Source organism: Streptomyces sp. NPDC028711 (assembly GCF_055565415.1).
In genome coordinates this window covers 396905-454575 of the sequence record NZ_JBVHUJ010000001.1, presented here as the reverse complement: position 1 = coordinate 454575, position 57671 = coordinate 396905, and the positions used below count along the sequence as shown (strand labels likewise).

General features: G+C 71.6%; 48 protein-coding genes (1 of these 48 cut by a window edge). 21 read left to right on the top strand and 27 right to left on the bottom strand.

All coding sequences use genetic code 11. From position 1 onward, the window contains the following. Positions 1-399: 399 nt before the first annotated feature. Positions 400-2322, top strand: coding sequence for a DEAD/DEAH box helicase family protein (locus ACZ4VK_RS02030; protein WP_468347473.1), 1923 nt, complete (start codon positions 400-402; stop codon positions 2320-2322). Next, complete coding sequence (locus tag ACZ4VK_RS02025) at positions 2319-3803, top strand: hypothetical protein (RefSeq protein WP_468347471.1); 1485 nt, start codon at positions 2319-2321, stop codon at positions 3801-3803. The genes ACZ4VK_RS02030 and ACZ4VK_RS02025 overlap by 4 nt, the downstream gene beginning before the upstream one ends. A 43-nt stretch (positions 3804-3846) precedes the next feature. On the opposite strand, the gene ACZ4VK_RS02020 is transcribed toward ACZ4VK_RS02025, so the two are convergent. Next, a complete protein-coding gene (locus ACZ4VK_RS02020; RefSeq protein WP_468347469.1) occupies positions 3847-4161 on the bottom strand; it encodes a tyrosine-type recombinase/integrase in 315 nt (104 codons plus the stop codon). Between the two features lie 1285 nt (positions 4162-5446). Next, a complete protein-coding gene (gene glnA, locus ACZ4VK_RS02015; RefSeq protein WP_389683724.1) occupies positions 5447-6871 on the bottom strand; it encodes a type I glutamate--ammonia ligase in 1425 nt (474 codons plus the stop codon). Positions 6872-7114: 243 nt separating this feature from the next. On the opposite strand from glnA, the gene ACZ4VK_RS02010 reads away from it, so the two are divergent. Then, positions 7115-7582, top strand: a complete 468-nt coding sequence (locus tag ACZ4VK_RS02010) for an RDD family protein (protein ID WP_468347467.1) — start codon at positions 7115-7117, stop codon at positions 7580-7582. A 90-nt stretch (positions 7583-7672) separates the two neighbouring features. On the opposite strand, the gene ACZ4VK_RS02005 is transcribed toward ACZ4VK_RS02010, so the two are convergent. From ACZ4VK_RS02005 to lipB, 4 genes are all read right to left on the bottom strand, one after another. Then, positions 7673-8377, bottom strand: a complete 705-nt coding sequence (locus ACZ4VK_RS02005) for a DUF4191 domain-containing protein (protein WP_389683722.1) — start codon at positions 8375-8377, stop codon at positions 7673-7675. A 10-nt stretch (positions 8378-8387) separates the two neighbouring features. Beyond that, complete coding sequence (locus tag ACZ4VK_RS02000; protein WP_148004411.1) at positions 8388-8603, bottom strand: SCO2195 family GlnR-regulated protein; 216 nt, start codon at positions 8601-8603, stop codon at positions 8388-8390. A gap of 254 nt (positions 8604-8857) precedes the next feature. Next, positions 8858-9814 carry a lipoyl synthase gene (gene lipA, locus ACZ4VK_RS01995; RefSeq protein WP_468347464.1) on the bottom strand — a complete coding sequence of 319 codons (957 nt, stop codon included), beginning with the start codon at positions 9812-9814 and terminating at the stop codon, positions 8858-8860. A 102-nt stretch (positions 9815-9916) separates the two neighbouring features. Then, the gene (lipB, locus tag ACZ4VK_RS01990; RefSeq protein ID WP_468347462.1) at positions 9917-10726 is read right to left on the bottom strand and encodes a lipoyl(octanoyl) transferase LipB; all 810 of its coding nucleotides are present in this window, start codon (positions 10724-10726) and stop codon (positions 9917-9919) included. A gap of 287 nt (positions 10727-11013) precedes the next feature. Here lipB and ACZ4VK_RS01985 point away from each other — a divergent pair, with 287 nt between their 5' ends. Beyond that, entirely contained in the window at positions 11014-12549 is a 1536-nt protein-coding gene (locus ACZ4VK_RS01985; RefSeq protein WP_468347460.1) for a regulator, read from the top strand. Between the two features lie 295 nt (positions 12550-12844). On the opposite strand, the gene ACZ4VK_RS01980 is transcribed toward ACZ4VK_RS01985, so the two are convergent. Both ACZ4VK_RS01980 and ACZ4VK_RS01975 read right to left on the bottom strand, forming a co-directional pair. Further along, positions 12845-14221 carry an NAD(P)/FAD-dependent oxidoreductase gene (locus tag ACZ4VK_RS01980; RefSeq protein ID WP_468347458.1) on the bottom strand — a complete coding sequence of 459 codons (1377 nt, stop codon included), beginning with the start codon at positions 14219-14221 and terminating at the stop codon, positions 12845-12847. Between the two features lie 186 nt (positions 14222-14407). Further along, the gene (locus tag ACZ4VK_RS01975; protein WP_468347456.1) at positions 14408-15319 is read right to left on the bottom strand and encodes a TIGR01777 family oxidoreductase; all 912 of its coding nucleotides are present in this window, start codon (positions 15317-15319) and stop codon (positions 14408-14410) included. A gap of 47 nt (positions 15320-15366) precedes the next feature. Here ACZ4VK_RS01975 and ACZ4VK_RS01970 point away from each other — a divergent pair, with 47 nt between their 5' ends. Next, positions 15367-15975, top strand: coding sequence for a GNAT family N-acetyltransferase (locus tag ACZ4VK_RS01970; protein ID WP_468347455.1), 609 nt, complete (start codon positions 15367-15369; stop codon positions 15973-15975). Here ACZ4VK_RS01970 and ACZ4VK_RS01965 read toward each other — a convergent pair. Next, positions 15965-16648, bottom strand: coding sequence for a TetR/AcrR family transcriptional regulator (locus ACZ4VK_RS01965; RefSeq protein WP_468347453.1), 684 nt, complete (start codon positions 16646-16648; stop codon positions 15965-15967). The two genes, ACZ4VK_RS01970 and ACZ4VK_RS01965, sit on opposite strands and share 11 nt — an antisense overlap. A gap of 148 nt (positions 16649-16796) precedes the next feature. Here ACZ4VK_RS01965 and ACZ4VK_RS01960 point away from each other — a divergent pair, with 148 nt between their 5' ends. Then, a complete protein-coding gene (locus tag ACZ4VK_RS01960; protein ID WP_468347451.1) occupies positions 16797-17591 on the top strand; it encodes an SDR family NAD(P)-dependent oxidoreductase in 795 nt (264 codons plus the stop codon). Positions 17592-17642: 51 nt separating this feature from the next. Here ACZ4VK_RS01960 and ACZ4VK_RS01955 read toward each other — a convergent pair whose 3' ends face one another. Then, entirely contained in the window at positions 17643-18164 is a 522-nt protein-coding gene (locus ACZ4VK_RS01955; protein ID WP_468348793.1) for a DUF4240 domain-containing protein, read from the bottom strand. Positions 18165-18262: 98 nt separating this feature from the next. Here ACZ4VK_RS01955 and ACZ4VK_RS01950 point away from each other — a divergent pair, with 98 nt between their 5' ends. Further along, entirely contained in the window at positions 18263-19183 is a 921-nt protein-coding gene (locus tag ACZ4VK_RS01950; protein ID WP_468347449.1) for an SDR family oxidoreductase, read from the top strand. Positions 19184-19211: 28 nt separating this feature from the next. Here the strand turns inward: ACZ4VK_RS01950 and ACZ4VK_RS01945 are convergent, their stop codons facing one another. Then, entirely contained in the window at positions 19212-20174 is a 963-nt protein-coding gene (locus tag ACZ4VK_RS01945) for a helix-turn-helix transcriptional regulator (protein ID WP_468347447.1), read from the bottom strand. Positions 20175-20242: 68 nt separating this feature from the next. Here ACZ4VK_RS01945 and ACZ4VK_RS01940 point away from each other — a divergent pair, with 68 nt between their 5' ends. Beyond that, complete coding sequence (locus ACZ4VK_RS01940; RefSeq protein ID WP_468347445.1) at positions 20243-21670, top strand: serine/threonine-protein kinase; 1428 nt, start codon at positions 20243-20245, stop codon at positions 21668-21670. 84 nt (positions 21671-21754) lie between these two features. Here the strand turns inward: ACZ4VK_RS01940 and aceE are convergent, their stop codons facing one another. From aceE to ACZ4VK_RS01915, 5 genes are all read right to left on the bottom strand, one after another. Further along, on the bottom strand, positions 21755-24460 hold the full coding sequence (gene aceE / locus ACZ4VK_RS01935; protein ID WP_468347443.1) for a pyruvate dehydrogenase (acetyl-transferring), homodimeric type: 2706 nt from the start codon (positions 24458-24460) through the stop codon (positions 21755-21757). 301 nt (positions 24461-24761) lie between these two features. Beyond that, the gene (locus ACZ4VK_RS01930; RefSeq protein ID WP_468347440.1) at positions 24762-25385 is read right to left on the bottom strand and encodes a GntR family transcriptional regulator; all 624 of its coding nucleotides are present in this window, start codon (positions 25383-25385) and stop codon (positions 24762-24764) included. Between the two features lie 120 nt (positions 25386-25505). Beyond that, positions 25506-27296 carry a 2-oxoglutarate dehydrogenase, E2 component, dihydrolipoamide succinyltransferase gene (gene sucB / locus ACZ4VK_RS01925; RefSeq protein WP_468347438.1) on the bottom strand — a complete coding sequence of 597 codons (1791 nt, stop codon included), beginning with the start codon at positions 27294-27296 and terminating at the stop codon, positions 25506-25508. A 62-nt stretch (positions 27297-27358) separates the two neighbouring features. After that, the gene (gene lpdA, locus ACZ4VK_RS01920) at positions 27359-28747 is read right to left on the bottom strand and encodes a dihydrolipoyl dehydrogenase (RefSeq protein WP_468347436.1); all 1389 of its coding nucleotides are present in this window, start codon (positions 28745-28747) and stop codon (positions 27359-27361) included. Between the two features lie 288 nt (positions 28748-29035). Then, positions 29036-30544, bottom strand: a complete 1509-nt coding sequence (locus ACZ4VK_RS01915; RefSeq protein WP_468347434.1) for a leucyl aminopeptidase — start codon at positions 30542-30544, stop codon at positions 29036-29038. A gap of 315 nt (positions 30545-30859) precedes the next feature. On the opposite strand from ACZ4VK_RS01915, the gene ACZ4VK_RS01910 reads away from it, so the two are divergent. The 5 genes from ACZ4VK_RS01910 to ACZ4VK_RS01890 are packed head-to-tail and all read left to right on the top strand — an operon-like array spanning position 30860 to position 37459. Further along, entirely contained in the window at positions 30860-32995 is a 2136-nt protein-coding gene (locus ACZ4VK_RS01910; RefSeq protein WP_468347432.1) for a hypothetical protein, read from the top strand. A 26-nt stretch (positions 32996-33021) separates the two neighbouring features. Beyond that, a complete protein-coding gene (gene pelF, locus ACZ4VK_RS01905; RefSeq protein ID WP_468347430.1) occupies positions 33022-34578 on the top strand; it encodes a GT4 family glycosyltransferase PelF in 1557 nt (518 codons plus the stop codon). Further along, positions 34575-36044: a hypothetical protein gene (locus tag ACZ4VK_RS01900; RefSeq protein WP_468347428.1), complete on the top strand. Its 1470-nt coding sequence runs from the start codon at positions 34575-34577 to the stop codon at positions 36042-36044. The genes pelF and ACZ4VK_RS01900 overlap by 4 nt, the downstream gene beginning before the upstream one ends. Positions 36045-36056: 12 nt before the next feature. Continuing rightward, complete coding sequence (locus ACZ4VK_RS01895) at positions 36057-36674, top strand: spherulation-specific family 4 protein (protein WP_468347427.1); 618 nt, start codon at positions 36057-36059, stop codon at positions 36672-36674. Continuing rightward, on the top strand, positions 36671-37459 hold the full coding sequence (locus tag ACZ4VK_RS01890; protein WP_468347425.1) for an endo alpha-1,4 polygalactosaminidase: 789 nt from the start codon (positions 36671-36673) through the stop codon (positions 37457-37459). The genes ACZ4VK_RS01895 and ACZ4VK_RS01890 overlap by 4 nt, the downstream gene beginning before the upstream one ends. 20 nt (positions 37460-37479) lie before the next feature. Here ACZ4VK_RS01890 and ACZ4VK_RS01885 read toward each other — a convergent pair whose 3' ends face one another. Further along, the gene (locus tag ACZ4VK_RS01885) at positions 37480-38244 is read right to left on the bottom strand and encodes an adenosylcobinamide-GDP ribazoletransferase (RefSeq protein WP_468347423.1); all 765 of its coding nucleotides are present in this window, start codon (positions 38242-38244) and stop codon (positions 37480-37482) included. 76 nt (positions 38245-38320) lie between these two features. On the opposite strand from ACZ4VK_RS01885, the gene ACZ4VK_RS01880 reads away from it, so the two are divergent. Next, positions 38321-39085 (top strand): hypothetical protein, encoded by a 765-nt coding sequence (locus ACZ4VK_RS01880; RefSeq protein ID WP_468347421.1) that lies wholly within the window; start codon positions 38321-38323, stop codon positions 39083-39085. Here the strand turns inward: ACZ4VK_RS01880 and ACZ4VK_RS01875 are convergent. From ACZ4VK_RS01875 to ACZ4VK_RS01860, 4 genes are all read right to left on the bottom strand, one after another. Continuing rightward, positions 39025-39735: a hypothetical protein gene (locus ACZ4VK_RS01875; protein ID WP_468347419.1), complete on the bottom strand. Its 711-nt coding sequence runs from the start codon at positions 39733-39735 to the stop codon at positions 39025-39027. The genes ACZ4VK_RS01880 and ACZ4VK_RS01875 overlap by 61 nt on opposite strands. Further along, a complete protein-coding gene (locus ACZ4VK_RS01870) occupies positions 39732-41495 on the bottom strand; it encodes a phosphatidylglycerol lysyltransferase domain-containing protein (protein ID WP_468347417.1) in 1764 nt (587 codons plus the stop codon). The genes ACZ4VK_RS01875 and ACZ4VK_RS01870 overlap by 4 nt, the downstream gene beginning before the upstream one ends. A gap of 102 nt (positions 41496-41597) precedes the next feature. After that, the gene (gene cobT / locus ACZ4VK_RS01865; protein ID WP_468347415.1) at positions 41598-42716 is read right to left on the bottom strand and encodes a nicotinate-nucleotide--dimethylbenzimidazole phosphoribosyltransferase; all 1119 of its coding nucleotides are present in this window, start codon (positions 42714-42716) and stop codon (positions 41598-41600) included. 45 nt (positions 42717-42761) lie between these two features. Further along, a complete protein-coding gene (locus ACZ4VK_RS01860; protein WP_468347413.1) occupies positions 42762-43964 on the bottom strand; it encodes a bifunctional adenosylcobinamide kinase/adenosylcobinamide-phosphate guanylyltransferase in 1203 nt (400 codons plus the stop codon). Between the two features lie 91 nt (positions 43965-44055). On the opposite strand from ACZ4VK_RS01860, the gene ACZ4VK_RS01855 reads away from it, so the two are divergent. Next, positions 44056-44262: a hypothetical protein gene (locus ACZ4VK_RS01855; RefSeq protein WP_030205728.1), complete on the top strand. Its 207-nt coding sequence runs from the start codon at positions 44056-44058 to the stop codon at positions 44260-44262. A 354-nt stretch (positions 44263-44616) separates the two neighbouring features. Here ACZ4VK_RS01855 and ACZ4VK_RS01850 read toward each other — a convergent pair whose 3' ends face one another. From ACZ4VK_RS01850 to ACZ4VK_RS01840, 3 genes are all read right to left on the bottom strand, one after another. Next, entirely contained in the window at positions 44617-45687 is a 1071-nt protein-coding gene (locus ACZ4VK_RS01850; RefSeq protein WP_468347411.1) for a S1C family serine protease, read from the bottom strand. Positions 45688-45771: 84 nt separating this feature from the next. Beyond that, positions 45772-46548, bottom strand: coding sequence for a class I SAM-dependent methyltransferase (locus ACZ4VK_RS01845; protein ID WP_468347409.1), 777 nt, complete (start codon positions 46546-46548; stop codon positions 45772-45774). 65 nt (positions 46549-46613) lie between these two features. Then, positions 46614-47219 carry a DUF3043 domain-containing protein gene (locus tag ACZ4VK_RS01840; RefSeq protein ID WP_468347407.1) on the bottom strand — a complete coding sequence of 202 codons (606 nt, stop codon included), beginning with the start codon at positions 47217-47219 and terminating at the stop codon, positions 46614-46616. Positions 47220-47492: 273 nt separating this feature from the next. On the opposite strand from ACZ4VK_RS01840, the gene ACZ4VK_RS01835 reads away from it, so the two are divergent. The 5 genes from ACZ4VK_RS01835 (at position 47493) to ACZ4VK_RS01815 (ending at position 54013) form a co-directional block, all read left to right on the top strand. After that, positions 47493-48293 carry a PspA/IM30 family protein gene (locus ACZ4VK_RS01835; protein WP_468347405.1) on the top strand — a complete coding sequence of 267 codons (801 nt, stop codon included), beginning with the start codon at positions 47493-47495 and terminating at the stop codon, positions 48291-48293. A 19-nt stretch (positions 48294-48312) separates the two neighbouring features. Then, positions 48313-48591, top strand: a complete 279-nt coding sequence (pspAA, locus tag ACZ4VK_RS01830) for a PspA-associated protein PspAA (RefSeq protein ID WP_468347403.1) — start codon at positions 48313-48315, stop codon at positions 48589-48591. Between the two features lie 139 nt (positions 48592-48730). Further along, positions 48731-49975, top strand: a complete 1245-nt coding sequence (locus ACZ4VK_RS01825; RefSeq protein WP_468347401.1) for a sensor histidine kinase — start codon at positions 48731-48733, stop codon at positions 49973-49975. After that, positions 49972-50661: a response regulator gene (locus ACZ4VK_RS01820; protein WP_468347399.1), complete on the top strand. Its 690-nt coding sequence runs from the start codon at positions 49972-49974 to the stop codon at positions 50659-50661. Before ACZ4VK_RS01825 ends, ACZ4VK_RS01820 begins: the two co-directional genes overlap by 4 nt. Before the next feature lie 187 nt (positions 50662-50848). After that, complete coding sequence (locus tag ACZ4VK_RS01815) at positions 50849-54013, top strand: efflux RND transporter permease subunit (RefSeq protein ID WP_468347397.1); 3165 nt, start codon at positions 50849-50851, stop codon at positions 54011-54013. A gap of 120 nt (positions 54014-54133) precedes the next feature. On the opposite strand, the gene nadA is transcribed toward ACZ4VK_RS01815, so the two are convergent. Further along, entirely contained in the window at positions 54134-55330 is a 1197-nt protein-coding gene (gene nadA, locus ACZ4VK_RS01810) for a quinolinate synthase NadA (protein ID WP_389683056.1), read from the bottom strand. A gap of 261 nt (positions 55331-55591) precedes the next feature. Here nadA and ACZ4VK_RS01805 point away from each other — a divergent pair, with 261 nt between their 5' ends. Further along, positions 55592-55948 (top strand): HesB/IscA family protein, encoded by a 357-nt coding sequence (locus ACZ4VK_RS01805; protein WP_015033024.1) that lies wholly within the window; start codon positions 55592-55594, stop codon positions 55946-55948. Positions 55949-56067: 119 nt separating this feature from the next. On the opposite strand, the gene ACZ4VK_RS01800 is transcribed toward ACZ4VK_RS01805, so the two are convergent. Continuing rightward, on the bottom strand, positions 56068-57579 hold the full coding sequence (locus ACZ4VK_RS01800; protein ID WP_468347395.1) for a hypothetical protein: 1512 nt from the start codon (positions 57577-57579) through the stop codon (positions 56068-56070). 66 nt (positions 57580-57645) lie between these two features. Beyond that, positions 57646-57671, bottom strand: the 3' portion of a protein-coding gene (locus tag ACZ4VK_RS01795; protein ID WP_468347393.1) for a hypothetical protein. The gene runs 181 nt beyond the window's last position; the window shows 26 of its 207 coding nt (coding positions 182-207); its start codon lies off the right edge, out of view; it ends in the stop codon at positions 57646-57648.

Sequence of the window (57671 nt, the reverse complement as noted above, 5' to 3'; positions counted from 1 at the left end):
GCGGAAAACGGCGAGGGCCGCCGCTCCCGGAGATCCGGGGGCGGCGGCCCTCACTCGTGAGGCTCCGGCCTAGAGGTCGAAGATTTACTAGATGTAGTCCCTGACCTGCATCGATGCCCTTGCTTCAAGATCACCTTGCACATTCATTACACATCGAAGTTCTCGCAGCGCTGAGTGCGCGATCGTTCGACCTTCCGGCGGACTTTGTCGACTGCGTACCCGACACCTCCAGGGGCAACACGGAGCGTAGTGGCCGGATGCGGTGCCGACGGCCGTGATTCGGTGGAGCCCTGTGGGGCGGTCCGGCCGCCGCGGTGGGCAGGTCCCAGCCCCCTCGTCGGTGACCTCCAGTCAGGAAACCCCCTCTCGTTGTCAGTGCCCACCTATACGCTGCGGCACATGGGAGGAGTGTCCAAACAACCCCGTGACCGCCGCCGCTCGTTCAACAGCGAAGAGCGCGTGGCGATGTTTCTTGCGGCTGGCGGACAGTGCGTCAACTGCGCGGCCGAGCTGGAGCCCGGGTGGCACGGTGATCACATGACGCCGTGGTCCGAGGGCGGCCCGACCGATGTGTTGAACGGGCAGGCACTCTGCCCTCCGTGCAACTTGCAGAAGGGACCGAACTTCATGGCGAACACCGCCGGCCTCCGTGACTGGCAGCGAGACGCACAGGAGCGCTACCACTCCCGAAACGGTGGTGACAACAACAACTTCCTAGTCGTTGCCACGCCCGGAGCCGGAAAGACCACCCTCGCACTTACCCTCGCCCAAGACCTGATCGACCGCAGCGTCATCACAAAGGTCGTGGTTATCGTCCCGACCAAGCACCTGCGTCGCCAGTGGGCTGAGGCCGGTGCCCGTAGGGGCATCAAGCTCGACCACGTCTTCGAGAACAAGAACGGTGCAGTCGGCTCCGACTTCGACGGCGTCGTGGCGACCTACCAGGCCGTAGCGTCCGCGCCGCTCCTGTGGCGCAGGCTTGCGTCCAACAAGCGCACTCTCGTCATTTTCGATGAGATCCACCATGCAGGCGACGGCGATGATCTGGTGTGGGGCGAGGCACTCAAGGAGTCCTTCGAACTGGCCGCGAGACGTCTGCTGCTGTCGGGCACGCCCTTCCGGACCGACGGCAAGCCGATTCCCTTCGTCACCTACGACGAAGAGCGTCGTGCCGTACCCAGCTTCAACTACGACTACGGCACAGCTCTTGCCGACGGTGGAGTTGTCCGCCCGGCCGTCTTCCCGGCCTGGGACGGGAAGTCGCAGTGGCGTCGCTCGGGGCAGATGGCTGTTACGTCCGTCGACCTCAGCGAGGCCGACAAGGACGAAGTGCCTCAGGCGTTGAAGGCCGCACTAGACCCGGACGGCGAGTGGATTCCCTCCGTGCTCAAGGAGGCTCACGACGCCCTCCTGCGCATGCGCATCGACACCCCGGACGCTGGCGGCCTGGTGGTGGCCAGTGACCAGTTCGCCGCGAATGCTTACGCCAAGATCCTCGAACGGATCGCGGGGACGCCGATTCCGGTCGCCATCTCCGACGAACCGAACGCCTCGGACATCATCAAGAGGTTCGCTAAGGGCGACGCCCCTTGGATCGTCGCGGTGCAGATGATCGCCGAGGGGGTCGACATCCCGCGCCTGGGGGTCGGAGTCTATGCCTCCCGTGTGAGGACCCAGATGTTCTTCACCCAAGTCGTAGGTCGATTCGTGCGAATGCGCGGCGAGGAAGACCCGACGACGGCGCGTCTGTTCATCCCTTCCATCTCGATCCTCCTCACGTACGCACAGGAGATCGAGAAGACGGTCGATGCAGTGCTCGCCGAGGAAGAGAAGAAGATCCGCGAGGGACAGATCGGCGATGGTGAAGGCGGAGGCGACACGCTGTTTCCTGCCTACGAGACGATTGGTTCCTCCGTGGCGACGCACCACGCGACCATTGCCAGCGGGGCGAAGTTCACTCCCGAGCAGTTGGCATTCGCCAAGCGCACGATGGAGCTGACCGGCCCTGTGCCGCCCTCGGTTACTGATGAGTGGGTGGCGACTCTTCTCAGCTCCGCCGGGATGCTCAACGTCAATGCGGTGCCCAGCCAGCGCCCTGCGGACCAGGATGACGAGCCGCTCGGAGACCAGAAGAAGAAGCTCCGCCAGCTGATTCACAAAAAGGTTGCTCGGCTGTCTGCCCTCGCCAACCGTCCCTTCGAGCACATCAACGGGGAGCTCAACAAGAATCTCGGGAACAACGTCAAGACCGCGACACTCGAACAACTCCAGAAGCGCTTGGCGATGCTCGACGCTGCGATCAAGGAGGAACAGAAGAAATGAACGACACACACAGTGCCAGCGGGAACGCGGTGCTGGTCAATGCGCTGAGTTCGTCGATGCGGTCCACCATGAACGGCATGGGGTCCGTCCCCGGACTGGTCCGTCAGGTGATCGAAGAGGGATCTTGGCGCAACTTCACCACCCCTCGTGGCGAGCAGGTGACGCACGACTCATTCGAGTCGTTCGTCACTGCGAAGCCGACCAGGGGATTGGGCTACAGCATCGACGAACTGATGCATCTGGTCGGCGACGAGCCGGAGACTGCGCGCCTCGTTGCTGACCTGATCGGACGCCCCGTATCCGACTTTCAGACGCAACCGATCGAGAACGTCTGGGTTGAGCCGGCGGCTGAACTGTCCGACGGGGAAGCCCGACAAGAAGTCCTTTGGCGAGACCCTTCGGACGACCCCGAGGCGGCGCCAGCGACCGACGCGGTTCAAGAAGCTGACCTTGACCTCAACGACCCCATCGACCGTGACGTCTATGAGCTACGGTCGGTCGGCAAGTCAGGCGGCTGGGTCTGGGCGTTGAAGGTCGCTCGCAACGTGTACGTCGGGAAGCCGGGTGGCCCAGCGCAAGATGAAGAAGCGGGGCACCTGACCCATTCGCAGAAGGTGACCGTGCGGGAGTTCGCCCGGCTCATCGGCTGGGATCATAAGAGGGTGATGCGGTACTACAGGGCGTGGGAGCAGGGTGTCGAGAAGTGCGACCTCCCCGACTTCGACCAGCTCAAGCCCGGCATGGATGTACCGCTGCCCCCTGCTAGCACGTGGACGGAGTGCTTCACTCCGGGTCGCGTCAGCCCGGACCGCGCGGACGCCCTGATGGCCGGGGCGCGGGAAGCAGGTCTCAGCGTGCGGGAGGTGGTCTACGCGGCGAAGAGCCCTGGGGCGATGAAGGCCGCCATTCTCGCAGACGAGAGCACTGCTGAAGCGGCCCGCACGGCACTTCTGGAGCGTGCACGAGACGACGGCGACCTGCGCACCGCTCTCGCCCGCACCATCGCCGACGACCCGGTGTTCCGTAAGGAAACGGCGGTTGAGTCACGGAAGGCCGAACGCGCCGAGTATGTGCGCCACGTCGCCGGGCAAGGGAAGGTGCGCACGCCGGCCGGTCACACCCTTGAACTTCCTGAAGAGGCCAGGGAAGGAGTCGTCAAGCTCCTGGAAGTGGTCGACGCGCCCTCGGCGACGCCTGAAGCCGTTGCCGAGGCATACGAGACCGTCCAGGCGCTCACCGCCGAGGCCATCGAAAAGAACCCCGAGCTCCGTGCAGCAGAGCAACGTACCCGGATTCACAAAGTCCTTGCGAGCACGGCCAAGAGCATCGCGTCGGTAAGCAGTGCCCCACTCGCGGAGATCGCTGACGATGATCTGGTCCGCGAAGTGACTGAACTCAAGGCGTCGGTGGAAGCACTCGTCGCTCTGATCGTGCCGCAGAGGGGAAGCCACCTGAGGGCCGTCGACACCGAGGCAGTTTGACGCTGGCGGCGGAGCCCTCGACGTGTACGGCGGGGGCTCCGCGTCAAGCAGCCTTTCGGTACATGCTCTGGAGCGCCCCGCGGACTTTCTCCCCGGCGCCCGCAACCCGGTGCACGTACTTCCTGAGCGTGAAGGCGGGATCGGAGTGCCCGAGCCGGTCGGCGAGAGTGTAGATGTCCACCCCGGCCTCGATCATCATTGATGCGTACAGATGCCGCAAAGCATGCATCATTTTGTCTCGACTCTTGGGCCAGCGCCTCGTCCCCTTCTTCTTCTGTTCGGGGTCTAGGTCCGCGATGATGCCGACGGCCGCGAGCGCCGGCTTGAAGATGTACGAGTTGAAGTAGTACTTGTTCACCGGCTTCTTCTCCCGGCCTGTAGAAGATGAGCTGGACTGTCATGGGCTCCCCGTCCCGGGTGCCGTGCGGCAGAGTCACCTCGATCGGCGGGTACTTCTCCATGTGCTCCAGGAGTGCATCCCCGACCTCCTCGCCAAGCCCGACCCACCGGTCCTTGGGGTTGAGGTCATCCTCGCCCTTGGCCCCGTCGAAGACCATCACCGAGCCGTCCCAGGCGATCTGTCGTTGGATGTGCACCATGGGGCCGTCGGGATGGTCCCACACGATGTCGTCCGGGCTGAACCCGAAGACCTCGCCCTGGCGCATCCCGAGCCCTCGGCCACAGTCGACCGTAGCCTTGTACCGGTTCGGCAACTCGATGCGGATCTTGTCAGTCTGCTCCCACGTCAGCGGCAGTTCCTTCGCCGTCGGCTTCGACCGCCGCGGCTTCTGCTGCCTTACGGTGAACGAGCGGCACGGGTTCTTGCGGATCAGGTCGTCGTCCACGGCCAGGTCGAACATAGACTGCATCTCGCCGAGGATGAGGCCCACGTACGTCTCGTCCAAGACCCTCTTCCGGTCCTTGGTCCACGCGAGAATCTTCGACGGCGTGATGTCCTTGAGCTTCATGCCGCCTATGGCGTGGTCCTTGATGTGGACCCGGGTGCGCGACTCGACCTGGTAGACCGACCGTGGGTTCGGGTAGTCCTTCGCCGCCAGCCACATATCCACGAGCGTGCCCATGAGCGTCTCGCTGCCCTTGGGATCGATGTACGAACCGTCATCGACCTCGCCGCGCATCTTGGTCTCGTACTTTTTCGCCTCGGTTTCGGTCCGGCAGAGCTCGGTCTGCTGCACACCATCGGGATCGCGCCAGCGGGAGCGACCCTGGGCGTCGTTCTCCGACGCCGGGCCGGCCGGGGCAGGCGAAGGCGTCGCGGAGCCGCCAGATCGCCCCCTGCAAGGGGCGCCCGCGAGGCTACGGACGGGACCGTATGCCTCCACTCAGAGCTACGTCAAACAGTTGGTCAGGTCTCATATGGTAGCCCTGGCCTGCGCTTTTGTAGACATAGCGGGAGGAAAAGCAAAGAGCCCCGCCACTCTCCGTAGGGAGTGGCAGGGCTCTTGCTCTGGCGAAGCCATGTCTGGCGCACCGTCAGGTTCCGGTCGTCCGATTGCACAGACCTTGCACGAGACGACCGGAACCAACCGGAAACGACCGGAGCTATCCGGGGGTGTTTCCGCAAGTCAGGAGGGCGAGATGCGTCGCCGCAGGTGCGGGTATGTCCCGGTTCCTCCCGTTTCTTAGAGGTCGAAGTACAGCTCGAACTCGTGCGGGTGCGGGCGCAGCTGGATCGGGGCGATCTCGTGGGTGCGCTTGTAGTCGATCCACGTCTCGATCAGGTCGGAGGTGAAGACACCGCCGGCCTGGAGGTACTCGTTGTCGTTCTCCAGGGCGGAGAGGACGGCCTCGAGGTTGGTCGGGACCTGCGGGACGTTGGCGTGCTCCTCGGGAGCCAGCTCGTACAGGTCCTTGTCGATCGGCTCCATCGGCTCGATCTTGTTCTTGATGCCGTCGAGGCCCGCGAGGAGCAGCGCCGAGAAGGCGAGGTACGGGTTCGAGGACGGGTCCGGCGCGCGGAACTCGACGCGCTTGGCCTTCGGGTTCGAGCCGGTGATCGGGATGCGCATGGCCGCGGAGCGGTTGCGCTGCGAGTACACCATGTTGACCGGCGCCTCGAAGCCCGGGACCAGGCGGTGGTACGAGTTCACCGTCGGGTTGGTGAAGGCGAGCAGCGACGGGGCGTGCTTGAGGATGCCGCCGATGTAGTAGCGGGCGGTGTCCGAGAGGCCCGCGTAGCCCGTCTCGTCGTAGAACAGCGGGTCGCCGTTCGACCACAGCGACTGGTGGACGTGCATGCCCGAGCCGTTGTCGCCGAAGATCGGCTTCGGCATGAAGGTCGCGGTCTTGCCGTTGCGCCAGGCGACGTTCTTCACGATGTACTTGAAGAGCATCAGGTCGTCGGCCGCGGCGAGCAGCGTGTTGAACTTGTAGTTGATCTCGGCCTGGCCGGCGGTGCCGACCTCGTGGTGCTGGCGCTCGACCTGGAGGCCGACGTTCTCCAGCTCCAGGGAGATCTCGGAGCGCAGGTCGGCGAAGTGGTCGACCGGCGGGGCCGGGAAGTAGCCGCCCTTGTAGCGGACCTTGTAGCCGCGGTTGTTCTCCTCCGCACCGGTGTTCCAGGCGCCGGCCTCGGAGTCGATGTGGTAGAAGCCCTGGTTCGCCGAGGTCTCGAAGCGGACCGAGTCGAAGACGTAGAACTCGGCCTCGGGGCCGAAGTACGCGGTGTCGGCGATGCCGGTGGAGGCGAGGTACGCCTCGGCCTTCTTCGCGATGTTCCGCGGGTCACGGCTGTACTGCTCGCCCGTGATCGGGTCGTGGATGAAGAAGTTGATGTTCAGCGTCTTGTCGCGGCGGAAGGGGTCCACGCGGGCCGTCGACAGGTCGGCGCGGAGCGCCATGTCGGACTCGTGGATCGCCTGGAAGCCACGGATCGACGAGCCGTCGAAGGCGAGCTCCTCCGCCGGGTCGAAGGCCGTCGCCGGGATCGTGAAGTGCTGCATCACGCCCGGGAGGTCGCAGAAGCGGACGTCGACCATCTTGACGTCGTTGTCCTTGATGAACTTCTGGACCTCGTCGGCGTTCTGGAACCCGTGCTTCTCGGACATCCCACTCCTCCTACTCCCGGCCCGGGGAGGGGCGGGGTTGCAGCTCGGTATGCGGCCAGTGCGGTGGCACACGCTGGACCCGACCATAGGCAGACGGGATTTCTCAAGCATGACCCATTTGTTTCGTAGAAGTTAACCGGGGTGGGTGCCGTTCCGGTGCCCGGCGCCGTTCACCGCCCGATTCGGCCCGTGTTCGCCGACCCGGGCCGAAGTGATCAAAAACGGGCGCAGTACCGTGGTCGGGTGGACAACAGGCAAGCACTCGGATCTTGGCTCTCCGGCCCCCGCGCGGCGGCCGAGGACGCAGGCGTCGACTTCGGCTACCGCGGTCAGCAGCTGGGGCTGCCCGAGGAGGGCCCCGGTTCGATCGCCCGCCCCGGCAGGCGCCTCGGCGCCCTCGCCGTCGACTGGGCCCTCTGCACCCTGATCGCATACGGCCTGATCACCGACGGCTACCACCAGGCCACCGGCAACTGGGCCCTCCTGATCCTCCTCGTCCTGAGCGTGCTGACGGTCGGCACCATCGGCTCGACGCCCGGCAAGCGCCTCTTCGGCCTCGGGGTCGTCTCGGTGCGCGGCGGCCGGCTCGGCCTGCCGCGGGTGGCGCTCCGCTCCCTGCTGGTCTGCCTGGCGATCCCGGCCCTCATCTGGGACCGCGACGGCCGCGGCCTCCACGACCGCCTCTCCGGCGCCGTCCAGGTCCGTATCTGAATCCAGTCCGCGGCTGAATCGTCATGAGCATGCGAGAGGGGCTCCGGACCTGGTGGTCCGGAGCCCCTCTTCTGTGTTCGGTCGGGCGCGTCAGCGCATCTTTCCGCCCCGCGGCATCCGCATGCCCTTCGGCATCGGACCCTTCGGCAGCGGCATGTTGCTCATCAGGTCGCCCATCGCCCGGAGCCGGTCGTTGGCCGCCGTCACCTGCGGGCCGGTGAGCACCCGAGGCAGCTTGAGCATGGTCGTACGGACCTTCTTCAGCGGCACCTGGCCCTCGCCGTCGCCGACGATGATGTCGTGCACCGGAGTGTCCACCACGACACGGCTCATCCGCTTCTTCTCAGCCGCGAGCAGCGTCTTGACCCGGTTCGGGTTGCCCTCGGCCACCAGGACGATGCCGGCCCGGCCGACCGCCCGGTGCACGACGTCCTGGCTGCGGTTCATCGCGACCGCGGGGGTCGTCGTCCAGCCGCGCCCGACGTTCTGCAGCACCGCCGCGGCCGCGCCCGGCTGGCCCTCCATCTGCCCGAAGGCCGCGCGCTCGGCGCGCCGCCCGAACACGATGGCCGCCGCCAGGAGCGCCAGGACGAAGCCCAGGATGCCCAGGTAGACGGGGTGCCCGATCAGGAAGCCGATCGCGAGGAGGACACCGAGTACGACGATGCCCACGCCTGCGACGACAAGTCCGACCTTAGGGTCGGCCTTTCGGGTCATCTTGTACGTGAGGGCGATCTGCTTGAGCCGCCCCTGGTTCGCAGCGTCAGCGCTGCCCGTGTTTGCCTTCCTCGCCATGTCCTGAAGTTTACGTGGCCCGGGAAGTCCGGCCCGACGCGACCTCCATCACGTGCTGGGCCTCGACCCGGTCCTTGGCGCGACGGCGGTCCTCCAGGACGGAGTTCCAGGCGTTGCGCCGTGCGGTGCGCTGCCCGGCGCCGAGGAGCAGTGACTCCACGGCCTTCAGGGCGTCGGTGACGGACGGGATCGCGGTGACGCGGACGTGCGTCGATGCGGCCGGCATGTCGGGGTCCTCCCTCGATTGCGGGTGAGACGAGGCGGGGGTGTGAGCAGGCGGTGGCGGTGAGTGAAACCAGGCTCACAGATCGGTGTTACCAGGGCATGACCCGGTGGTCAAACACTGATGAAACGTTGATACGGCCAAGTGGGCGGGCCCGGGAGACGCCGACGCGGCCCGTACGTCCCCGCTGAGCTGCGGGAGCGTACGGGCCGCGCCGGATCCGGCCACTACTTGCCGGTAACTACTTGTGCTCGGGTTCACACGCCCTGGGCGGCGGCGCGCTTCTCCATGGCCTGCTGGTACAGACGGCCCGCGCGGTACGAGGAACGGACCAGCGGGCCCGACATCACTCCGGAGAAGCCGATCTCGTCGGCCTCCTCCTTCAGCTCCACGAACTCCTGCGGCTTCACCCAGCGCTCCACGGGGTGGTGCCGGACCGAGGGGCGCAGGTACTGGGTGATCGTGATCAGCTCGCAGCCCGCGTCGTGCAGCTGCCGAAGCGCCTCGCTGACCTCCTCGCGGGTCTCGCCCATGCCGAGGATCAGGTTCGACTTCGTGACCAGACCGTAGTCCCGCGCCTGGGTGATGACGTCGAGGGAGCGCTCGTAACGGAAGCCGGGACGGATCCGCTTGAAGATCCGCGGCACCGTCTCCACGTTGTGCGCGAAGACCTCGGGGCGGGAGGCGAAGACCTCCGCCAGGAGCTCCGGCACCGCGTTGAAGTCCGGCGCGAGCAGCTCGACCTTGGTGCGGCCGTCGGCGCGCTCCGTCGTCTGCTGGTGGATCTGGCGCACGGTCTCCGCGTACAGCCAGGCGCCGCCGTCCTCCAGGTCGTCGCGCGCGACGCCCGTGATCGTGGCGTAGTTCAGGTCCATCGTGACGACCGACTCGCCGACGCGGCGGGGCTCGTCACGGTCCAGCGCCTCGGGCTTGCCCGTGTCGATCTGGCAGAAATCGCAGCGCCGGGTGCACTGGTCGCCACCGATGAGGAAGGTCGCCTCGCGGTCCTCCCAGCACTCGAAGATATTGGGACAGCCCGCCTCCTGGCAGACCGTGTGCAGCCCCTCGCTCTTCACGAGGCTCTGCATCTTCGTGTACTCGGGCCCCATCTTCGCCCGGGTCTTGATCCACTCGGGCTTGCGCTCGATGGGGGTCTGGGCGTTCCGGACCTCCAGGCGCAGCATCTTGCGTCCGTCGGGTGCGACTGCGGACACATCGGCTCCTGTAGCTTCGATTCTTCGGCGCACACCAGGGTACGCCGTTGCTTCCCATGCCTTACTACTGCTGGCCAACCTCTGGCCAGCGCCCTGCATTCCTCAGGCCGAGGCCGTCTCCACCGGACGCTCGATCTCGCGCGGCTTCAGCTCCGCGCCCTCGAGGACCTCCCGCAGATGGCGCTCCACCACCGGCAGCACCTCCGCGATCGAGATGTCGCGGCCCAGCTCGTTGGCGAGCGAGGTCACGCCCGCGTCACGGATGCCACAGGGGATGATCCGGTCGAACCACGCGTTGTCCGGGTTCACGTTGAACGAGAAGCCGTGCATCGTGACGCCCTTGGCGACCCGGATGCCGATGGCGGCGAGCTTGCGGTCCTCGCGGCGCTGGCCGGCGTTGGACGGGGCGTACTCCGGGCCGTTCAGGCGCGGGTCGAACTCCTCGTCGTTCAGCCGCGGGTCGAAGTCGAGCGACAGACCGCCGAGGGACGGCCGCTGCTCCACCGGGTCACCGAGCACCCAGACGCCGCTGCGGCCCTCGACCCGGGTCGTCTCGAGCCCGAACTCGGCGGCCGTGAGGATCAGCGCGTCCTCAAGGCGCCGGACGTGCGCGACGACGTCCACCGGGCGGGGCAGCTTCATGATCGGGTAGCCCACCAGCTGACCGGGGCCGTGCCAGGTGATCTTGCCGCCGCGGTCGACGTCCACCACCGGCGTCCCGTCGAGGGGGCGCTCGCTCTCCGCCGTACGCCGGCCGGCCGTATAGACCGGCGGATGCTCCAGGAGCAGACAGGTGTCGTCGATCTCGTCCGCGAACCGCGCGGCGTGCACCTCGCGCTGCTTGTCCCAGGCCACCTGGTAGTCGACGGCTTCCTCGCCGAAACCAAGGCGGACGAATCGCAGCTCACTCACGGCCATGCCTCCTCCTGGGTGCCCGGGCCGGGGACCGGGGATCATCCCGGGCCGGCTCGACACCATGCGTCATTCGCGCCCATGCCACTGTACGGCGGTGCCGGGAAAGCTCCTCCGGCAGGTGGACGAGGGCACCTACGTCAGCGATGCCGTCAATCCTCACACGATCGGATGAATGTGGGGCGAAGGTGGCGGTACAGGCGGTGAAGGCCGCTAAATTCGCGCCGTTCCATGAGGGTCCGACGGGGCTGCCGCCCGGACCCGGAAGGCAGGAGACCGCACAGCTGATGACGGAACGACCACCGCAGCGCATCCCGAACCGCCAGCTCGCCGCGCTCATCGCCGAAGCCGGGTTCTCCCACGCGGGGCTCGCGAGACGGGTGGACCAGCTCGGGCTCGAACACGGTCTCGACCTGCGGTACGACAAGACCTCCGTGACCCGCTGGCTCCGCGGTCAGCAGCCGCGCGGCACGACACCCGCCCTCATCGCCGAGGTCTTCACCCGCCGTCTCGGCCGCCGCCTCTCCGCCCAGGACCTCGGCCTGGACGCCTGCGCGCCCGTCTACGCGGGCCTGGAGTTCGCCGCGACCCCCGAAGAGGCCGTCGACATCGTCAGCGGGCTGTGGCGCAAGGACTCCGGCAGCCATGCCGAACTCCGCAAGATCGCCTTCACCCCGGCGGGCCTGGTCGTCCCCAGCCGCGACTGGCTGATCGGGCGCGCCGACGACCGCGTGGCACGCGGGGAGCAGCCGCCCGGCCCGCGCGCCCCCGCCCCACCCGTCGCCGTGACCGCCGAGGCGGCCCGGTTTCCGCAGGACACCCGCATCGGGCACGACCCGCGGGCCCCGCACGACCCCCGGGTCCCGCCGCAGGGGCGCTTCTCCGTGCCCCGGCAGCGCGGTACGGACAGGGGGCCGGGCCAGCGGGTCTCCAGCGGGGACATCGCCGCCCTCCGCTCGGTCGGCGAGCTCTTCCGCACCCTCGACCACGCCTACGGCGGCGGCCACGCCCGCCAGGCCCTCGTCCGCTACCTGGAGCACGAAACCGAGCCGATGCTCCGCGGCACCTACGGGGAGTCCGTCGGCCGCCGCCTCTTCGCCGCCGCCGCCGACCTCACCCGGCTCGCCGGCTGGACCTCGTACGACATCGCCGCCCACGGGCTCGCCCAGCGCTACTTCGTCCAGGCGCTGCGCCTCGCCCAGGCCGCCGGGGACCGGGCCTACGGCTCGTACGTGCTCCTCACCATGAGCTGCCAGGCCGTCTACCTCGGCCACGGGCGCGAGGCCGTCCAGCTCGCCCGGGTCGCCCAGCAGGGCGTCGGGCCGGCCGCGCCGCCCGTCGTCCAGGCGATGCTGCACGCGGTCGAGGCGCGCGGGCACGCGGTCCTGGGCGAGGCGCGGGTGTGCAGCGCCTCGCTCGTACGGGCCGAGCGGGCCCTCGAAGCGGCGCGGCCCGGTGACGAGGTGCCGTACTGGGCCCGGATGTTCGACGAGGCCCAGCTCGCCGACGAGCTCGGGCACTGCCACCGCGACCTCCAGCAGTACCGCCCGGCAGCCCAGCACGCCGAACGCGCCCTGCAGCTCCGCGCACCCGGCTTCGCCCGCAGCCGCCTCTTCTGCCGGGTGGTGCTCGCCACGTCCCGCCTCGCCCTGGGCGAACTGGAGCAGGCGTGCGCGCTCGGTGCGGAGGCGGCGCAGCAGGCGTCGGAGATGCGGTCGGCGCGGGCGGTGGAGTACGTACGCGACTTCGAACGCCGCCTGGAGCCGTACCGCGACGCGGCGGCGGCGCGCACGTACCGCGACCGAGTAGCAGCCCTGGGCTGACCACCGCCCCCGGGCCCCGGGCCTGGCCCCGCCCGCTCCCCGCCACCGCCGTGTGGGCAATCGTCCCGCTGGGCGGGACGGGTGGGCACACGGGACGGCGCCCTTTGGTGGGCGCCTCCGCCCCTTGTGCCTGGACCCGCACCGAGTTGTGCGGCGCGCAACGGGGTGCGGGTTCAGGCGCGGAAGCCTGGGCCCGGCAGGGGGCGCCGTCCGTTGTGCCCACCCGTTCCGCCCCAGCGGAACGATTGCCCACAACGGGGGGGTAGCGGCCCGCGCCCCGTCAGGGGAGACGTCGTCAGGCCGCCTCCCCCGGCGATCGGGCTTCCAAGGGGAGGGGGACGCCCAGGTCCCTCAGGAGGGCCGTGGCCGCGCGGGTGCCTGAGGAGAGCGCGCCCTGGAGCGTGCTCGTCGCGCGGTGGTCGCCGCAGACGTACAGCCCCGAGAGCAGCCGCACCGAGCGGCCCCCGTCGTGCGGCGGCGCCATCGCCGGGTACGCGTCCGGGGTGTGGTGCTGGGCCAGCAGCTCCCACTCGTCGGTCGACGTGCCGTACAGCGTGGCGAGGTGCTTGCGGACCCGCCGCTCCGTGTCGTCGGGCGGCGTCCCGAGCACCGTCGAGGTGATCAGGGCCCGCCCCCGAGGCGCCCGGCGCGGATCGACCGCGCTCATCACCGCGGTGTGGGCGACCGGCCCGCCGGGGTCGGACTCCAGGAGCAGCGCCGACTCCCCGGCGGGCGCCACGGGCGCCGTGTGGTGGAGCACCGTCACGGAGTGGAAGGCGGGCGTCCGTAGACCCGGCAGCAGCGCCGCCGCCGTCCGCGCACCCGTCGCGAGCACCACCGAGCGGCAGCGGAACACCCCGTGCTCCGCCGTCGTGACCCGCGCGATCGACGCCTCCGTGACACGGACGCCGGTACGGATCGTGCCCGGCGGCAGCGCGGCCGCGAGCCGCTCCGGGAGCGCCGCGGACCCGCCCTCGGGGACGGCCGCCCTGCCCCGTGCGAAGGCGCGCAGCGCGAGGTCCGCGCGACGGCTCGACGTACCGAGGTCCGGGTCGCCGAGGAGCGCCGCGAGCAGCGGCCGCAGCACTCCCTGGACGGTCCGGGCGGGCAGCCGGGCGGTGAGGGCCTCGCGCGCGGTCCGCTCGGGACGGGCCAGGATCCGCTGTGTCGGGGTCGCGGCGAGCCGGACGAGGGAGGCGCCGAGCCGCGCCTGGTCGAGCGAGGAGGCCGGATGCCGGGGGGCGCTCGCGAGGGCGCGCGCCACACTGAACGCTCCCCCCACGCTCCGGTGGCCCGTCCCCCGGTGCCCCCCGGGGGCCCGGCGCGGCTGCGGGACGCCCCACCGCGCGTACCGCCCGTCGCTGTGCACGAGCACCCCCGGGGCGAAGGGGCGCAGCACGAGCCCGTCGAGCCCCGGGGTGGCCCGCAGCTCCTCGTGCGACAGGGTGAGCAGCGGCCCGACCCGGTCGAGCAGGAAGCCGTCGACGGACTCGGTCGCCATCCGGCCCCCGATCCGGGGTTCGGCCTCGAGGACGGCGACGGAGAGCCCCGCCCCGGTCAGCCGGTGGGCGGCCGCGAGCCCCGCGACCCCGGCTCCCACGATGACGACGTCGACGGCCTTCGTGGCGTCCGTTCGCTGTGCGGTTTCTGCGCTGTGTGCGCTGCTGAGCACGTGCCCCTCCCCAGGTCGGCGCGGCCGGTGGGAGGCCTATGCCCCCAACCGGCCTCCGGAATGCCCGAGTTCGCGGTTCGTGTCGAGCCTAGGCAGCGCTCCCACGGGTGCCAGCAGCGCGCGCGGGGGTGCGTGCGGCACAAGGGAGCGCAGGAGGGCGGGAGAACGCCTCGCCCACGCCGCCGGTCAGTGGGCCGCCGCCCTGATCGAGTCGTCGATCGTCGGGAACGCGAAGTCGAAACCGGTCTCCAAAAGCCGCCCCGGCAGCACCCGTTGACTGCCCAGCACGTCCTGCGCGAAGTCGCCGAGCACCGCCTTCAGGGCGGGCGCCGGAACCGTGAACAGGGCCGGCCGGCGCAGGACCCGCCCCATCGCCGCCGTCACCTCGCGGTTGGTGACCGGCTCGGGCGCCGTCAGGTTCACCGGGCCCGAGAGCGACGGGGTGTCGATCAGGTGCCGGAGGGCGGCCACCTCGTCGTGGAGGGAGATGAACGACCAGTACTGGCGGCCGTCGCCCATCCGCCCGCCGAGCCCGGCGCGGAACACGGGGAAGAGCCGCCCCCACGCCCCGCCCTCACGCGCCACCACGAGGCCGGTACGGGCGTAGGTGACCCGGATGCCGGCCTCCTCGGCGGGGGCGGCCGCCGCCTCCCACTCCACGCAGACCGAGGGCAGGAAGCCCGTGCCGGCGGGGGCGCTCTCGTCGACCGCGCGGCGGCCGGTGTCCCCGTACCAGCCGAGCGCCGTACCGCACACGAGGCTCTCGGGCGGCTCCGCGAGCGAGGCGAGGGCCTGGGCGACGGCCGTCGTGCCGAGCACCCGGCTGTCCCGGATCTCCTGCTTGTACGCCTCGTTCCATCGGCGCTCGCCGACCCCGGCGCCCGCCAGGTGGACGACGGAGTCGACGCCGACGAGCCCGGCGGCGTCGACGTACAGCCGCTTCGGGTCCCACTCGACCTCGTCGGCGGTACGGGCGGGCCTGCGGACGAGCCGGAGGACGTCATGGCCGTCGGCGCGCAGGGAGCGGACGAGGGCCGAGCCGATGAGCCCGGTGGCTCCGGTGACGGCGACACGCTTACGGGTGGCGGAACGCTGCATGGGGCCATCCTGCCCCCACCCACCCCGTACGTGACACAGTGGCCGCCATGGAGAAGTCGGAGGGGCCGGAGTCGTCCGTCACGCAGGCGCCGGAGGGGCCGGAGTCGTCGGTCACGCCGAGGCCGGAGGGGCCGGAGACGACCGTCACGAAGAGGTCGGAGGCGCCGGAGACACGGATACGCGGGGCCGAGCCCGGTGACGAGGACGTCCTCGCCGCACTCGACCGGGACACCTGGTCGCCCCTGCACGCGGTGCTGCCCGCGCCCACCCCGCCGTACGAGCCGTTCTTCGACGCCCGGCACCGGCCCGAGGACTACCTGGTCGCGGTGGGCGGCGGCGGGGTCGTCGGCTACGTCCGGGTGGTGCCGCCCACCCCGCTCGCGGCCAACGCCCACGTCCGCCAGATCCAGGGCCTCGTCGTCGCCGAGCGGGCCAGAGGGCACGGCGTGGCGCGGGCGCTCCTGAGGGCCGCGATGGACAAGGCGCGCGCGGACGGCGCCGTCCGGATCACCCTCCGGGTCCTCTCCCACAACGCCCCCGCGCGGGCGCTCTACGTCTCCGAGGGCTTCGCGGTCGAGGGTGTCCTCCGGGGCGAGTTCCTGTTCGACGACGGGTACGTGGACGACGTCCTCATGGGCCGGTCGCTCACGGGCTGACGCCCGTACCCGGAGCGCCACCGGCCGGGCCGAGCAGGCGCATTCCGCCCATCAGTTCCCGCAGGCACCGGACCGCGAGTTCGGCCGGCGCGCCCTCCCCCCGTACCGGCGCGTCCGTCTCCGCCCAGGTCTCCAGGGCGAGCCGGACGGCGTCCGTGGCCGCCGCCGCCGCGAGCCGTACCTCGAGCACCTCGGCATCCGGCCCGGCCAGCCCCGCGACGACCTCGCGCAGCCGCTCCTCCGCCTCCTGGTTGATCCGGTACCAGACGGCCCGCAGCGCGGGATCCTCGGCGGCCGCGCGCAGCAGGCCCCTGGTCCAGCGCAGCCCCTCCTCCGCCGCCTCGTCCGCCGGGGTCAGCGACGCGGCGATCGAGCGTTCCAGGGCCTCGGGCAGTCCGGAGCCCGGCTCCGTCGCGGCGAGGATCTCCCGCCAGCGGTCGCCGCCGCCCGCGAGGAGCGGGGCCACGGCGTCCTGCTTGGAGCGGAAGTACCGGTAGAAGGTGCGCAGGGCGACCCCGGCCCGCAGGGCGATGTCCTCCGCGGTGGTGCCGTCGGGGCCGCGCTCGGTGAAGAGCTCGGCGGCGGCGCGCGCGATGTCCAGCTGGGTGGCGGCCTTGCGGCGCTCCGTCAGCGTCCGGGTGGGGGGCGTGGCGCCCTCGGGCTTGGTGCTCACCGTACGAAGAGTACGCCCGCGAACGCCGAACGTGCACGACGTGCAGTGATGGCAAAACGTGCCACTTGGGCGTACGGTGGCAGCGTTCCGCACGGGACGCCACCGTAGGACACCGCATGAGACCGCATGACATCGAGAGGTTGACGCCATGAACCAGCTGACCCGTTACGAAGGACGCCGCGCCCTCATCACCGGCGGCGGCTCCGGCATCGGCCAGGCCACCGTCCTCCGCATGCTCGCCGAGGGCGGCCGGGTCGTCGCCGCCGACATCAGCGAGGACGGCCTCAAGGACACCGTGGCCAAGGCCGGCGACACCGCAGGCCGCCTCACCACCGTCGTCCTGAACGTCGCCGACGAGACCTCCGTACGCGACGGTGTCGCCGCCGCCGTCGAGGCGCTCGGCGGCCTGGACGTCCTGGTCAACGCGGCCGGAGTGCTGCGCTCCTCGCACACCCACGAGACGAGCCTCGACTCCTTCGAGCAGGTGATACGGATCAACCTCACCGGCACGTTCCTCATGATCCGCGAGGCGATCCCCGCCCTCCTGGAGGGCGACGGCGCGGCCGTCGTGAACTTCTCCTCCACCTCCGCGATGTTCGCCCACCCCTATATGGCGGCCTACGCGGCCAGCAAGGGCGGCATCCAGTCCATGACCCACGCCCTCGCCGCCGAGTACGCCAAGCAGGGCATCCGCTTCACCGCCGTCCAGCCCGGCTCCATCTCCTCCGGCATGACCGACGGCTCCGGCGCCAGCCGCCAGAGCATCGGCCCCGGCCTGCCCGAGGACACCGACTGGTCCCTCTTCGCGAAGCTCGCGCCCGCCCTCGGCCAGGGCTTCGCGGGACCCGAGACCGTCGCGGGCGTCGTCGCCATGCTGGCGAGCGAGGACGGCGCGTTCATCACCGGCACCGAGATCCGCGTCGACGGCGGCACGCACTTCTGAGGCGAACGACGGCCTCCGCCGGGTGGACACGGCCTCCGCCGGAGGCCCCGGTCACCCGGCGCCGAAGCGCTCCCAGAGCCGGGGGAAGCGTGCCGCGAGCACCTCGTCGTCCGACAGGTCGAAGGGGGTGCCGAGCGGCTCCCCGGCCGGCATCGGAATGCCCAGATCAGGGGTCTCGGCGCCGGTCAGCCGCTCGTACGCCTCGTCGGCCGCGAAGCCGATCTCCTCGCCGTCCCCGTCGATCTCCACGTCGAAGTCGCCGAGCAGCTCCGCCAGCGCGTCCGGATCGTGCACCGCGCCCTCGTAGACCTCCCGGCCCTGGCCGATGAGCCAGCACCGGAACGAGTCGAAGGTCTCGTCCCCCGCCCCGTCGAACAGCACCGCCGCCGCACCCCACAGATCCCAGAGGTACGCGCGGTTGTAGCGGGCCTCGAAATGGCGCGCGTAGTCGAGCACGGAGTCGGGGTCCAGCCGGGTCAGCCGTTCCACGAGCAGATCGGCCTGTTCCTCGGGGTCGCCCTCGGCTTCCTCGCGGGTGGAGTCGATGATCTGCCAGAACTCTGTCTCGTCCATCACGGGACCAGCATCGTGGCTCGGGGGGTGCGACGCACCCGGAAAGCCCGAAATGAATCCGGACAGAAGGTGTCGTACTTTCCTGCGAGTCTGATGCCATGACGACTGAGAAGAAGCCGCTGCACGGACGGATCTGCCTGGTCGCGGGCGCCACCCGGGGAGCCGGGCGGGGCATCGCCGTCCAGCTCGGGGCCGCCGGAGCCACCGTGTACGTCACCGGCCGCACCACCCGCGAGAAGCTCAGCGAGGTCGGCCGGGCCACCGAGACCATCGAGGAGACGGCCGAACTGGTGACGGCCGCCGGAGGCGAGGGCATCGCCGTCCCCACCGACCATCTGGAGGTGGAGCAGGTCCGGGCCCTCGTCGACCGCGTCGATCGGGAGCGGGGACGGCTCGACGTCCTCGTCAACGACGTGTGGGGCGGCGAGCACCTCCTCGTCTTCGGGAAGAAGACCTGGGAGAACGACCTCGCCCAGGGCCTCAGGATGCTCGAACTCGGCGTGCGGACGCACGTCATCACCTCGCACACCGCCCTGCCGCTGCTCATCCGCCACCCGGGCGGCCTGGTCGTCGAGGTCACCGACGGCACAGCCGAGTACAACGGCACCCGGTTCCGCGAGAACCTCTTCTACGACCTCGCCAAGAACGCCCCGATCCGGATGGCCTTCGGCCTCGGCGGGGAACTGGAGGAGTACGGCGGCACGGCGGTCGCCCTCACCCCCGGCTGGCTCAGGTCCGAGCAGATGCTCGCCGGGTTCGGCGTCACCGAGGAGAACTGGCGTGACGCCGTCGAGAAGATCCCCGACTTCGCCGTCGCCGAGTCCCCGGTGTACGTGGGACGGGCCGTCGCCGCCCTCGCCGCCGACCCCGACCGGCACCGCTGGAACGGCCGGTCGCTCTCCAGCGGCCAACTGGCCGAGGAGTACGGCTTCACCGACGCGGACGGCTCACGGCCGGACGCCTGGGGCTTCATCCTCGCCGGGGAGACGGGGAAACCGGACGTGAACGACTACCGGTAGGGGCGGGGCGGAGCCGTACGGACGAGACTCACCCGTACGCCTCCGCCATCGCCCGGGCAGCTTCTCCGAAGCGGGCGCGCAACGAGGCCGGGGCGAGCACCTCGGCCTCCGCGCCCAGGGCGAGGAGCTGGGAGAAGGCGACCTCCTCGCTCTCCACCGCGAGCGTCACCGTCACCCGGCCCTGCCCGTCCCGCGTACCCGCCGCCAGAGCCTCCTCGGCAGCCGCGCGGTCCGTCACGTACGGCAGCCGGCGGGCCCCCGCCTCCGACAGCCGTACGTCGACCTCCGCGCGCAGGATCGACCGGGCGAACTCCGCCGCGCGCTCGGCCCAGAAGGCCGGCAGGTCGAAGGCCTCGTCCCGGACGAACCGCTCATCGGCCAGGGCGACCGCCATGAAGCGGTCCACCCGGTAGGTGCGGAACGCCGTACCGGAACGCGCGCACAGGTACCAGACGCCCGCCTTCAGGACGAGACCGTACGGGGCGAGCTCCCGCTCCACCTCCCGGTCGCCCCGCCGGTAGCGGGCGGCGATCATCCGGTCGTCCCAGACCGCTTCCGCGACGGGCGGCAGCATCTCCGGTGTCTCCGGCTCCTGGTACCAGCCCGGCGCGTCGAGCAGGAAGCGCTGCGCCACCGAGTCCGGGGCGTCCCGCAGCGAGGGCAGCAGCGCCGCCGACACCTTGAGCCGGGCCGCCGACGCCGCGTCCTCGAGCCCCATGTCCCGCAGCGCGCCCGGCAGTCCGGACAGGAACAGCGCCTCGGCCTCACCGCGCGCCAGACCCGTGAGACGGGTGCGGTAGCCGCCGACGAGCCGGTACCCGCCGGCCCGGCCCCGGTCCGCGTACACGGGAACGCCCGCCTCGGAGAGGGCGAGGGCGTCACGGGTGATGGTCCGCTCCGACACCTCCAGCTCCTCGGCGAGTTCGGCCGCCGTCATCGACGGGCGGGACTGGAGCAGAAGGACCATCTTGATCAGCCGGGCGGCACGCATGTCCCCACCCTGCCATCCATACTGAGCCCGGGGGCGTGCAGCCGGAGGGACCACAGGGGAGGGGCACGATGCGGGGGACGGTGCTGGACGGGCGGTACGAGCTGGAGACCCGGCTCGGCCGTGGCGGGATGGGGCAGGTGTGGAGCGCCCTCGACCGCCGGATGCAGCGGAGCGTGGCGGTCAAACTCGTCACGGCGCTGCCGGAGATGGGCGAGGAGGAGACGTTTCTCCGCTTCCGCCGCGAGATCCGCTCGGCGGCGAGCCTGCCCGGCCGGTACACGGTCACGGCACACGACTGCGGATCGGCCGAGCTCGACGGCGAGCGCGCGCTCTACCTGGTCATGGAGCTGCTGACCGGCCGTACGCTCACCCGTACGGTCCTCGACCGGCGCCCGCACTGGCACGTCGCCGTCGCCTGGGCACGTCAGCTCGCCACCGCCCTCGAAGCGGCCCACTCCCGCCGGATCGTCCACCGGGACATCAAGCCCGACAACGTGATGTTCGCGGAGGACGGCGACCTCAGGATCCTCGACTTCGGCGTCGCCAAGTTCCTCGGGGACACCCTCAGGGTCGGCGGGCTCACCGGCACCGGCGTCGCCATCGGCACGCTGCTCTACATGTCGCCGGAGCAGGCCCTCGGCGAGCGGACCGTCGACCACCGCACCGACCTGTACTCCCTGGGCTGCGTGCTCTACTTCGCCCTCACCGGCCGCGCGCCCTTCGCCGCGGACAACATGCTCGGCCTGATCAACCAGAAGCTGCACGGCACGGAGCTCCCGCCGCACCACCACGACCCGGTGATCCCGGCCGAGCTGAGCGCGCTCGTCATGGAGCTGCTCGCCCGCGACCCCGCCGACCGGCCGGCCTCGGCGGCGGCCGTCCTCGCCAGGCTCCGGGCCCTGACCGAGCCCGTCGCCTCCGCGCCGGTGTCCTCCGGTACGGGGGACGTGGAGAGCGAGCGGGACCGGATCCTCGCCGAGGCCCGGCGGCACGCGCGGTCGAAGCGCGAGGAGGCGGACGCGCTCTTCGAGGAGACGCGCGCCAAGGCCGCGGAGGCCGCCGCGGCCTTCGAGACCAACCTGGCGAAGCGCCGCGAGCAGTCGGAGCGTGACCTGGCCGCGCGTCAGTCGAAAGCCTCGAAGCGCCTCGCGGAGATCGAGCACCGCGCGGAGCAACTCCGTCTGGAGGCGGAGGGGCTGCGCACGGACGCCGAACGCCGGGCCCGGGCCGTGGTGGACGAGGCGCACGCGCTGGCCGCCGCGCTCCTCGAGGAGGCCCGTCACAGGGCCGCGGAAACGATGTCCGGGCTCGTGGGCCTCCGCTCCGCGATCGGCGCGATCCTGGCGGACAGCACGTACCAGCCGACCGGCACGCTGGCAGAACAGCGCGCGAGCATGCTCCGGGAGCTCGAAGCCGTGCACCGCACCCTGTCCGCCGTACCGGAACCGGCCTCGCGCACGCGCTTCGACGTACCCCCCGGCTCCGCCCAGGCCTGAACGGGCGGGCCCCGTGACGCCGAAGGGCCGCTGACCGTACCGAGGTACGGTCAGCGGCCCTTCGGGACCGAGGAACCGGCCGGACTACAGGCCGTAGCGCTCGCGCGCCTCCTTCACGGCCGAGGCCGGGACCTCGCCGCGACGGGCGAGCTGCGCGAGGGCCGCGACGACGATCGACTGGGCGTCGACGCCGAAGTGGCGGCGGGCCGCGTCACGGGTGTCCGAGAGGCCGAAGCCGTCGGCGCCGAGCGAGGACCAGTCCTGCTCGACCCACTGGGCGATCTGGTCGGGAACCTGGCGCATGTAGTCCGAGACCGCGAGGACCGGGGACTCGACGCCCTCCAGGGCCCTGCGGATGTACGGCACCTGCTCCTCGCCGCGCAGCAGCGCCGCGTCGGCCTCCAGCGCGTCGCGCCGCAGCTCCGTCCAGGAGGTCGCGGACCACACGTCGGCGCCCACGCCCCACTCGGCGGCGAGCAGCTTCTGCGCCGCCAGGGCCCAGTGGATGGCCGTACCGGAGGAGAGGAGCTGGATGCGCGAGGCGTTCGCCGGGAGGTCGAGACCCGCGGACTCCGCCGTGTTGAAGCGGTAGAGGCCCTTGACGATGCCCTCGTCGATGCCGGCCGGCTTGGCCGGCTGCGGCATCGGCTCGTTGTAGACGGTGAGGTAGTAGAAGACGTTCTGGTCCTCGCCCTCGGCGGCCTCGCCGTACATCCGGCGCAGACCCTCCTTGACGATCGCCGCGACCTCGTAGGCGAACGCCGGGTCGTACGTCAGCGCCGCCGGGTTGGTCGCCGCGATCACCGGCGAGTGGCCGTCGGCGTGCTGCAGGCCCTCACCGGTCAGCGTCGTACGGCCCGCGGTGGCGCCGACGAGGAAGCCGCGGCCGAGCTGGTCGCCGAGCTGCCACATCTGGTCGGCGGTCCGCTGCCAGCCGAACATCGAGTAGAAGATGTAGAACGGGATCATCGCCTCGCCGTGCGTGGAGTACGCGGTGGAAGCGGCGATGAAGTCGGCCATCGAACCGGCCTCGGTGATCCCCTCGTTGAGGATCTGGCCGTTGACGGCCTCCTTGTAGTACATCAGCTGGTCGCGGTCGACCGGCTCGTACGTCTGCCCCTTCGGCGAGTAGATGCCGAGCGACGGGAACAGCGACTCCATACCGAAGGTACGGGCCTCGTCCGGGACGATCGGGACCCAGCGCTTGCCGGTCTCCTTGTCGCGGATGAGGTCCTTGACGAGTCGCACGAAGGCCATCGTCGTCGCCATCGACTGCGCGCCGGAGCCCTTGTCGAAGGCGGTGAAGGCCTTCTCGGCCGGGGCCGGCAGCGGGGCGAGCGGCTGGGTGCGGCGGGCCGGGGCCGGACCGCCGAGGGCCGCGCGGCGCTCCTGGAGGTAGCGGACCTCGGGGGAGTCGGCGCCGGGGTGGCCGTAGGGCACCTGGCCGTCGACGAACTGCGCGTCCGTGATGGGGAGGTCGAGGAGGTCCCGCATGTTCTTGAACTCGTCCGTGGAGAGCTTCTTCATCTGGTGGTTCGCGTTCTTCGACGCGAAGCCCTCACCGAGGGTGAAGCCCTTGACGGTCTGCGCGAGGATGACCGTCGGCGCGCCCTTGAACTCCACGGCGGCCTTGTACGCGGCGTACACCTTGCGCGGCTCGTGGCCACCGCGGGAGAGGTGGAAGCACTCCAGGATCTTGTCGTCGCTCAGCAGCTGCGCCATCGCGACGAGCGCCGGGTCCTTGCCGAAGAAGTCCTGGCGGATGTAGGCGGCGTCGCGGGTCTGGTACGTCTGGACCTGCGCGTCCGGCACCTCGCGGAGGCGGCGGACGAGGGCGCCGGTGGTGTCGAGCGCGAACAGCTCGTCCCAGGCGTTGCCCCACAGCGACTTCACGACGTTCCAGCCGGCGCCGCGGAACTGGGCCTCCAGCTCCTGCACGATCTTGAAGTTGGCGCGGACCGGGCCGTCGAGGCGCTGCAGGTTGCAGTTGATGACGAAGGTCAGGTTGTCCAGACCCTCGCGGGCCGCCAGGGCGAGGGCGGCGGTCGACTCGGGCTCGTCCATCTCGCCGTCACCGAGGAACGCCCACACGTGCGAGGCGGAGACGTCCTTGATGGAACGGTTCGTCAGGTAGCGGTTGAAGCGCGCCTGGTAGATCGCGGAGAGCGGGCCGAGACCCATGGAGACGGTGGGGAACTCCCACAGCCAGGGGAGGCGGCGCGGGTGCGGGTAGGAGGGCAGGCCGTTGCCGCCGGACTCCTGCCGGAAGTTGTCGAGGTGGGCCTCGTTCAGGCGCCCGTCCAGGAACGCGCGGGCGTAGATGCCGGGGGCGGCGTGACCCTGGATGTAGAGCTGGTCGCCGGAACCGTCGGCTTCCTTGCCCTTGAAGAAGTGGTTGAAGCCGGTCTCGTACAGCCAGGCGGCCGACGCGAAGGTGGCGATGTGGCCGCCGACGCCGTACTTGGAGCCGCGGCTGACCATCGCGGCCGCGTTCCAGCGGTTCCAGGCGGTGATCCGGCGCTCCATGTCCTCGTCGCCGTCGAACGCGGCGCCCGTCGGCTCGGCGGAGGTCGGGATGGTGTTGACGTAGTCCGTCTCCAGGAGCTTGGGCAGGGCAAGGCCCGCGCCCTCGGCGTGCTGGAGGGTGCGGCGCATCAGGTAGGCGGCCCGGTGGGGGCCGGCGGCCTTGGTGACGGCGTCCAGGGAGGCCGCCCACTCGGCGGTCTCCTCGGTGTCACGGTCCGGGAGCTGGTCGAGCTCGCTCGGAATCTTGCCTACGGGATCGGTCATGATCGCCGCCTTCCGGACAGGTGGGGGTGGAGAAGGGGTGCCTTGTCTGGCAGGACAGGGCGAAGGGCCGGGTAGCGGCCCGCCGAAGACTGTAAACCGGCGATCGATGATCGATCAAAGGGTTGAAGGGGAAAACCTCTTCAGATCGAGAAAGTCGGCACAGGGTGCCGCGAAACAGGGCACCCGGTGCCTCGATTCCACCTTGTTTTCGCAGGTGGGAGCCACTTTTCTGAGAGGGTGCCCGCACGAATGAGCGGGCCCACCCCGAGGTGGACCCGCTCACTGTGCGTACAGGCGTGGCTCAGGCCCTCGGCGCGCAGCCCAGCACATGCGCCTTCACGAGCGCCCCGATGTTCGGGTCGCCGCGGCGGAAGGCCTCCACCAGCTCCTGGTGCTCCTCCGCGTACGACTTCTGGACCGTGCCCAGCCACCGGATCGACAGGGCCGTGAAGACCTCGATGCCGAGCGTCTCCCAGGTGTGCAGCAGGACCTTGTTCCCCGCGGCCTTCACCAGCTCCCGGTGGAACGCCACCGTGTGCCGAACCTGCGCCGTCCCGTCGGAGGTCGCGTCCGCCTCGTACAGCGCCGCCACGTGCGGTTCGAGGGCCGAGCAGTCCGTCGCGAGCCGGCCGGCCGCCAGCTCCGCCGCGATCTGCTCGAGACCGGCGCGGACCGGGTAGCTCTCCTCCAGGTCGGCCGCGGTCAGATTGCGGACCCGTACGCCCTTGTTCGGCGCCGACTCGATCAGGCGCAGCGACTCCAGCTCGCGCAGCGCCTCGCGGACCGGGGTCTGGGAGACCTCCAGCTCGGTCGCGATCCGGCGCTCCACGATCCGCTCGCCCGGCTTCCAGCGGCCGCTGACGATCCCCTCCACGATGTGCTCGCGGATCTGCTCGCGCAGCGAGTGGACGACGGGGACGGTCATGAAGCGGCTCCTCGGGGAGTGTTGACTCTAAAGACAATACGGCGGCGCCCCCGTCCGGAAACACTTCCGGACGGGGGCGCCGCAGGTGAGGCTCGTTACGTTGCCATCGAGGCCACGCGCTTACAGACCGAGGTCGACCTCGAACTCGCCGGCCTCGAGGATCGCCTTGACCGAGGTCAGGTAGCGGGCGGCGTCGGCGCCGTCCACCAGACGGTGGTCGTAGGACAGCGCGACGTACGTCATGTCGCGGATCGCGATCGTCTCACCCAGGTCCGGGTGGTTGATGACGACCGGACGGCGCACGGTGGCGCCGATGCCCAGGATGGCGACCTGGTTCGGGGGCACGATGATCGTGTCGAACAGCGCGCCGCGCGAACCGGTGTTGGAGATGGTGAAGGTCGCGCCGGCCAGGTCGTCCGGGGTGATCTTGCTGGCGCGCACGGCGCCGGCCAGCTCCGCGGTCTTCTTCGAGATGCCGGCGATGTTGAGGTCGCCCGCACCCTTGATGACCGGGGTCATCAGACCCTTCTCGGAGTCCACCGCGATACCGATGTTCTCGGTGTCGAAGTAGGTGATCGTGCCCTCGTCCTCGTTGATCCGGGCGTTGATGACCGGGTGGGCCTTCAGCGCCTGGGCCGCCGCCTTCACGAAGAACGGCATCGGGGAGAGCTTGACGCCCTCACGGGCGGCGAACGCGTCCTTGGCACGGGCGCGCAGCTTCATCAGCTTGGTGATGTCGACCTCGACGACCGAGGTCAGCTGGGCCTGGCCGTGCAGCGCCTTCATCATGTTGTCGCCGATGACCTTGCGCATGCGGGTCATCTTGACGGTCTGACCGCGCAGCGGGGAGACCTCGAGAGCCGGGGCCTTCGCGGCAGCGGCCGGAGCGGCCGGAGCGGCGGCGGGGGCCTGGGCGGCCTTCTTGGCCTCGGCGGCCGCGAGGACGTCCTGCTTGCGGATGCGGCCGCCGACGCCCGAACCCTTGACGGCCGCCAGGTCGACACCGTTCTCGGTGGCGAGCTTGCGGACGAGCGGGGTCACGTAGGCGCCGTCCTCGGCCGGAGCCGGGGTGACGAGCGCCGGAGCGATGGACGGAGCCGCGGCGGCCGGAGCCGGAGCGGCGGCCGGAGCGGCCGGAGCCACCGGCGCGGGGGCCGGGGCCGGAGCGGCGGGGGCGGCCGGGGCCGGAGCCGCGGCAGCCGGAGCCGGAGCGGCCGGGGCGGGAGCGGCGGCGGGGGCGGCCGGAGCCGGAGCCGGGGCGGCGGCCGGAGCGGCACCCGCGGCGCCGATGACGGCCAGCTTGGCGCCGACCTCGGCGGTCTCGTCCTCGGCGACGACGATCTCCAGGAGGACACCGGAGGCCGGCGCCGGGATCTCGGTGTCGACCTTGTCCGTGGAGACCTCGAGCAGCGGCTCGTCCTCCGTGACCTCCTCGCCGACCGACTTCAGCCAGCGGGTGACGGTGCCCTCGGTGACGGACTCGCCAAGCGCGGGCAGCACGACGTCGGTGCCCTCGGCGGAACCGCCACCGGCGGCCGCCTCGGCCGTCGGGGCCGGAGCCGGGGCCTGGGCCTCGGTGGACGGGGCGGCCTGCGGCGCGGGGGCCGGGGCCTCCTGCTGCGGAGCCGGAGCGGCCTCGGCCGCCGGGGCCGGGGCCGCGGCGGGGGCGCCGGAGCCGTCGTCGATGACGGCCAGCTCGGCGCCGACCTCGACCGTCTCGTCCTCGGCGACCTTGATGGAGGCCAGGATGCCCGAGGCGGGGGCGGGGATCTCGGTGTCGACCTTGTCGGTCGAGACCTCGAGCAGCGGCTCGTCGGCCTCGACACGCTCGCCCTCGGCCTTGAGCCAGCGGGTGACGGTGCCCTCGGTGACGCTCTCGCCGAGCGCCGGCAGGGTTACGGAAACCGACATGGTTTCAGTTGCTCCTAACGAATTGCGGGAAGTGGTCGTCGCGCCCTGAGATGACGTGAGCGTCAGTCGTGGGAGTGCAGCGGCTTGCCGGCCAGGGCCAGGTGGGCCTCGCCGAGCGCCTCGTTCTGCGTCGGGTGGGCGTGGATGAGCTGCGCGACCTCGGCCGGCAGCGCCTCCCAGTTGTAGATCAGCTGCGCTTCGCCGACCTGCTCGCCCATGCGGTCACCGACCATGTGGACGCCGACCACGGCACCGTCCTTGACCTGGACGAGCTTGATCTCGCCCGCGGTCTTGAGGATCTTGCTCTTGCCGTTGCCCGCGAGGTTGTACTTCAGGGCGACGACCTTGTCCGCGCCGTAGATCTCCTTGGCCTTGGCCTCGGTGATGCCGACGGAGGCGACCTCGGGGTGGCAGTACGTCACCCGCGGCACGCCGTCGTAGTCGATCGGGACGGCCTTCAGACCGGCGAGCCGCTCCGCGACGAGGATGCCCTCGGCGAAGCCGACGTGCGCGAGCTGGAGCGTCGGGACGAGGTCGCCCACGGCCGAGATCGTCGGCACGTTGGTGCGCATGTACTCGTCGACCAGGACGTAGCCGCGGTCCATCGCGACGCCCTGCTCCTCGTAACCGAGACCGGCGGAGACCGGGCCGCGGCCGATGGCGACGAGCAGCACCTCGGCCTCGAAGGTCTTGCCGTCGGCGAGGGTGACCTTGACGCCGTTGTCGGTGTACTCGGCCGACTGGAAGAACGTGCCGAGGTTGAACTTGATGCCGCGCTTGCGGAACGCGCGCTCAAGAAGCTTCGAGCTGTTCTCGTCCTCGACCGGGACGAGGTGCTTCATGCCCTCGATGACCGTGACGTCGGTGCCGAAGGACTTCCACGCGGAGGCGAACTCGACGCCGATGACACCGCCGCCGAGGATGATCGCGGACTCCGGGACCCGGTCGAGGGTCAGCGCGTGGTCCGAGGTGATGATCCGGTTGCCGTCGATCTCCAGGCCCGGGAGCGACTTCGGCACGGAACCGGTGGCCAGGAGGATGTGACGGCCCTCGACGCGACGCCCGTCGACGTCGACGGAGGTCGGGGAGGACAGGCGACCGGTGCCCTCGATGTACGTCACCTTGCGGGAGGCGACGAGACCCTGCAGACCCTTGTACAGGCCCGAGATCACGTCGTCCTTGTACTTGTGCACGCCCTTGATGTCGATGCCCTCGAAGGAGGCCTTGACACCGAACTGCTCCGCCTCGCGCGCCTGGTCGGCGACCTCACCGGCGTGGAGCAGGGCCTTCGTCGGGATGCAGCCGTTGTGCAGGCAGGTGCCGCCGAGCTTGTTCTTCTCGATCAGTGCGACGTCCAGGCCCAGCTGCGCTCCGCGCAGCGCCGCGGCGTAACCGCCGCTACCGCCGCCGAGGATCACTAGGTCGAAAACGGTGCTGGCGTCGTTCGCCACGTCACGTCCTCCATGCATGTGCGCTCGTCGCCGGTCTTCAGTGACCGGGCGGCGGCTGGTGTTCGGCCGCTTTATTTCGGCCCTGTGGTGGGGGCCCTGTCCTGCCGAGAACCCATCTTCGCACTTGTTGACGGATGGCGGGACGCGGGGCCGTGCTCTGAGACGGCCGATCGTCCGTACGGCGGGCGCACCCGGGCGTACGAACCTACGGATTTCGTCGCGAGCGGAACAGCGGGGACGGGGACGGCCCCGGGCGCGAGGCCCGGGGCCGTCCCCGTCACGGTGTGCTCAGAGCTCGCCGGCGGCGGTGCGCTCGGCCAGCTTCACCAGCGTGCGGACCGAGGAGCCGGTGCCGCCCTTGGGGGTGTAGCCGTAGGGGGCGCCCTCGTGGAAGGCGGGGCCCGCGATGTCCAGGTGGGCCCAGGTGATGCCCTCGCCCACGAACTCCTGGAGGAAGAGGCCGGCGACCAGGCCGCCGCCCATCCGCTCACCCATGTTGGCGATGTCGGCGGTGGGGGAGTCCATGCCCTTGCGCAGGTCCGCGGGGAGCGGCATCGGCCAGGACTGCTCGCCGACCTCCTCGGCGATCTCGTGGATCGCCGAGCGGTAGTCGTCGTCGTTGGCCATGATGCCGAAGGTGCGGTTGCCGAGCGCCAGGACCATGGCGCCGGTCAGGGTCGCCACGTCGACGATCGCGTCCGGGTGCTCCTCGGAGGCCCGGGTCAGCGCGTCCGCGAGGACGAGACGGCCCTCGGCGTCGGTGTTGAGGACCTCGACGGTCTTGCCGCTGTACATGCGCAGGACGTCACCCGGGCGGGTGGCGGAGCCGGACGGCATGTTCTCGGCGAGGGCGAGCCAGCCCGTGACGTTGACTTCGAGGCCGAGGCGGGCCGCGGCGACGACGGAGGAGAACACGGCGGCGGCGCCGCTCATGTCGCACTTCATCGTCTCGTTGTGGCCGGCCGGCTTCAGCGAGATGCCGCCCGAGTCGTAGGTGATGCCCTTGCCGACGAGGGCGAGGGTCTTCTCCGCACGGGGGTGGGTGTACGCGATGCGGACCAGGCGCGGCGGGTTCTCGGAGCCGTTGCCGACGCCGAGGATGCCGCCGTAGCCGCCCTTGGTGAGCGCCTTCTCGTCGAGGATCTGGACCTTGAGGCCGTGCTCCTTGCCGGCGGCCTGGGCGGCGGCGGCGAAGGCGGCCGGGGTCAGGTCGTTCGGCGGCATGTTGATCAGGTCGCGGGCGCGGTTCATCTCCTCGGCGACGGCCTGGGCGCGCTCGGCGGCGGCCTTGTGGGCCTTGTCGCGCGGCTTGGCGCCGAGCAGGGCGACCTCGGCGAGCGGCTTCTTCGCGTCCTTGCCGTTCTCCTGGTACGCCGTGAAGGCGTACGCGCCGAGCAGGGCGCCCTCCGCGATGGCCCCCGCGTCCTCGGCGGCGGCGATCGGCAGCGCGAACGCGGCCTTCTTCGAGCCGGTCAGGACGCGGGCGGCGGTGCCGGCGGCGCGGCGCAGCGTCTCCGCGCCGTAGGACTCGCCGTCCTCGGGGGCGGAGCCCAGGCCGACGGCGAGGACGACGGGAGCCTTGAGGCCGGCGGGGGCGGGCAGCTTGGTCGCCTCACCCTCGGCACCCGAGGCGCCCAGGGTCTCCAGGACGGCGGCGAGCCGGCCTTCGAAGGCCTTGTCGACGGCCTCGGCGCCCGGGGCGACGACGAGCGTCTTCCCGGACTTCGCGACGCCGACGACGAGGGCGTCGGCGCGCAGCGTCGCCGCACCGGCAGTGCTGAGAGTGAGAGCAGTCACGGTGGTGAAATCTCGCTTCCATTGAGTTCTGTGGCGGTCGAGGGATGGGCCGACCGTGCCCGCCGCATCGTATTTCGGCCCGGGGAGCGCCGAGAACGAGCCTACGCTCGCTCATCCGGTTCGCTCACGGCGGCGCTGATTCACTCATCCGTGGTGTCTCTTTCATGTTTACCGTTCCGGCTCGGAGCGCTCCTTCACACTCGCCTCAGTCACGCGAGGACGACGCGCTCGTCTTCGCATCATCTGCAGCATCTCCACAGATCCCACGGCCCCTGCCCGGGCGCGGAGGGACCTGCCGAGGGGGGACACCACCTGATGGACTCCGGCCGAATCCGTACGCCCAGAACCGCGCCCCGCACCGGCCGCGGCGCCCGTACCGACGCCCGTACCGCCCGCTCCGCGCCCCGCGGCGCCCGGGTCGCGGCCCTCGCCGCCGCCGCGCTGCTTGCCACCGTCGTCCCGTCGGCGCAGGCGGTCACGGCCCCCGTGCCCCGGATCGACCTCACCGTCCTCGTCGTCGACGACGGCGGCAGCGCGGTCGGCGCGATCACCGCCGAGCTCGAGGGCTCCGGCGTCCCGTACCGCAGGATCGACCTCAACGACCCGAACCGGCCGGTCCTGAACCCCGCCTTCCTCAGCGACACGGTCGACGGACGTCCCCGCGCCAAGTACCAGGGCGTCGTCCTGCCGCACGAGACCGCCTTCGGGCCCGACTCCGCCGAGCACACCGCCCTCCAGACGTACGAGCGGACCTTCGGCATCCCGCAGGTCGACGCCTACACCTGGTCGCACCCCGGCGTCGGCCTCGACTACACCAACGAGGGCGGCTGGTCCGGCGTCCTCGACGGCACCACCGCGGGCGTCACCGCCGCGGGGCGGGCGGGCCCCTTCCGGTACCTGTCCGGGGCGCTCACCTTCGAGGACAACGACCCGTCGATCGCCGAGAGTTACGGCTACGCGGGCCGCCCGCGCGCCGGCTACACCAGCTATCTCGACGTCCCCGTCGCCGGATCCGACGGCGGCCGGGCCAGCCTCGTCGGCGAGTACACGGCCGACGGGCGCCGCGAACTCGTCGTCACCTTCGCCTACAACCAGTACCAGCGGCAGTTCCGGGCCCTCGCCCGCGGCATCGTCGAATGGCTCACCGAGGGCGTCCACCTCGGACAGAGCCGCAACTACCTCTCCGTCCACATCGACGACGTCTTCGCCCCCGACGCCCGCTGGGACACCGTCCGTGACTGCACCCCCGGCGACTTCGACTGCGTCGGCTGGGGGCACCTCCCAGCGGTAGCTGGGGGAGAGGGCGAGGGCGTGAACCCGATCCGGATGACGGCCGCCGACGCCCAGTACGCCGCCGCCTGGCAGAAGGCCTCCGGCTTCACCCTCGACATGGTCTACAACGGCGGCCAGGGCGAGCAGTGGAAGACCGAGCACGGCGGCGGCGACCCGCTCACCGACCGGCTCGTCGCGGACCGCGCCCAGTACCGGTGGATCAACCACACGTACACCCATCCCTTCCTCGGCTGCGTCCAGGACACCACCGTCGTCCCCTGGCGGTGCGCGAAGGACGCCTCCGGCACCACCCTCTGGGTCAGCCGCTCCGAGCTCTCCGCCCAGATCCGGAACAACCACGACTGGGCCGTCGGCAAGGGCATCTCCGTCGACCGCGGCGAACTCGTCACCGGCGAGCACTCCGGCCTCAAGACCCTGCCCCAACAGCCCGTCGACAACCCGAACCTCGCCGGAGCCCTCGCCGACAACGGCGTGAGATGGATCGCCAGCGACAACTCCCGCGAACCGCGGCAGCGGGCGATCGGCACCGCGAAGACCGTCCCCCGCCACCCCATGAACGTGTACTACAACGTGGGCACGGCCGCCGAGATGACCGACGAGTACAACTGGATCTACACCTCCCGCGCCGACGGAGGCAGCGGGGTCTGCGAGGTCGACCCGGCCTCCACCTGCCTGCCCGCCCCGCTCCCCGCCACGGGATACGCGGACCACATCGTCCCGCAGGAGGCCCGCACCGCCCTCGCCCACGTGATGGGCAACGACCCCCGCCCGCACTACGCGCACCAGTCCAACCTCGCCGAGGAACGCCTCCTCTACCCCGTCCTCGACCGCGTCCTCGCCGACTACCGCGCCCTGTTCGCGCCCAGCGCCCCGCTGGTGAACCCGCGTCAGAAGGACGTCGGCACCGAGCTGAACCGCCGCGCCGCCTGGGACCAGGCCCTCGCCGCCGGAAAGGTCACCGCCTACCGCGTCGGCTCCACGGTCACCGTCAGGACGCCCGCCGGCGTCACCGCGCCGATCACCGCCCCCGAGGGCACCCGCAAGCGCCTCCTCCTCGGCTCCACCGCCTTCGGCTCGCCCTACGCGGGCACCCGCTCCGCCTGGACCGCGCCCGAACCGCTCCAGACCAGCGTCACACTCACGCTCCCGACCGCCTGACCAGCACGTTCTGGGGGGAACCGCACATGCCGAGCAGTGGCCGTCATGTCACCATGCTCACCGAAGGCACCTATCCGCATGTCCACGGCGGCGTCAGCACCTGGTGCGACCAGCTCGTCCGCGGCATGCCCGAGGTCGACTTCGAGATCCTCGCCCTCACCGGCAGCGGCCGCGAACCCGTCACCTGGGAGCTGCCGCCCAACGTCACCCGGCACACCGCGTACCCCCTGTGGGGGCTCCCGCAGGGGCCGACCGCGCCCGGCCTGTTCACCGGAGCGGGCCGGCCCCCGCGGGGGCGTGCGCGCCGCCGCTTCCTCGACGCGTACGAACGCCTCCTGCTCGCCCTCCTCGACCCCGAGGCGGACTGCGACTTCGGCACCGGCCTGTACGAACTGGCCGAACTCGCCCGGCAGGGACGCCTGACCACGGCCCTGCGCTCCGAGGCGGCCCTGCGCTCGCTGATGTGGATCTGGACCATGCCGCATCTGCCGACGCGCGCGGCCCGGCCCACCGTCCACGACGCGCTCACCGCCACCGACCTGCTCGAACACGCCCTGCGCCCGCTCGCCGCCCGGATATCCACCGACGGCGTCGCCCACGCCGTCTCCAGCGGCCTCGCCACCCTGCCGGCGCTCGCCGCACAGCACTTCGAAGGAGTGCCCTTCCTGCTCACCGAACACGGCATCTACCTCCGCGAGCGCTACCTCGGCTACCGCACCGAGGCGCAACGCTGGCCCGTCAAGGCCCTCATGCTCGGCTTCTACCGCGAGCTCAACACCCTCGGCTACCGCAAGGCCGACCTCATCACCCCCTGCAACCGGTACAACCGGCGCTGGGAGGAGCGCGGCGGAGCCCCCGCCGACCGCATCCGCACCGTCTACAACGGCGTCGACCCGGCCCTCTTCCCCGAGGCGGGACCCGAACCCGGGACCCCCACCCTCAGCTGGTGCGGACGCGTCGACCCCATCAAGGACCTCGAAACCCTGATCAGGGCGTACGCGATCTGCCGCGCCGAACTCCCGGCGCTCCGCCTGCGCCTGTTCGGCCCGGTCCCGGCGGGGAACGAGGACTACCTGACCCGCCTGGAGAAGCTCGCCGCCGAACTCGGCGTCGCCGACGGCGTCGGCTTCGAGGGCCGGATCTCCGACGTCCCGACCGCCTACGCGGCGGGCAGCGTGGTGATGCTCTCCTCCATCAGCGAGGGCTTCCCCTTCTCCCTCATCGAGGCCATGTCCTGCGGCCGCGCCACCGTCTCCACCGACGTCGGAGGCGTACGGGAGGCCGTAGGCGACACCGGGATCGTCGTCCCGCCCCGCGAACCGGCCGTCATGGCCGCCGCCGTCTCCGAACTCCTCCGCGACGGGGCCCGCCGCGCCGAACTCGGCCGCCGCGCCCGGCAGCGGGTCATCGACCGGTTCACCCTGCACCGCTCCGTGGACGGCTTCCGGCAGATCTACCGCGAACTGGCGGGCGCCCGCCCGCCGCGCCCGGCCCCGGCCGTCGTCCCCGCGCCGCTGCGCCTGAGCATCCCCACCCCGCGCCGTACCCCCGCGGCCCTCGTCACAGGAGGCACCCCGGCGTGAGCGGCTCACTCTGGCTGAAACCCCCGACGACGAGCCCCCCGCTCCCGGCGATCCCGCGCCCCCGAGGTGAGGACGGAGCGGGGCGCGCGACGAACCCACCCGTCGGCGGCCCCGGCGCCCCGCCCCCGGCCGGAGACGGCCTCGCCGCCGATCCGCTCGACGAACTCACCGAACGCCTCGAAGGGTTCGCCGCCGTCGCCGTGCACCCCGACGAGATCGCCGCCCTCCTCGAGTCCGACGGCATGACCGACGACCACATCCGGCTCACCTACGGCCGCGCCGACTCCTTCGCCCTCGCCGAGGACCTCTACGCGCGCGTGGAGCGGCGCCACCCCGCACCGGAGGCACCACCCGGCGGCGCCTGGCACACCGGGCTCGCCGGCTGTCTCCTGCGTGGGCTCGTCTTCGCGCTGCCAGGACTCGCGTACGTCCTCGCCGCGCCCCTGCTCGCCGGGGAACCCGGCCGCTTCGGGCTTCCTGGCGGAACGGTTCCGCTGCTGGCCGGCGCCGTCACCGGGTGGGTGTGGAACCAGGCCCTGTCCCACCGCGCGTACACCTGGCTCGGCCTCGGCGACCGGCCCGCCGCCGCCCGCGCCCTGCTCACCGGCGCCCCGGCGGGCGCCCTCACCGGCACCGCCGTCGCCTTCGCGGCCGCCGCGCCCGGCGAGACCCCGGCGGCCCTCTTCGCCGCCGGTCAGTCCCTGTACCTCGCCGCCGCGACCGTGCTCCTCGTCCTCGGCCGCGAACGGGCCCTGCTCTGCGCCCTGCTGCCGCTCGCCGGGGCCGTCCCCGCCTTCCGCTGGGACCTGCCGGGGCCGCTGCGCGCCGCGCTCCTGCTCACCGCGCTCACCGCGAGCGTGGCCTTCGCCGCGCTCGTCCTCCGGCCCGGGACACGGCGCGGCGCGGCGGGACGCGCGGGACCGCCGCGCGCCGCCTCCCTCCCGTACGGCCTCTTCGGCCTCGGCAGCGGGCTGCTCGTCCTCCACGCGGGCATCGGCGACACGCTGGTCAGCGGCGCGGGGGCGGTCATCGCGCTCACCCTCTCCATGGGGCCCGCCGAGTGGCTGCTGCACCGCTTCCGGGGCGAGACCCTGACCCGGCTGCGGACCCTGACCACGGCCCGCGAGTTCCGCCGGGCCGTCACCGGCACCCTCGTGCTCTGCCTCGGCGGCTACCTCACCGTCCTCGTCGCCCTCACCCTCGCCGCGACCCTGGCCTGGCCGGGGGCGCCCTGGCCGGCCCTCCCGAGGCTCGTCACGCTGCTCCTGATCGGGACGGCACTCTGGCTGGGGCTGCTGCTCCAGGCCTTCGGCGCGGTGCTCAGCGCGGCCGTCGTCTGTCTGCTCGCGGCGGCCGCGCAGACCGTGGAACCCGCGGCGGGCCCGGTGGCGGCCGGGGGAGCGGCGGCGGTGCTCGCCGTCCTCACCTGTGTTCTGCTGGTACGACCGACCGCCCACCGCGCGTAGGAGAACGGGACCGTGAATCGTCTCCTCCTGGTGCCCTTCTACGAGCACCCGGCCGACCGCCCCGAGGCCTGGTCGGCACTTGTCGGCGCGGCGCCGTCCCTGTACGGCGTCGTCGTCAACCCGGCCAGCGGCGCGGGCGAGGCCCCCGACCCGGCGTTCGCCGAGGCCGCAGGACGGCTGCGGCAGGCGGGCGTACGGCTCCTCGGTTACGCGGACACCGCCTACGGGCGCCGCCCGCACGGAGAGGTCGTCACCGACCTCCTCCGCCACCGCGACTGGTACGGCACCGACGGCGCCTTCCTCGACCAGGTGCCGACCGCGCCCGACGCCCTCGCCCACTACCGGCGGATCGCGGTCGCGGCCCGGGCCGCGGGCGCCGCGACCCTCGTGCTCAACCACGGAGCGCACCCGGACCCGGGGTACGAGGAGTTCGCCGACCTCCTCGTCACCTTCGAGGGCCCCTGGGACACGTACCGGACGCTCGACCTGCCGGTCGCCGCCCACTACTGCCACCTCGTCTACGCGGCCCCGCCCGGCGTCCGCCCCCGCACCCCGGTGCACTGCGCGGTCCCCGGCACGGGCGCGCATCCCTGGGGCACCCTTCCGCACCTCCCGGAGCCCGCCCGATGAGACGACTGCTGCCCCTGCTCGCCGGCCTGCTCCTGCTCGCCACGGCCTGTACGGCGGGCCCCGACGAGGACCCCAAGCCCAGGGAGGAGCGGTGGCGGCCCGCGCCGGGCCTCGCCTGGCAGTGGCAGCTCAGCGGCCGGCTCGACCCGACGGTCGACGTCCCGGTGTACGACATCGACGGCTTCGACCACCCGGCGTCCACCGTCGCGGACCTCCACCGCCGGGGCCGCAAGGTCATCTGTTACCTCTCCACCGGCGCCTGGGAGGACTTCCGCCCGGACGCCGACCGCTTCCCGACCTCGGTCCTCGGCGAGGGCAACGGCTGGGAGGGCGAACGCTGGCTCGACATCCGCCGCACCGACGTCCTCGAACCGCTCATGGCCGAACGTCTCGACATGTGCCGGGAGAAGGGCTTCGACGCCGTCGAACCCGACAACATGGACGGCTACAAGAACCGCACCGGCTTCCCCCTCACCGCCGCCGACCAGCTCCGCTACAACCGCCTCATCGCCCGCCTCTCCCACGAACGCGGCCTCGCGGTGGGCCTCAAGAACGACCTGGACCAGATCCCGCAGCTGCTCCCCGATGTCGACTTCGCGGTCAACGAACAGTGCGCCGCATACGAGGAGTGCGACCTCCTCGCCCCGTTCGTGGCGGCGGGCAAGGCGGTCTTCCACGTCGAGTACGAACTGACGACCGCACAGTTCTGCCCCGAGGCCCGGAAACTGGGCCTCAGCTCGATGCGGAAGCGGTACGACCTCGGGGTGTGGCGCAAGCCCTGTTAGGGGGTGTCACGCGGGTCGGCTCACCCGAGGGTCAGCGCCACCAGGGCCGCCGTCGCCGCCGTTTCCTCCACCGCCCCGAAGACGTCCCCCGTCACCCCGCCGAACCGCCGTACGCACCGGCGGAGCAGCAGGGCCGCCGCGCCGAGCGCCGCGCCTGCCGCCAGGACGTTCCGTACCGCGTCGTACGGGGAGAGGAGCAGGCCCGCCGCCGCGCACGCCGCCAGGACGAGGGCGGTCGTGAGGGTCGCCGAGCGGACCGGGACCGTCGCGGCGACGATGGCGCCGAGGCCCTCGGGGCGGGCCGCCGGGACGCCGTGCCGGGAGGCGTGGGTGAGGGCGAGGCGGGCGACGGTGGCGGCGAGGACGGCGCCGGCCGCGCCGTGCGCCCAGCTCTCCCCGTACAGCTCGAAGAGCGCGGCGACCTGGGCGAGCAGGACGAGGAGCAGGGCGATGACCCCGAACGGGCCGACGTCCGACTGCTTCATGATGCGCAGCGCGTCCTCGGCGGGCTTGGCGCTGCCGAGGCCGTCGGCGGTGTCCGCGAGGCCGTCGAGGTGGAGGCCGCGGGTGAGGACGGCGGGGACGGCGGTGGTGACGACGGCGGCGAGCAGCGGGCCGGAGCCGAGCAGCAGGAACGTTCCGCCGAACGCGGCGGCGGAGAGCCCGACGACCAGACCGGCCAGCGGGGCGCAGAGCATGCCGGCGCGCGCCGCGCCCCGGTCCCAGCGGGTGATGCGGGCGGGGAACACGGTGAGGGTGCCGAAGGCGAAACGCAGGCCGTCCATCCGGGCAGGGTAATCGCCGCCTCCGGACGGTAGATTGCGCATTCCGCGCATTCCGCGTTTATCGGAACGGGGTGGCATGGGTCACTGGTTCTCCCGCAACATCCTCGAGCCGGGAAAGCTCCCGATGCTCCTGGCGCTGACCTCGTTCGTCGTGACGTTCCTGGTCACCCGGACCGTCACCCGGCTCATCCGGGCGGGCAGGGGGCCCTTCAAGAACGTGTCCTCCGGCGAGCTCCACATCCATCACGTCGTGCCGGGCGTCGTCCTCACCGTCATCGGCGGTTTCGGCGCGGTTGCCAGCGACCGGCACGGCATCGGCGGGGCCGTCTTCGCCGTCGTCTTCGGGGTCGGCGCGGGACTCGTCCTCGACGAGTTCGCGCTGATCCTCCATCTCGACGACGTGTACTGGACGGACGAGGGCCGCAAGAGCGTCGAGGTGGTCGTCCTCACCACGGCCCTGGTCGGGCTCGCCCTGAGCGGCTTCTCGCCGCTCGGCGTCGACGACATGACCACCGACGAACGCCAGGACCGGGCCACCTTCATCCTGACCCTGGTGGTGAACTTCCTCTTCATCCTGATCACCCTGGTGAAGGGGAAGTTCCGGATGGCCGTCCTCGGGGTCCTCGTCCCCTTCGTGGCGATCGTCGGCGCCGTCCGTCTCGCCCGCCCCGGCTCCTGGTGGTCACGCCGGTTCTACGGGCGCCGTCACAAGGCACGGGCCCGCTCCCGGATCCGTACGTACCGGCACGACAAGCGCTGGACGAAGGTCAGGCGCCGGCTTCAGGACCTGATCGGCGGCTTCCAGGAGCGGGTCCCGGGAGGGGGCTCCACCCCCTCCTGACCGCGCCCGCGCCAGGCCTGGAACGCGATCAGTACGAGGACGCCGGCGATGGCCGCGAGATGCTCCTTGCCCGCCAGGTTCGGCTTGACGACCACCTCCACGACCATCGCCAGGACCACGAGCGCGCCCGTCCAGCGGGCCCCGTACCGCCAGCAGACGTAGACGGCGAGGCCGACCACGGCCGCCGAGGGCCCGGTGTCGACGACCCGCGCGTCGGAGGCGGGCAGTCCGAGCGGGCCGTCGGGACCGAGCGCGATGCCCACGCGCGCGTAGAGCGTCCCCGCGAGCGTCGCCAGATAGGCGACGGCCAGCGTCCGCCACCGGCCGAGGCAGATCTCGGCGATCCCGAACACCAGGAGCACCTGCGCGAGGGCGCCCCACACGGGCAGGTCGAGCGCCGGGACGAACAGCGACAGGGGGGTCCGGAGCAGCGCGAGCCACAGCGGGTCCTCGGCCCGTACGGAGCCGATGTCCTGGACCGGCTGATAGCCCCAGGCCTGGTTCTGGACGACCTGGAAGAGGGCGGTCAGGCAGACGGCGGCCAGGGTCATCGGCACCGCCCGCCACCTCCTCGTGACGAGCGCCGTCCGTACGGCGGTGAACAGCGGCCCCCACTCGCGGCGGGCGAACTCCCGCACGGCGGGGCTCAACGGCCGCTCTCCAGATGCCTGCGGTGCATCCACTTCGGCAGCCCGGGAGCCTCCAGGAAGCCTTCGGCCCGCCCGGCGGCGAGACCGATGCGCAGCAGGTCCGCGCTCTTCTCGAAGAGCATGAATCGGGGCTCCCAGATCGGTCGGTACTTGGCGTTGGCGCGGTACAGCGACTCGATCTGCCACCAGCGGGAGAAGAAGCTGAGCAGTGAACGCCACAGGCGCAGCACGGGCCCCGCGCCGAGCTTCGCGCCACGTTCGAAGACGGAGCGGAACATCGCGAAGTTCAGCGAGACCTGAGTGATCCCGATCTCCTCGGCGCGCTGGAGGAGTTCGATGACCATGAACTCCATCAGGCCGTTCTCGGAGTCCCGGTCGCGGCGCATCAGGTCGAGGGAGAGCCCGTTCGGCCCCCAGGGGACGAAGGAGAGCAGCGCCCGCAGTTCACCTTGCCCGTCCGTGCACTCCAGCATCACGCAGCGCCCGTCCCGGGGGTCGCCGAGCCGGCCGAGGGCCATGGAGAAGCCGCGCTCCGTGGCCCCGTCCCGCCAGTCGTCGGCCTTGCGGAGCAGCTCGGCCATCTCCTCGGCCGGGATGTCCTCGTGGCGCCGGATGCGCACCTCGTACCCGGCCCGCTTGACCCGGTTGAACGCCTGCCGGACCGTCCGCATGGCCCGCCCGTCGAGCGTGAACTCCCGGGTCTCCACGATCGCCTCGTCGCCCAGCTCCAGGGCGTCGAGCCCGTGCCGGGCGTAGACGGTGCCGGCCTCCTCGCTCGCGCCCATCACCGCCGGGATCCAGCCGTGCTCGCGCGCCTCCGCCAGCCAGGGCTCGATGGCGCCCGGCCAGGCCTCGGGGTCGCCGATCGGGTCGCCCGAGGCGAGCGAGACCCCGCCGACCACCCGGTAGGTGACGGCGGCCTTCTCGCTCGGCGACCACACGACGCTCTTCTCGCGGCGCAGCGCGAAGTAGCCGAGCGAGTCGCGGTCCCCGTGCTTGTCGAGCAGGATCCGCAGCCGTTCCTCGTCCTCCTCGGTCAGCGGGTCGACGGCCCGGCGCGAGCGGAACGCGGCGAAGAGCACCGCGAAGAGCAGCAGCGTGGACAGGACGTTGATCGTGACGTCGACCCACCCGGGGGTGGCGATCCCGGCGAACCGGGAGTCGTCGGCCGCCAGGGTGACGAGCCGCATCACGCCGTACCGCCAGCGCTCGAGGAAGGTGGAGGGGGCGGAGGCGGTGTTGGTGGCGGTGACCAGGGCCGCCGCGAGCAGCGAGGTGACGAGCAGTCCGCCGACCGCCACGCCCGCCGCGAGGCGCGGGTTGGAGCGGTCGCCCTTCGCGTAGAACTCCTTGCGGCCGAGCAGCAGCGCCACGACGAAGGCCGCGGTCAGGGCGAGCGAGATCCAGTTCTGGGCGTGCTGCCGGACCTCGGGGAAGAACATCACGAGGGCGAAGAGCAGCAGGAAGAGTCCGCTGAGCACCAGGTTGAGGATCCACGCGGCCCTCTTGCGGCGCCGCATGGTGATCGCCAGGAAGAGGGTGAAGACCCCCGAAGCGAAACCGGCCGTGAGCATGTACGGGGTGAAGTAGTCGTCCTCGTTGTGGCGGCGCAGGTCCTGCCCGAGGGAGACCCAGACGGCACTCAGGAAATTGATGAACGTGACGACACGCAGGTACCAGACGGCGAACGCGGCGCCGCGGCGCGAGCGGGCGGTGGTGCCCCGGGGTGGTGCTTCGGCAGACAAGCGGACTTCTCCCATGAAAAGCGATCATATGGGGCACCGCTTGCCGCGCGGAGACGCCGGAGGCGGCCACGCGCGCGTCGCGCGTGACCGCCCCGGAGTCGACGAGTCCGCCTCCGCTCAGCTCTCCCCGTCCCGGGCGGCCTCGGCGTCCGAGGCGGCCTCGGACTCCGGAGCCGCCTCGACGTCCGGAGTGGTCGGGTCCGGACGTTCGGGCAGCTCCGCGGCGAACGCCGCCGCGGCCTGGACGAGGGGAAGCGCGAGCAATGCCCCGGTTCCCTCACCCACATGGACGCCGTGGTCGAGCAGAGGGTTGAGCGCCATCCGGTCCAGCGCCTTCGCCTGCGCCGGCTCCCCGCTCACCTGGCCCGCCAGCCACCAGTCCGGCGCCCGGAAAGCCGCCCGCTGCGCCACGAGCGCACAGGCCGCCCCCACCACACCGTCGAGGATCACCGGCATCCGCCGCACCGAGGCCTGCAGCAGGAAACCGGTCATCGCCGCCAGATCCGCCCCGCCGACCGCCGCGAGCAGCTCCAGCTGATCGCCCAGGACCGGCCGGGCCCGCCGCAGCGCGTCCCGGACCGCCGCGCACTTCCGCATCCACGCCAGATCGTCGATCCCGGCGCCGCCCCGGCCGGTCACCACCGACGCGTCCGTCCCGCAGAGCGCCGCGATCAGCGTGGCCGCGGGCGTCGTCCCCCCGACACTCAGATCCCCGAGCACCACCAGATCCGTACCGGAGTCGGCCTCCTCGTCGGCGATCGCGATCCCCAGGCGGACCGCCGCCTCCGTCTCCTCGGCCGTCAGCGCGTTCTCCACGTCGATCCGGCCGCTGCCGCGCCGCACCCGGTGGCGTACGACATCGGCCGGAAGCAGCTCAGGGTCGCAGTCGAGACCCGCGTCCACGACCCGCACCGGCACGCCCGTCGACCGCGCGAGCACGGCGACCGGGCTCGCCCCCTCCAGGACCGCGCGCACCAGCTCGTACGCGGTACCCGCCGGGCGGCCCGACACATCGAGCGAGGCCACCCCGTGGTCGCCCGCGAAGAGCACCACCCTGGGCTGCTCGATCGCCCGCACCTTGACCGAGGCCTGCGCGGCCGACAACCACTCGCCGAGCTCGTCGAGCCGGCCGAGCGCCCCCGGAGGCACGGCCAGCCGCTCACGACGCTCCTCGGCGTCACGCCGGATCCCGCCGTCGGGGCGCTCGATCAGATCGGAGAAGTCGTCCAGATTCACGGGTTCCGCCTTGAGACAAATCAGCGAGCCTACAGTGCTGGCACCCTACCCGCGCAGCACGAGAGCCTGACCGGCGACCACGACGACGACCTCCTCGCACTCGTCGGCGAACGCCGCGTTCAACCGGCCCAGCTCGTCGCGGAACCGCCGCCCGGCCGCCGTCGCCGGCACCACCCCGGAACCGACCTCGTTCGTCACCGCCACGACCGTGCGGCGCGTCGCCCGCACCGCCGCGACCAGCTCCGCCGTCCTCTTCCGCAGCGCCGTCTGCCCACCGGCCGCCCACCGCTCGTCGTCCCAGGCCTCGACCCGGTCCATGGCGTCCGTCAGCCACAGCGACAGACAGTCGACGAGCAGCGCGGGACCGTCCTCCTCCAGAAGCGGTACGAGGTCACAGGTCTCGGCGGTACGCCAGGAACCCGGCCGCCGCTCCTTGTGCAGGCCCACCCGCTCCGCCCACTCCGGGTCGCCCTCCCGGCTCCCGCCCGTCGCCACGTACAGCACCTCGGGGAAGGACTCCAGACGCCGCTCCGCCTCCACGGACTTCCCCGACCTGGCCCCGCCGGTCACCAGGGTCCGCCGGGGCACGTCCGGCACCTCGTGGTACTCGCCCACGTACAGCGTCGTCCCGTCCGGCACGGCCCGCGCCCCCGCCGCCGCGAGCCGCCGGTCCAGCTCGGCGCCCGTCGGCACGTCGTGGTCCAGATGCACCGCGATCACCTCGGTCGCCGGGCCGACCGCCCCGGTCGCCCGCAGCCGGGCGAGCCCGTCCGGGCGGCCCGTCACATCGGCGACCACCATGTCGTACGCCACCCGGTGGTTCTCCGGAAGCCCGGCGACGGCCCCGCCCGGCGGCAGATAGAGCAGCCGCTCGCCGTCCGCCGACGTCACCTCGTACCCGGTACCGGGGGAGTCCATCGGAACGGCCCGCACCCGGTGCCCGGAGATCAGCGTCAACTCCCGCCCGTCCGGCACCCGCCCCGCCGTCGGCAGCCCGGCGGGCACCTCGACGGCCGGCCCGTCGTGCGGATGGGTCAGCAGAACCTGCCGCACCCCCACGAGCGAATGCCCCGAACGGGCGGCGGCCAGAGCGGCCCCCGGGGTCAGATCGAGCAACAGGGCCCCGTCCACGAGCAGCGCCGTCGCGGCGCGGACCCGCGGCCCGCGGGACAGCGCGCACACGGCGCAGGGGCAGTCGGGACGGGGGAGCCCGAGCGGGGCGCCGGTGCCGAGCAGAGTCAGTTCCACCCTCAGATCCTCCCGCGCCCCCGCGAGCCGTGCGCGCCCGGCTACGCTGCGGGCAGGAAACCGATCATCCGGTGAGCGCCAGGAGGCGGACATGGCATGGACGTGGCGGTTCGAGAAGTCCGACGGCACGGAGGTCGAGCCGGTGGTGACTCCGGAGGAGTTCACCACCCAGGGGGACGCGGAAAGCTGGATCGGCGAACACTGGCGTGATCTCCTGGGCGGCGGCGCGGACCAGGTGACGCTGTCGGAGGACGGGACGAAGATCTACGGCCCGATGCCCCTGAACGCGGAGGGCTAGAACACCCGGCGCCCCTGTCGTGGGCATCAGCTCCACGGTGCCGATGCCCACCTCGGCCGCCGCCCCGTTGTGGGCACGCACTCCTCCGGAGTGCCGCCGCGCCGCGCCCGTAGCGGGCACGTCCGCGCAGCCACCCACCCCCGTTGTGGGCATTCGTTCCGCTGGGGCGGAACGGGTGGGCACAACGGACGGCGCCCCTTGCCGGGCCCAGGCCTCCGGGCCTGTACCCGCACCCGTTGTGCGGCGCGAGTGGTGGTGCGGGTTAAGGCGCAAGGGGCGGAGGCGCCTGCCAAAGGGCGCAGCGCTCAGGCGCCCCAGCCACCCACGCGTGCGCCCCGCAGGGCACGCGCCCGGCTACATCTCGCCCAGCGTGACCTGCGCCCGCCCCGTCGTCGCCCCCCGCACATACACCACCGTCACCCTGTCCCCCGGCCGGTGCGAGGCCAGCGCCTCCGACAGGGACGTGATCGTCGTGATGTCGGCGTCGCCGAGCCGGGTGATCACATCCCCCGGCTTCAGACCCGCCCGCCCCGCCGCTCCGTTCGCCGGCGCCTCGACCACGGCCACACCCGCCGGCTCGTAGTCGTCGTCGAGCACCGTACGGCCGGTGATGTTCAGGGCCGCCCGCCCCGAGTCCGTCACCTTGCCGTCCTTGACGATCTGGTCCGCGACGGTCCGTACCATCGACGCGGGGATCGCGAACCCGATCCCGGGCGCCGACCCCCCGCCCATCTCCGGGTCGGTCGCCGCGAGCGTCGGGATGCCGATGACCTCACTGTCCAGGTTCACGAGCGCGCCCCCGCTGTTGCCGGGGTTGATCGCGGCCGACGTCTGGACCATGTCGCCGATGGTCGCGCCCGTGCCCCCGCCCGCCCGTCCCTCGCTGACCGTGCGGCCGGTCGCCGAGACGATGCCCTGGGTCACGCTGCCGGAGAGACCGAGCGGCGATCCCATCGCGAGCACGATCTGACCCATGTCCACGGCCGCCGAGTCCCCGAACTTCGCCGGCTTGAGCCCCTGCGGCAGCGATTCGAGCTTGATCACCGCGAGGTCCTGCTCGGGATACGAGGAGACGAGGCGGGCGGTCACCGGCTGCCCGCCCGTCGCGGCGGTGACCTTGAAGGTCTTCTCCTGGCCGACGACGTGCGCGTTGGTGACGATGTGCCCCTTGTCGTCGTAGACGACCCCGGAGCCGAGGCTGTTGGCCGCGTCGATCTGCACGACCGAGGGCAGGACGTTCTTGATGACGGCCCGGTAGTCGTCCTGGAGCTCGTTCGCGGCGAGCGGCGCCGCCGCCTGGGTGGAGCGCTCCGGCGCGGGCGTGTCGCCGGCGGAGGCGGAGCAGCCGCCGACGAGCGCGACGGCGCAGACGACGCCGGTCAGGGAAAGGTGGAGACGTGGGGCGCGGGCACGGGATACGTCCATGTCCGGAGTATCCGTTTCATCCCCGCACCGGGCCCGACGAACGCACCCGATCAGGGGTGCGGCACCCGGCGCACGACACCGCTCTCAGCCCCGTACCCCGCACAGATGCAGCAGCGCCGCCACCCGTCGGTACGGCTCCGTGCGCCCCGCCCGGTCCTCGGCGGCGAGCAGCCGGTCCAGGTCCTCGGCGGCCGGCAGGCCCGTACCGGCCGGGACGCCGTCCGTGAAGACCCGCACCCCGTACCAGGCGTGGAGCGGCGCCGCGATCCCCGCCAGCGTCGCCGTCAGCGCGTCGAGCCGGTCGGCCCGCACCTTCACGCCGAGGTCGTCCGTGTAGACGTCCGAGTCGAAGCCCGAGAGCGCACCGGCCCAGTCCCCGGCGAGCCCCGGCCGCATGGCGAGGGCGTCCGCGTTCCGTACGACCAGGGACAGCAGCCCGCCGGGGGCCAGCATCCTGGCCAGGCCCGCGAGCAGCGCGTCCGGCTCGTCCGCGTACATCAGCACGCCATGGCAGAGGACCACGTCGAAGCTGCCGGGCAGGAAGTGCACCCCGGTCTCGCGGCCGTCGCCCTCGATCAGCCGGACCCGCTCGCGGATGCCGGCGGGCTCGGTCGCAAGCGACTCACGGGCCGCTTTGAGCAGCTCGGGATCGGCCTCGAGGCCGGTCACCGTGTGCCCCGCGCGCGCGAGGCGCAGGGCCTGCGTGCCCTGGCCCATGCCCGCGTCGAGGATCCGCAGCCGCTGCCCCACGGGGTAGCGGCCGGATATCTGCTCGTCGAGCTGACGGGCGACGATCTCCTGCCGGATGGTGTCGCGCAGCCCGCCGGACCCGGCCGGCCAGTGCGCGACGGCGGGCAGCACAGGACCGCCCGCCTCCGACGTCGCCGCACCGAAAGCGGGCTCGACGGGTTCCGAACTGTCGGCGCTCAGGGCCGCTCTCCGCGCTTGACCTGCGGCTTCGGCAGTCGAAGCCGGCGCATCTGCAGCGTGCGCATCAGGCCGTACGCGATGGCGCCGCGCTTCGGCTCGTTCGGGAAGCGCGTGGCCAGCTGCTTCCGCAGACGGAGCCAGATGCCGATCGAGTCGATGACGATCAGGATGATCACACCGAGCCACAGGAGCAGCGAGATGTTCTGCAGCGACCGGTTGGTGTTGCCGAACAGCGACAGCACGAGGATCACCACGGCCATCGGCAGGAAGAACTCGGCGATCACGAACCGCGAGTCGACGAAGTCGCGCACGAAGCGACGGACCGGTCCCTTGTCGCGGGTCGGCAGATAACGCTCGTCGCCACTGGCCAGCGCCTCGCGCTGGCGGGCCAGGTCGGAGCGGCGTGCCTCGCGCTGGCGCTTGGCGGCCTCCTTGCGGTCGGTCGGCACCGTCACGGCACGCCGGCGCTGGGTCTGCGCCTCGCTCCGCTTGGGTGTCGGGCGGCCCTTGGGGGCCTCGGGGTCGCGGGGCTGCTTGGTGGAGAGGTCCGCCGTCACCTTGTCGGTGGGGGCCTTCTCGTCCTTCGAACGGCTACGGAACACAAAACCCAAGGGTACGGGGTGGTGGGCATGAACCCCATGCCGGGCGGGAACGATCCGCTAACGGACTGCGTCTTCGGCGGTACGTACGGGAGGACGGGCGCGGTCTCCCTGAGATCCGTCTACTCCCTGCGCGGGAGGGAGAGCCGCGCGACGTCGTCCTTGGGGAGGAGCGCATCCCGCTCCGAACAGTGCGGTAATGGAGACAGGGCCCGTACTGTGGATCCTGTCGAAGAGCTGGAGCCGAAGTCCGTCAGAAGGGGGCGCGCGAAGCCCATGAGCGGTGTCATGAAGCGTATGGGGATGATCTTCCGCGCGAAGGCGAACAAGGCCCTTGACCGGGCCGAGGATCCGCGCGAGACGCTCGATTACTCCTACCAGAAGCAGCTGGAGCTGCTGCAGAAGGTGCGGCGGGGCGTCGCCGACGTCGCCACCTCCCGCAAGCGGCTCGAACTCCAGCTGAACCAGCTGCAGGGCCAGTCGTCCAAGCTGGAGGACCAGGGCCGCAAGGCGCTGGCGCTCGGCCGGGAGGACCTGGCGCGTGAGGCGCTGTCCCGCCGCGCCGCGCTCCAGCAGCAGGTCAGCGACCTGGAGGTGCAGCACCAGACGCTGCAGGGCGAGGAGGAGAAGCTCACTCTCGCCGCCCAGCGTCTCCAGGCCAAGGTCGACGCCTTCCGCACGAAGAAGGAGACCATCAAGGCGACCTACACGGCGGCCCAGGCGCAGACCCGGATCGCCGAGTCCTTCTCCGGCATCTCGGAGGAGATGAGCGACGTCGGTCTCGCGATCCAGCGGGCCGAGGACAAGACCGCCCAGCTCCAGGCGCGCGCGGGCGCGATCGACGAGCTGCTCGCCTCGGGGGCGCTCGACGACCAGTCCGGCCTCGCCAAGGACGACATCCAGGCGGAGCTGGACCGGCTCTCCGGCGGTACGGACGTCGAGCTGGAGCTCCAGCGCATGAAGGCGGAGCTGGCCGGCGGCCCGTCCGCGCAGCAGCAGGCGCTCGAGGGCGGTGGCGCGGCCGCGCCGCAGGACCGCACTCAGCAGCAGCAGTCCCACCCGCGCTTCGAGAAGTAGGCGACAGACAGGACGCGTCATGATCGTACGGATCATGGGGGAGGGCCAGTGGATGCTGGCCGACAGCCACTTCGTCGAGCTGAACAGGCTCGACGACGAGCTGCTCGAAGAGATGGAATCGGGGGACGGGGAAGGGTTCCGGCGCACGCTGGGCGCCCTCCTGGACGCGGTCCGGCGGCTCGGTGAGCCACTGCCGGACGAGGCGCTCGAACCCTCGGAGCTCATCCTCCCCGCGCCGGACGCGAGCCTCGACGAGGTGAGGGAGCTGCTCTCCGACGACGGCCTGATCCCAGGCTGACGCGACGACCGGTCCCCGGTGTCCCGCCACCCCGCACGCGGGGGAGGCGGGACTCCGCGTTTCCGGGGCCCGGCCCCCGAACCCGGGGCGGTACGGCACCCTTCGGTACGACCGTCCGGACCCCGTACCGTTGTCCCCCGTGACCCCCACCGGCCCCGCCACCGGCACCCTCCACGTCCGTCTTCGTGACTGGTTCCGCGGGCATCCGCTCGCCTTCGACGCCACGATCGCGTTCGGCGCGCTCGTGTGCATGATCGCCGGGTCCTTCACCGACCCGCACGGCGGTCCGGACGGGGGGCCGACCTTCGGCGACCACGCGCCCGACGCGTGGAGCGTGCTGATCATGGTCGCCGGGGCCCTCGCGCTCGTGCTGCGCCGCCGGCACCCCTTCCGGGTGCTCTGCTTCACCGTGACGGTCAGCCTCTTCGAACTGATCAACGACACCCGGCCCGCCCCCATCGCCATGAGCGCCGTCGTCGCGCTCTACACGGTCGCCTCCCGCACCGACCGGCCCACCACCTGGCGCGTCGGGCTCGTCACGATGGCCGTGCTCACCGCCGCCGCCATGACCTTCGGCCCGACCCACTGGTACGCGCAGGAGAACCTCGGTGTCTTCGCCTGGACCGGCATGGCGGCCGCCGCGGGGGACGCCGTCCGCAGCCGCCGGGCCTTCGTCGACGCGATAAGGGAGCGGGCCGAGCGGGCCGAGCGGACCCGCGAGGAGGAGGCCGGGCGGCGGGTCGCGGAGGAACGGCTGCGGATCGCCCGTGACCTCCATGACGTCGTCGCCCACCACATCGCCCTGGTGAACGTCCAGGCCGGTGTCGCCGCCCATGTCATGGACAAGCGTCCCGACCAGGCCAAGGAGGCCCTCGCGCACGTGCGGGAGGCCAGCCGTTCCGCGCTCGACGAACTCCGCGCCACCGTGGGCCTGCTCCGCCAGTCCGGCGACCCGGAGGCCCCCACCGAACCGGCCCCAGGCCTCGCCGTCCTCGACGGGCTCCTCGACAGCTTCCGCAAGGCCGGGCTCCCGGTCGCCCTGGCCCGTACCGACGGGGAGAAGCCGCTGCCCGCGACCGTCGACCTCGCCGCGTACAGGATCGTGCAGGAGGCCCTGACCAACGTCCGCAAGCACGCGGGACCGGACGCCGAGGCGGAGGTGAGCGTCGTCCGGGTCGGCCGTACGGTCGAGATCACCGTCCTCGACAACGGCAGGCCCCCCGCCGACCAGGACCCCGCACCCGCCGGCGGCCACGGTCTGCTCGGCATGCGGGAACGGGTCGGCGCGCTCGGCGGCACCCTGACCGCCGCACCCCGGTACGGCGGCGGCTTCCGCGTCCAGGCGATACTGCCCGTGACGTCCCGTACGGGGGAGGACACATGACCATCCGGGTGCTGCTCGCCGACGACCAGGCCCTGCTGCGCAGCGCCTTCAAGGTCCTGGTGAACTCCGAACCGGACATGGAGGTCGTCGGCGAGGCCGCCGACGGCGCCCAGGCCGTGGCCCTCGCCCGCTCGGAGCGGGCCGACGTCGTCCTGATGGACATCCGGATGCCGGGCACGGACGGACTCGCCGCCACCCGCATGATCACCGCCGACCCGGAGCTCTCCGACGTACGGATCGTCATGCTGACCACCTTCGAGGTCGACGAGTACGTCGTGCAGTCGCTGCGCGCCGGCGCCTCGGGCTTCCTCGGCAAGGGGGCCGAGCCCGAGGAACTGCTCGGCGCGATCCGGATCGCCCACGCGGGCGAGGCGCTGCTGTCCCCGGCCGCCACCAAGGGCCTGATCGCCACGTTCCTCGCGCAGGGCGGCGGCGCGGCGCCCCTGGGCGAGGAGGTCGGGGCCCGGACCGAGCGGCTCGCCGCACTCACCGCCCGGGAGCGCGAGGTCCTCGTCCTCGTCGCGGGCGGCCTGTCCAACGACGAGATCGCCGAGCGGCTCGACGTCAGCCCGCTCACCGTGAAGACCCACGTCAACCGGGCCATGGCGAAGCTCGGCGCCCGCGACCGGGCCCAGCTGGTGGTCACCGCCTACGAAACGGGACTGGTACGTCCGAGGGTGGAGTGACCTGCGGCTCCGGCGTACTCCAGACGCGGTATGCGGCGGATAAGGATGTGGACCCGGGGGCCGAGGACTTCCGGCCGCCGATGGCAGATCGTATGAACGGGGGGCGCCTCCGGCGGATCCAGCGGGTCCGGGCCGGGGTCCTGGCTGCTCCCGCCTGTCGACGAGTACGCCACAGAAGAGAGACCCCATGTCCTGGCTGTCCAGATTCAGCCTCGCGCAACGGGCCCTGATCGGGCTGATGTCCATCATCGCGATCGTGTTCGGGGCGATCGCGATCCCGCAGCTCAAGCAGCAGCTGCTCCCCTCGATCGAGCTGCCCATGGTCTCGGTCCTCGCCCCCTACCAGGGCGCCTCTCCCGATGTGGTCGAGAAGCAGGTCGTCGAGCCCCTCGAAAGCAACCTGAAGGCCGTCGACGGCCTCACGTCGGTCACCTCCACCGCCTCCGAGGGCATGGCCGTCGTCATGGCCTCCTTCGACTACGGCGACGAGTCGACGAAGCAGCTCGTCGCCGACGTCCAGCAGGCCGTGAACCGCGCCCGCGCGCAGCTCCCGGACACGGTCGACCCGCAGGTCGTGGCCGGCTCGACGGACGACATGCCGACCGTCGTCCTCGCGGCCTCCTCGGACAAGGACCCGCAGGCCCTCGCCGACCTGCTCGAACGGACCGTGGTGCCCACCCTCGAGGGCATCGACGGAGTCGCCCAGGTCTCCGTCAGCGGCGTCCAGGACCTCCAGGTCTCCGTCACCCCGGACGAGCGGAAGCTCGCCGCGGCCGGACTCAGCACCATGAAGCTGGCCGAGGCCCTGCGCTCCGGCGGCGGCACGATGCCCGCCGGCTCCTTCGCCGAGGACGGCAAGAGCCGCACGATCCAGGTCGGCGGCGGCTACACCTCGCTGCGGCAGATCGAGGACCTCCGCATCCCCGCGGCCGTCCCCGGCAAGGGCAGGGCCGTGCGCCTCGGCGACGTGGCCACCGTCCGCCAGGAGGAGTCCCCGCGCGCCTCCCTGACCCGTACCAACGGCAAGCCCAGCCTCGCCGTCATGGCCACCATGGACGAGGACGGCAGCGCCGTCGCCATCTCCGACGCCGTCGCGGAGAAGCTCCCCGGGCTGCGCCAGGACCTCGGCGCCGGCGCCGAACTGACCGTCGTCTCCGACCAGGGCCCCGCCGTCGCCAAGGCCGTCTCCGGACTCACCACCGAGGGCGCGCTCGGCCTCGTCATGGCCGTCCTGGTGATCCTGGTCTTCCTCACGTCGATCCGCTCGACCCTGGTGACCGCCGTCTCCATCCCGCTCTCGGTCGTCCTCGCCCTCATCGTGCTGTGGACCCGCGACCTCTCGCTCAACATGCTGACGCTCGGCGCGCTCACCATCGCCATCGGCCGGGTCGTCGACGACTCGATCGTGGTCCTGGAGAACATCAAGCGTCACCTCGGCTACGGCGAGGAGCGCCGCGAGGCGATCCTCACCGCGGTCCGCGAGGTGGCCGGCGCCGTCACCTCCTCCACCCTCACCACCGTCGCCGTCTTCCTGCCGATCGGCCTGGTCGGCGGCATCGTCGGCGAGATGTTCGGCTCCTTCTCGCTGACGGTGACGGCCGCGCTGCTCGCCTCGCTGCTCGTCTCCCTGACCGTGGTCCCCGTCCTCTCGTACTGGTTCCTGCGCGCCCCCCAGGGCACCCCTGAGGACCTCGACGAGGCCCGCAGACTGGCCGAGGAGAAGGAGGAGAAGAGCCGCCTCCAGCGCCTGTACGTGCCGGTCCTGCGGTTCGCGACCCGGCGCCGGCTCGCCAGCCTGGGCATCGCGCTCGCCGTCCTGGCCGTCACCCTCGGCATGACCCCGCTCCTGAAGACGAACTTCTTCGAGCCGGGCGACCAGAAGGTCCTCAGCGTCAAGCAGGAGCTGGCTCCCGGCACCAGCCTGGGCGCCACCGACGAGGCCGCGAAGAAGATCGAGAAGCTGCTCGCGGAGACCGAGGGCGTCAAGGACTACCAGGTCACCATCGGCTCCTCCGGATTCATGGCGGCCTTCGGCGGCGGCACCGGCTCCAACGAGGCCTCGTACCAGGTGAGCCTGGAGGAGTCCGCCTCGTACGAGAAGGCCCGGGACGACATCGAGAAGGGCCTCGGAGCCCTCGACGGGATCGGCGAGACCACCCTCACGGCCGGTGACGGCTTCGGCAGCCAGGACCTGAGCGTGGTCGTCAAGGCCGCCGACCCCGAGGTCCTCCAGAAGGCCTCCGAGCAGGTCCGGTCGGCGGTCGCCGGCCTGAAGAACGTCACCGACGTGCAGAGCGACCTCGCGCAGTCCGTGCCGCGCGTCTCCGTCACGGCGAAGCCCGCGGCCGCCGACGCCGGATTCGACTCCGCCTCGCTCGGCATGGTCGTCGCCCAGGCCGTCCGCGGCACCCCGGCCGCGAAGGCGACCCTCGACGACAGCGAGCGGGACGTCCTCATCACCTCGGCCCGCCCGGCCACCACCCTGGCCGAGCTCAGGGCGCTGCCCCTCGGCCCGGTGAGGCTCGGTGACATCGCCACCGTCGAACTGGTCCCCGGCCCGGTCTCCATGACCAGGATCGACGGCGCCCGCACCGCGACGGTCACGGCCAAGCCGGTCGGCGACGACACCGGCGCGGTGAGCCTCGACCTGACGAAGAAGATCGCCGCGCTCGACCTGCCGGCGGGCGCCACGGCCACCATCGGCGGTGCGTCGGAGGACCTGGAGGAGGCCCAGCTCAGCCTGGCCCTGGCGATGCTCGCGGCCATCGCGATCGTCTTCATGCTGCTCGTCGCGACCTTCAGGTCGCTGATCCAGCCGCTGATCCTGCTGGTGTCGATCCCGTTCGCGGCGACCGGTGCGCTCGGTCTGCTCATCGTCACCGACACCGCGATGGGCGTCCCGGCGATGATCGGCATGCTGATGCTCATCGGCATCGTCGTCACCAACGCGATCGTCCTGATCGACCTGATCAACCAGTACCGCGCCAAGGGCCTGGGAGTCGTCGAAGCGGTGATCGAGGGCGGCCGGCACCGGCTGCGCCCGATCCTGATGACCGCCCTGGCGACGATCTTCGCCCTGCTGCCGATGGCCCTCGGCGTCACCGGCGAGGGCGGCTTCATCGCCCAGCCGCTGGCCGTGGTCGTGATCGGCGGCCTGATCACCTCGACGCTCCTGACGCTGCTCCTCGTCCCGACGCTCTACGCGATGGTGGAGCTCCGCAAGGAGCGCCGCGCGAAGAAGAAGGCGGCGAAGCGGAAGGCGAAGGCCAAGGGGAAGGACGACATGACGCACAACCCGGAGCAGCCGGACGTCACCCCGATCGACGCGGGTCTGCTCGACATCCTGGACTGAGTCCCGGTACGTACGGCGAAGGGCGCCCCGCGATCGTGCGGGGCGCCCTTCGGCGTGGGCGAGGGAGAACCACCACGGCGGAGAACCACCATGGCGGAGAACCGCTGCGGCAGAGAACCGTTACGGCAGAGCGAGCATCCGCTCCAGGGCGAGCTTGGCGAAGCTCTCCGTCTCCTTGTCGACCTGGATCTGGTTGACGAGGTTGCCCTCCGCCAGGGACTCCAGGGTCCACACCAGGTGCGGCAGGTCGATGCGGTTCATGGTCGAGCAGAAGCAGACCGTCTTGTCGAGGAAGACGATCTCCTTGCCCTGGTCGGCGTAACGGTTCGCCAGGCGGCGGACCAGGTTCAGCTCGGTGCCGATGGCCCACTTGGAGCCGGCCGGGGCCGCCTCCAGGGTGTTGATGATGTACTCGGTCGAGCCCACGTAGTCGGCGGCGGCGACGACCTCGTGACGGCACTCGGGGTGGACGAGCACGTTCACGCCGGGGATGCGCTCGCGCACGTCGTTCACCGAGTCCAGCGAGAAGCGGCCGTGCACCGAGCAGTGACCCCGCCACAGGATCATCTTGGCGGCGCGCAGCTCCTCGACGGTCAGCCCGCCGTTCGGCTTGTGCGGGTTGTAGAGCACGCAGTCGTCCAGGGACATCCCCATGTCGCGGACGGCGGTGTTGCGGCCCAGGTGCTGGTCCGGCAGGAACAGCACCTTCTCGCCCTGCTCGAAGGCCCAGTTCAGGGCCCGCTCGGCGTTGGACGAGGTGCAGATCGTGCCCCCGTGCTTGCCGGTGAAGGCCTTGATGTCGGCCGAGGAGTTCATGTACGAGACGGGCACGACCTGCTCGGCGACGCCGGCCTCGGTCAGCACGTCCCAGCACTCCGCGACCTGCTCGGCGGTGGCCATGTCGGCCATCGAGCAGCCGGCCGCGAGGTCGGGCAGGACGACCTTCTGGTCGTCGCCGGTCAGGATGTCGGCCGATTCGGCCATGAAGTGCACACCGCAGAAGACGATGTACTCGGCCTCGGGCTTGGCCGCCGCGTCACGCGCGAGCTTGAAGGAGTCGCCGGTCACGTCGGCGAACTGGATGACCTCGTCGCGCTGGTAGTGGTGACCGAGCACGAAGACCTTGTCCCCGAGCTTCTCCTTGGCCGCGCGGGCGCGCTCCACGAGGTCCGGGTCGGAGGGCGACGGCAGATCGCCGGGGCACTCCACGCCGCGCTCGCTCTTGGGGTCGGCCTCGCGGCCGAGCAGGAGCAGGGCGAGCGGCGTCGGCTGTACGTCGAGTTCATGACGGGCTTGGGCCGTGGTCACGTCACGCACCCTTTCTTCGGGGAGCCTGCGGGGGATGCTTTTCGTCGAAATGACGCTATCTATCATAACCGCTTCACGTCACGTTGACGATGTCCATAGTGTCGATGTGACGAATTCGCCGTCCCCGGACCTCGGCCGCACCGTCCCCGCAGCTGGACAGGGTGTGCGAGCATGAAAGAAGAAACACCCCACTCGGCCCGGAATGAATCCGGGGCACCGTCGGTTGCAACCGTCGGCAAGCAGTCTCCGTACACACCGGGAGAGAAGCAGATGTCCGTATCGGACGAGAAGACCACTGTCAGCGACGGCATCCTCCTGTCCGACGCCGCCGCGGCCAAGGTCAAGGCCCTCCTCGACCAGGAAGGCCGCGAGGACCTGGCCCTGCGCGTCGCCGTTCAGCCCGGCGGCTGCTCCGGCCTGCGTTACCAGCTGTTCTTCGACGAGCGCTCGCTCGACGGCGACGTCGTGAAGGACTTCGACGGCGTCAAGGTCGTCACCGACCGCATGAGCGCCCCGTACCTGGGCGGCGCCTCGATCGACTTCGTCGACACCATCGAGAAGCAGGGCTTCACCATCGACAACCCGAACGCCACGGGCTCCTGCGCCTGCGGCGACTCGTTCAGCTAAGGCGCAGCGGCCGGGCGGCATCGACCTGTCGGTCGGGCCGTACCGGCTCAGGCGCACACATGAGGGCGGCGGCCCGGGATCTCCCGGGCCGCCGCCCTCATGTGTACGTCCCGGCCGGGTCAGCGGCGGGGCACCGCCTCCCCGCTCGCCCCGTCGACCACCGGCCGTGAACCGAGCGGAGCGTCCAGGGTCACCGTCTTCGTGATCTCCACGGCGATCGCGATGCACACCTTGTCCGGGTCGGTCGGAGCCTCCGACACCCGTACGGTGACCCGGTCGGCGCGCTCCTGGGCCGTGACGGTGTACGTGCTGCACACCCCGCCCCAGAAGGTGACCGTCAGCTTCCGGCCGGACTCGTCCGCCCGGAACGACTCGATCTGCCGTACCGGCGCCGTACCGTCCTCGGGAGACGGCGTCGGGGTCGGCGAGGGCTTCGCCGGCGGCGTCAGGAACTCGGGCGCCACCGCCGTCCGCACCACCGTGTACGGCGCTCCGTCCGCCGGGTCCGCCGTGAACAGCCACGACGGTACGAGCAGCCGCCCGCCGTCCACGTCCTGCGCGGCCAGGCCCAGCACGGCGGCCGTCACCGGCACCCGGTCCGGGGCCACCCCGTCCACGATCGTCTCGCAGGGCACGGCCGGCTCGGCCTGCCCGGGGGCCGGCGTCCGGTCCGGCCTGCCCGCGGAGGGCACGTCGGCGGCCGGCGGCGCGGTGGCGCAGCCCCCGATACCGATCGGGCCGGTGCCCTTCGAGTCCTCGTTCAGTTCGGCGAGCGCCTTCGCCGCCCCGATCACCGGATACACGGCGCCCTCGACCGGCTCCTTGAGCATCCCGCTCCCGGCGACCGTCCGGCCGTCCCGCGCGATGTGCAGCCCGGTGGACCAGCCGTGGGTCGGCAGCCCGCCGATCACCGGTTCCGCGTTGACCACCCGTACCGAACCGTTCATCACCTGGCTCGCGGAGACCTTCGCGTCGTCCTGGCCGAGCGCCTTCAGGACGGGCGCGGCCGCCGCCTTCGCCGCGGCCTCGCTCAGCGGCGTACCGCCCGGCGAGGGCTTCGTCTCCCCCGGCGGCGGGCAGGCCTTGCCCTTGAGGCAGGTGTCGCCCGCGGGGCCGCCGTCGTACCAGGAGTACGTCCAGTTCCCCGGCGCCTTCCGCGCCACGTCGAGGCGGGGCCCCGAACCGTCCTTCTCGGGCCGGATCGTCCAGACGTCGCCGACCAGGGAAGGGCTCCCGGAGACGCCCAGGGCTTCGGCCAGCCTGGTCACCTCCGCCGAGGTGACCAGGCCCTCGGGCCGGTGGACCGCGGCCGAGGAGGGCCCCTGGGGGAGTGGGCCCTCGGCTGTGTAGACGGTCCCGTCCGGGCCGCCTCCGGGGTCCGGCTCGCCGGGCGCGATCCCGGGGCCGCCCCGCGTACCGCCTTCGGCGTCCGTACCGCCGGTGCCGCCGCCCAGGTTCAGCGGCGGGGGCGGCGGCCCGCCCGCGTCCGCGGCCTTCGTGGCCGCGCCGGTGCCGTCACCGGACGCCGTGGTGGCCAGATAGACACCACCGCCTCCGGCGAGCAGCACACCCGCCGCCACCGAGGCGGCCAGGACATTCCGCCGCCTCCGTACGTTCTCCGTACCGCTCACCGCAACGCTCCCTCGTCTCGACCGGACGCCGATGGGACGGAGCGGACGGGCCGACGGTTCCGTCCGTCAGCCCCCGTACTCCGCGGTGGCGT

Bases quoted from the DNA above. Each gene is read 5' to 3' on its own strand.
- ACZ4VK_RS02025 (WP_468347471.1), top strand. From the start codon at position 2,319: ATGAACGACACACACAGTGCCAGCGGGAACGCGGTGCTGGTCAATGCG.
- ACZ4VK_RS01890 (WP_468347425.1), top strand. From the start codon at position 36,671: ATGAGACGACTGCTGCCCCTGCTCGCCGGCCTGCTCCTGCTCGCCACG.
- ACZ4VK_RS01975 (WP_468347456.1), bottom strand. From the start codon at position 15,319: ATGCAGCGTTCCGCCACCCGTAAGCGTGTCGCCGTCACCGGAGCCACC.
- ACZ4VK_RS01950 (WP_468347449.1), top strand. From the start codon at position 18,263: ATGACGACTGAGAAGAAGCCGCTGCACGGACGGATCTGCCTGGTCGCG.
- glnA (WP_389683724.1), bottom strand. From the start codon at position 6,871: ATGTCCGAGAAGCACGGGTTCCAGAACGCCGACGAGGTCCAGAAGTTC.
- ACZ4VK_RS01805 (WP_015033024.1), top strand. From the start codon at position 55,592: ATGTCCGTATCGGACGAGAAGACCACTGTCAGCGACGGCATCCTCCTG.
- ACZ4VK_RS01855 (WP_030205728.1), top strand. From the start codon at position 44,056: ATGGCATGGACGTGGCGGTTCGAGAAGTCCGACGGCACGGAGGTCGAG.
- ACZ4VK_RS02005 (WP_389683722.1), bottom strand. From the start codon at position 8,377: ATGGCGAGGAAGGCAAACACGGGCAGCGCTGACGCTGCGAACCAGGGG.
- ACZ4VK_RS01970 (WP_468347455.1), top strand. From the start codon at position 15,367: ATGGAGAAGTCGGAGGGGCCGGAGTCGTCCGTCACGCAGGCGCCGGAG.
- ACZ4VK_RS01945 (WP_468347447.1), bottom strand. From the start codon at position 20,174: ATGCGTGCCGCCCGGCTGATCAAGATGGTCCTTCTGCTCCAGTCCCGC.
- ACZ4VK_RS01955 (WP_468348793.1), bottom strand. From the start codon at position 18,164: ATGGACGAGACAGAGTTCTGGCAGATCATCGACTCCACCCGCGAGGAA.
- ACZ4VK_RS02030 (WP_468347473.1), top strand. From the start codon at position 400: ATGGGAGGAGTGTCCAAACAACCCCGTGACCGCCGCCGCTCGTTCAAC.
- ACZ4VK_RS01910 (WP_468347432.1), top strand. From the start codon at position 30,860: ATGGACTCCGGCCGAATCCGTACGCCCAGAACCGCGCCCCGCACCGGC.
- ACZ4VK_RS01885 (WP_468347423.1), bottom strand. From the start codon at position 38,244: ATGGACGGCCTGCGTTTCGCCTTCGGCACCCTCACCGTGTTCCCCGCC.
- ACZ4VK_RS01835 (WP_468347405.1), top strand. From the start codon at position 47,493: ATGAGCGGTGTCATGAAGCGTATGGGGATGATCTTCCGCGCGAAGGCG.
- pelF (WP_468347430.1), top strand. From the start codon at position 33,022: ATGCCGAGCAGTGGCCGTCATGTCACCATGCTCACCGAAGGCACCTAT.
- ACZ4VK_RS01960 (WP_468347451.1), top strand. From the start codon at position 16,797: ATGAACCAGCTGACCCGTTACGAAGGACGCCGCGCCCTCATCACCGGC.
- ACZ4VK_RS01850 (WP_468347411.1), bottom strand. From the start codon at position 45,687: ATGGACGTATCCCGTGCCCGCGCCCCACGTCTCCACCTTTCCCTGACC.
- ACZ4VK_RS01930 (WP_468347440.1), bottom strand. From the start codon at position 25,385: ATGACCGTCCCCGTCGTCCACTCGCTGCGCGAGCAGATCCGCGAGCAC.
- ACZ4VK_RS01940 (WP_468347445.1), top strand. From the start codon at position 20,243: ATGCGGGGGACGGTGCTGGACGGGCGGTACGAGCTGGAGACCCGGCTC.
- ACZ4VK_RS01820 (WP_468347399.1), top strand. From the start codon at position 49,972: ATGACCATCCGGGTGCTGCTCGCCGACGACCAGGCCCTGCTGCGCAGC.
- pspAA (WP_468347403.1), top strand. From the start codon at position 48,313: ATGATCGTACGGATCATGGGGGAGGGCCAGTGGATGCTGGCCGACAGC.
- aceE (WP_468347443.1), bottom strand. From the start codon at position 24,460: ATGACCGATCCCGTAGGCAAGATTCCGAGCGAGCTCGACCAGCTCCCG.
- ACZ4VK_RS01870 (WP_468347417.1), bottom strand. From the start codon at position 41,495: ATGGGAGAAGTCCGCTTGTCTGCCGAAGCACCACCCCGGGGCACCACC.
- ACZ4VK_RS01880 (WP_468347421.1), top strand. From the start codon at position 38,321: ATGGGTCACTGGTTCTCCCGCAACATCCTCGAGCCGGGAAAGCTCCCG.
- ACZ4VK_RS02000 (WP_148004411.1), bottom strand. From the start codon at position 8,603: ATGCCGGCCGCATCGACGCACGTCCGCGTCACCGCGATCCCGTCCGTC.
- sucB (WP_468347438.1), bottom strand. From the start codon at position 27,296: ATGTCGGTTTCCGTAACCCTGCCGGCGCTCGGCGAGAGCGTCACCGAG.
- ACZ4VK_RS01985 (WP_468347460.1), top strand. From the start codon at position 11,014: ATGACGGAACGACCACCGCAGCGCATCCCGAACCGCCAGCTCGCCGCG.
- ACZ4VK_RS01815 (WP_468347397.1), top strand. From the start codon at position 50,849: ATGTCCTGGCTGTCCAGATTCAGCCTCGCGCAACGGGCCCTGATCGGG.